This is a genomic window from Acinetobacter sp. YH01024 (assembly GCF_013420195.1).
GTDB lineage: Bacteria > Pseudomonadota > Gammaproteobacteria > Pseudomonadales > Moraxellaceae > Acinetobacter > Acinetobacter amyesii.
Genome location: NZ_VOYQ01000013.1, coordinates 1 through 57,671, shown reverse-complemented (window position 1 = coordinate 57,671; position 57,671 = coordinate 1). Strand labels below are relative to the sequence as shown.

The window sequence follows — 57,671 nt, the reverse complement described above, 5'->3', positions numbered from 1 at the left end:
CCTGTGTCACTTCTGAAAGCGTATCTAACAGTTGCTGTATCGAAACCAACTCACCTGAAATATTAAAAGCCTCACAGGCGAATTGCTGCTGCGACAACCATTGCAAACATTGCCACACCGCCTTACAGCAGTCGAGTACATGCAAGAAACTCCGTTCCACAGTACCATCTTCAGTTTTAGCTTGTTTGCGAAGTTCAATAAAGTCTCGTTGTAAAGCCCCGACTTGCATCGCAAGCGGCACGATATTTTTTGGCAATGGCGCAACAAACTCACCTAAAACTGCATGTTCGAAAGCACCTGCGACGTTTCCTAAACGCAAAATCGCAATTTTCCACTCATTATCAGTACGTGCCGTATCCCGTATAATTTCTTCCACCATTTGTTGAGATTTCACATAGGGATTTGGATAGGTAAAATTGATTTCTGTGTCTTCTGTTAATTCTGCCGACGACTGTCCATATACCGCTAAACTTGATAAATGGATCAGTGTTCGTACACCTGTTCGCTGCATAGCACGCAGCAAACTCATGATACAACTGACATTATCATTATAATATTCAAGTGGTTTAAGGACGGATTCTTCCAATGACTTAAAGCCTGCCGTATGAATGACAGCATCGACGGTATATTGTTCAAATACTTTATTGAGTGCGGGAGTATTGCGAATATCGAGTTTGACAAAAGGCACATACATGCCTGAAATAAATTCTAGTCGTTCAAGTGTTTGTAAATTTGCATTGGATAAATTATCCACAATAATGACTTCTTGACCTTGAGCCATTAAACTCAAGGCTATATGTGAGCCTATAAAGCCTAAACCACCAGTCACTAAAATCATTGTTTAGATACTCCTTATAGTTATCAAGCTTTTACAACTCTTTGGCATCATCTTGGTGTCGTCACCAACTTATCTACAGATCAAAATTATTAAACCTCGCCTCAGCATTTTTCATGAGCCGAACAATCTGCAAGAGCATTCTAGTTTTATCTTACTGCTTTAGAATTTTGACTGTGTTGCAGTTATGGATATTAACTGTATTTGATTTACGACAAATAACCTCGCTAGCAGTTCCAATTTGAAGACATCACAAGTTTTCGTGGTAATTGAGCGAACAACTTTTAGAAGAAGAAATTTAAAAATAGTCGCACGGCAAAGCATATTTCACAGCAATAAAAAGTATTAGAGGTGATCTACTCGAATGAGCAAATGGAATTGAGCAGTCTGACTATTTTTTGAGGTATAGGATCTGGATGTGAATGCCAGATGAATCATTAGAATTATTCATCTAGCAAGATGTTGGCAATGTAACTATAGCAGCAGCAAACTTTAGAAATCGCAGATATCTAAGGAACTTAATTTAGCGGATATAGCCTTTTTTAATCATGGCTGAGAATAGGAACTCGTAAACTTTTAAGATCAAGCTCACCAAATAAGACCCATATTTTCGCCATAAAGACAGTCCAACAAAATTCAGCAAAACCGCAATGATCAGCGCTCCCGCCATATCCATTGGATAATGCACACCCAAATAGACTCTCGACCACGCCACAAGAAAAGCGAAAGCTAGAAATACATAGCCGACAGCTTTTTGCTTTGAAAAAATATAAGAAAATGCAATCGTACTAAAAAACAGCATGTGATCACTCGGGAATGATCCATTCGGTGAATGTTCTATAATCGTGCGTCCAACGTCCAAGACAAAGGGTCTAGGATAGTAAAAGAAACTTGAAATCACTTGGCTGATAAGAAAAGCGACGATAGTAAACACAGTGGCTTTAACGATTTGTTTTTTGATATCAAAATTGCCTTTAAACCAAGCCAAAAACATCAAAAGAATCACGATATAAAATAGATCATTGGCTATAAATATGGCAAAAGAAATGGTGAAATCTAAAGCATTGTCCGAAGCATTGATTGAATTAAATAAACTTAAGTTAAATTTCTCTATATTCATGAGGTGGTTTAAAAAAATGAAAAGATCATAGCACTCTGTAAAATCAAAAATTGCGTTTTATTCATATAAAGATTTTTCAGTATGTAACCGCACAGTTTATTTATGAAAAACTGACGGCTTGAGGCTGAATCCAAAATAAACCAAAAGTTATATTTGAAGAAAAATTGGCAATGACTTCGCTGCCTAAATAAGCAAAACTTTGCAAATATTCAGATCATTGAGTAAATCATTGTATACTAGCTTTTTCTTCTGAACTCAGAACAAACTGTCGATCTAGACCGTTTATTCATTTAGTGAATTTCGATGAGTACTCTATTACTAATTACCTCCTCACCCACTTCGATATTGGCTTGGCATGCTTTGGGTCTTGCCCAAGCGCTGAAGCAGAAAGGCGAAAACTTTCGGGTTTTTTTCTATCAAGATGCTGTAAATGTGGCGAATGCCCTGCAATGGGTGCCAGATGATCAGCGCAAACTCAGCAGTGAATGGCAAAAACTCGGCATTCGTTTACCTGTTTGCGTAAGTGCAGCTCTCGCACGTGGGATCACAGATCAGGAAAATGCACAGCGTCACAATATTCAGCAACATAATTTAGCTGAACAATTTGAACTTGTGGGCCTAGGCGAACTTGCCGATGCTGTACAAGCTGCTGACCGCTTATTGCAATTCTAAGTGTTTTGATTGCCGCGCATTTGTAGCATTGAAAAGGAAAATTACGTGAAATCTGTACTGGTTGTTTTAACCCATGCAAATCTTGCAAGCTTACAAGTACATGAAAGTCTTTCTGCGACCATGGTGCTTGCAACCTTCGGTTGTGACGTAAAAGTGTTGCTCAAAGATGCTGCGCTAAGCTTACTTCAAGCAGAACAAGAGTTTAGTCAGCTCAAGCATGCGTTTAAACTCGCTTCCAACATGGTTGATAGCTTTGAGTTTTATGATCTCACCCCGATTTATATTGAACAAAAAAATTCACAGCATCCATTTGTGATCAATAGTGAACAAGAACTTGAGTTTGTTCAATTCAATACTGAATTGATTCAACAATTTGATCATGTGTTGTATTGGTAAAAGAGGAATGATGATGTCAAATTCTACGCTGTATTTAGTCCAAGCCAGCTATGCCAATACCCTACAGCACATCCAGCAGTTAGCCAGTTTAATCAATCCTGAAGATGCAATCATCCTGATGGGTGAAGCAGTCTTACATATTGCAGATGAACAAATTCAGCAATTTGGCACATGTTATGTACTTGAAAATGATGCTGAAATTTTAGATAAAACTATGAATTATAGTCATATGAAAGTAATCGACTATGCCGCTTTTGCTGATCTATGCCTTGGATTTAAAAGATGTATTTCACTCAAATAAATTGAGTAAAAGCGATCCATTTCTACAATCTTCTCTTTTGGAATGAATATGAATCTTGAATTAGACCAAGATGGCCATTTGGTGGATTACACTATTTGGAATGAAACTGTTGCCCAAGAACTGGCTAAAAGTTTAGAACTTGAGTTAAGCCCTTGGCATTTTGAAGTTTTAAAAGCTGTGCGACAGTTTTATCAACAGTTTGGTCACTCACCGGCAACTCGCCCACTCATTAAATTTTTAATGAAAACGGTGAGCGCTGATATTAATAATGCGGTGTTACAAGACAAATTTAACACGGGTTTGGTCGCTCGGCATTTAAGTCGTTTAGCGGGAATCCCTAAGCCTGCAAATTGTTTGTAATTTTAAAGCAATCTAAATGCCGCTTAGGCTATTTTGGCTAAATAGATGCAAATCAGCATCTTGAAGAAAGCCATAAAACAGCTTAGGCAGGTTTTAATTGGTTGAGAGCGATGTAATAGGCTTGGGTAAATATCGGTTTGACCTGTTTGGCTTGGATCGGTTCAGCACAACATGAGCACACCAAAACCGGTTTAAATTTTTGCCCACATGCCTGATGCACATATTCAACAGGTGATCCTAAGCCCTGATCCATATATTGATCGGCCCAATGTGTCATAGCTAAAAGGATTGGATACAAGTCTAAGCCTTTTTGCGTCAGTCGATATTCAAAACGTTCCTGACGCTCGACATAAGCAACTTTGGTTAAAATACCCTCTTCAACCAAACGCTTTAATCGGTCGGATAACACATGACGCGTCACACCGAGATTTTGTTGAAAGTCATCAAAACGTCGAATGCCCATAAATGCATTACGGATAATCAACATGGTCCAACGATCCCCTAGCACTGAAAGCGCACGAGCGATTGAACACGGTTGTTGACCAATATCATCCCATTTCATTTTATGAACCATCAAAAATAACGACCAACACCCAATTTAATTCATGCCTGTTGATTTTGCAAAATCCTTTTCAATAATCTTTGATATACAAATCATAAATCAACCTTCATTTCCAATCATTTATTTATCGGCTTGATCTGTGAATGAACTAAAAATGTATTTTGTCTTTATTGTCCTCAATTATTTCTAGCCAAGCACGCGTTGCGGGACTCATGGCAACAGTGGTATTCCAGGCCATACTGAGTTTCCAGTCTAGGTTTGGATTTTCTAATTCAGCCATATGGTATTTTGCCGCATCAAGTTGTTCACAATAAATTTTAGGCAGGAGTGCAATCCCGACATTTGAATCTACCATTTTGGCGATGAAGTCCCACTGGCTACTTTTACACACTACATTGGGCTCAAATCCGACGTAGTTTGCCGCCTGTATAATGATGTCATTGAGTGTGAAGGTATCATCATATAATAAAAAGGATTCTTCTTTTAATTCAATCAGCGATACTGTTTTTCGCTTACGCCACTGTGAGTTTTTTTTGGACAATAGACACAAAGGTGACTCCATCACTGGAATACCACTCAGCACCGGTTTCAAGTGACCCAAAATAATCCCGACGTCGACCTGTTTTTTTAAAATGGCACTTTCTATACCTGTCGCCCCAACCTCAAAAAAGCTCAGTTCAATATTGGGGTATTTTTTATGAAACAGCGCGATTAACTGACTGAACAACACTGATGCCAATGGCGGTAAACCGAGGGTCAATTTACCTTGTTTTAAGGCACGAACTTGGGTAACGGTATCAAGCATCCGTTGTTGTTCATTCAATATCACTAAGGCATGCTGATAAATCTGCTCTCCCATATAGGTGAGCTGTGCTTCCCTTTTTCGACCTGCTTCTCCTTTATGAAATAAAGGCACGCCGATCTCGTCTTCTAACTGACGAATTAATTTACTAATGGTCGGCTGAGTGACAAAAAGCGCTTCTGCTGCATGACTAAAACTCTGTTTTTGTACGATGGTCACAAAGACTTTTAGGCTTTTAATGTCCATTATTATTCCATTTAAGCATAATTAATAATTAATTATTCATAATTATACAGGGTATGCACTTTTAAAATAGCGTCATCTCCTATTCTACTGTCGTCTCATGGATACGTTTCCACAATCTACTTCCAAATTTACCCAGTTTCTTAAAACTTTAGCGCAGCTAAGTTTATTGATATTGATCTGGTGGATTGGCTCTTGCATTCAATCTTGGTTTAACTTGCCGATCTCTGCTGGCGTGATTGGTTTATTGCTCCTTTTAGCCGCATTGTTGAGTGGTTTATTTAAAATGCAGTGGATCAAACAAGGCTCAGATTTTATTTTGGCTGAACTGGTTCTATTCTTTATCCCCTGTGTAGTTGGATTAATTAAATATCAAGATTTATTACTCAGCTCTGGCTGGCAGTTAATTTTAGCCGTGGTACTGGGTACCGTCTGTGTCATGGTGTTTACAGCATTTACGGTTTATTGGGGCTTTAAACTCGAGGCAAAACTTAAAGCGAAACACCAAACTGCGACAGATCATGATGTCAACACAGCAGGAAAAACCTTATGAACGATTTTGGGTTGAACAGCATCTCTGTATTGTTTTTCGTCCTGACCCTTGTCGGTTATATTTTGGCGAAAAAGCTACATCGTAAGTTACCGTATATGGTTCTTTCCCCTGCACTATTCGTCCCGTTTGTGCTGATTATACTCATGCTTTGCTTTCATATTTCATATGACACCTATATGCAAGAAAGCCAATGGATTGTATGGATGCTCGGCCCTGCCACTGTGGCCTTTGCTATTCCCATCTATGAATATCGACAAATTATCCGTCAGCATGCGCTGAGTATTAGTTTGGGCATCGTGATTGGCATGTTAGCAGGAATTATCAGTGCTTTTTATTTGGCACAGTTGTTTCAGTTTGACCAAGAAACGTCTTATAGCTTAATGGCACGTTCCATTTCTACGCCCTTTGCCATGGAACTTACCTCGAATATTGGGGGTTCAGTCGAATTGGTGATTCTATTTACCATGATTACTGGGATTGCCGGCGTGGCTTTAGCTGACCTAGTTTTGGCTGGGCTTAAATTGCATTCACGCTTTGCGCAAGGTGCGGCTCTTGGCAATGCTGCACATGGATTTGGTACAAGTAAGGCGTTATCACGTCATAAAGAAGAAGGTGTTGCAGCCTGCTTGAGCATGGTACTAGCTGGGGTCTTTATGGTATTGCTTGGGCCATCACTTATTCATTTAGTCATTTATCTGTTGGGATAAAATAAAAAGCCCAGTGCAATAGCTGGGCTTTTTTTAAATCAGGAGTTAAGTCATTTCACTGTAAAAACTAAGCAATTACATAATGTAGTGCTATGACAAACGCTAAGAGACTCGACACTTCTGTAATTTCAATCGCTGCACCAATTGTATCTCCCGTTACGCCACCTATACGCTGAATAAATTTCCATCGCAAATACAATAAAGTACAAATAAATGTAAGAATACTGACCACTCCAAGCCAGCTAAAATACAAACATGCACTTAGGCAGAGTATAAAGACCAGGTATGCCGACTTGCGTGGAATAGTTGCTGCTATCGATGAGCCCAAGCCTTTTTCACGAACATACTGAGTTGTTAAAAACAAAAATAAAGGGGCTAAACGACCTAATACTGGAAATACAATTAATGCCAAATACATTTGCTGTTGTAGCAAAACATAAAGCGCCGACCATTTGAGTAAGCAAATCACGACGAGGCTCAACACACCAATCGGCCCACATGCAGGGTCTTTCATGATGTTAAGTGTACGCTCGGCATCACCAAACCCACCGACCCACGCATCTGCCGTATCAGCTAAACCATCTAGATGTAATCCACCTGTGAGCCAAATCCAAACTACCAGCAAAATACTGCTGAGTAAGATAATCGGCAGACTATGCAATGTAAAAGCAAGCAAGGCAAGAATGCCACCGATCAACAATCCCACCGCTGGATAAAACAGTAAAGATTGTCCATTTTGCTGTTTCGATGGCATCGCTTTAAGTTGAATCGGGAAAGTCGTGAGAAACTGTAGAGCAATCCAAAAAGGTGTCATTCACTTTGCTCCAAAAGACGAATATTTGCACGATTTTGCACAATGAATGAATTTAATTGTCCCAATTCAGCCGTCATTTTTAATAAATCATCTAAGTGACTTTGCTGTGCCGTACATTTTAATAATTTAATCACGCCACCATGGGAAACCAATAAAACGCGGTGCCAATGATGCTGTTGAGCCTGCAAGACTAACTCATCTAGACCGCTTAATATCCGATGTTGAAATTGCTGAAGACTTTCTGCATTCGGTGGCGTAAATGTGCTGGGGCTTTGCCAAAACTGTGCGAGTAACTCTGGGGTGTTTTCATAGATATGCTTGGTTGATACCGCTTCCCAGTCGCCAAAATGCATTTCTTGAAACTTCGCATTTTCAAACATTGGACATTTGAGTTGTTGAGACAAATCTAAAGCAAATAAACGGCAGCGCTGTAAGTCAGAAGTGATGATGACATCCCAGTTCGCTAAACCGTGTGTATGTATGACGTTCAATACATCATCTATGGTCTGCTGCATCTGCTGCCAACCTTTTTGCGTCAAAGTATCATCTGTAGAGCCACGTAAGGTATGGCTCAGTTCAGTCTCACCATGACGCAATATATCTAAACGGAAATGTTCCATTTAAACTTTTTCACCAATCACAGCAGCTTGCGCGAAAGTTGCCATGTTGTTATGTAAACGACATGCCAAACGAATTAAACCTAATGCCGCACCGGCACCGCTACCTTCACCTAAACGTAAATTCAACTTCAAAAGTGGTTCAGCTTCAAGGGCTTGGAGTAAACGTTGGTGCCCATATTCAGCCGATTGATGACCAAAAAGCATCCACTCACGTACAGCAGGATTTAAACGAACAGCGACCAAGGCAGAAACCGTACTAATAAATCCATCCACGACCATTGCCAGACCCAATTGCGCACAGCGAATGTACGCTCCAACCATCGCGGCAATTTCCAAACCACCTACAGCACATAGAGCTTTAAAGACATCTTGGCCGACATAGTCCTGATGTAAAGCTAAAGCTTGATCAATCACTTGTTTCTTATGTGCCAATTGTTCAGCACGAATACCTGTACCAACACCTGTCAGTTTTTCGGCCGGCTCATTAAATAAAAAACATGCAACAGCAGAAGCAGAACAGGTATTGCCAATGCCCATTTCCCCTGCGACATAAATTGACGCACCTGCAGCGATAGCATCTTCAACACTTTTACGGCCGAGATTCATCGCTTCAATACATTGTGATTCGCTCATCGCAACAGTTTTAGCAAAATTTGCTGTACCCGCTGCAATACAGTAGCGCTCTACCCCTGCATATTCATAAGCGTCACCTACCGAACCACAGTCAATCACTTGTAGTTTGGCTTGATACTCACGTGCAATGACACTAATACATGCACCACCGGTCGTGAAGTTTTGTAGCATTTGGCGTGTGACAGCTTGAGGATAGGCCGAAATATTTTCTTCCATCACACCATGATCACCTGCAAAGATGGTGATCCATGGAAAATCCATATTAGGCTGATCTGTATTTTGTAATGATGCAAGTTGCACCGCAACATTTTCAAGTTCTGAAAGCGAGCCCGTAGGTTTAGTTAGCTGTAACTGGTGATTTGACGCCTGTTGCTTAGCTTCGATACTTGGATTTTGACAGGGTTCTTGCCACCAGTTCATGCTTTATCTCCTTTTAATATCATTGGAAAACCTGCAACACAAAACACCACATGGTCAGCGATTTGACCAATTTGTTGATGTAAGCGCCCAGATTCATCGACGAATTTTCGACTGATTTGTCCCATGGGAACAACGCCCAGCCCAGTTTCGTTACTGACTAAAATAATGTCTGACTTTAATTTTGGCAGCACCGTAAGTAATTTTTGGCATTGATGCTGTTGAAAGTCTGCTTGTTCATGCAGCAATAAATTACTCATCCACAGCGTTAAACAATCGATAAGAATGGTTTGATGAGCTTGGTCTATTTCAACTAAGCGATCGGATAAATACAAAGGCTCTTCAATCAGCCTCCAATGGTCAGGACGGTCTGCTTGATGATGCTGAATTCGCTCCTGCATTTCCTCATCATAGGCTTGTGCTGTCGCCACATAGATCACGGCTTGAGCACTTTCTTTGGCTTTTTGTTCTGCAAGTCGGCTCTTACCTGAACGTGCCCCACCCAATATGAAATGAATCATGACTGTGCCATCTCTATATTTTGTCTAAACTGATGTTGATAATAAGGAGTCAACGCCCCTTGTAATACTTGAGCCTGATAATGACCAAAAGTCAGCTGCTCGCTTTCAAAATCAAAGCTGTACTGTTCAATTCGTTGGATTCTTTCAAAAATATCATCGCTATTCCATGCCTGTTTATACAAGCCCAATGTGATATGCGGACAATATTCGATCGGTGCAATTTCATTCGAACTTACATTAAAAGCTTGACGTAGATGCTCTAACTTACGATCTACATCCACAATTTCAATAAACAGCGCGCTTTGAAAGCTATTGATCTGACCTGTACATAACCGAATATTAGATAGCGATAACTGTCGAAGTTGTTGTTGGTGCAGTGCCAATTCATCTGCTGAGAAATTATCATTCCATCGTGGTTCAGAATGATCGATTAATTGTGTTTTATTGAGCTCTTGAAAAAAACCACAAATAAACACAGTGATATGAAATTGGCGCGTATTCGGCGTGTATAAAAGATCTGAAAACTGCGCTCGAAGTGCTGTGAGATATGCCAATAATTCAGGATCCTGTATTTCTAGATACCACAAAGCATAGTGCTGACGACCTTGATGCCAACCGGGATAATCCTGATTGAGCGTCGGTACGACTTGCGTTGAAGGTTTTAGAAACACAGATAAATCACTTTAAATTCAATCTGCTTTATTAAAGCATGAATCAAAACAGACTTTACCCAATTTTGATTTAGTAATATTCAGTTAGAACTGAAATTCATTCATCTAAGAGCTTTCTTTAATAAAAAATGCCGAGTCATACTCAGCATTTTTGATTCAGCATATATTGCTTACAGATGAGCATGAAATTTTAGGCAAATTTGGCTGCACCTTTCTGATCTTGCGCTATAGCATGGTTTTTCCAAGATGTAAACTGCTCTGTTGACTGTACAGCAAATTGCTGCAACTGTGACATTACATTGGCCTCAATCTGTTCGATCCGTTGCAGTTGTTCAAGCTCGTTGGCCTTTTTCAGCTCGGAAAATTGCAACTGGATAAACTTGATGACCTGATCCATCGAACATTGATTAACACTCACGGCATACATCAAACCATAGACAATCCCTTGCTGTAGATGTGTTGTATCCAGTCCACATTTTAAGTTGGTTGCCAACGAGCCCAACACTCGTTCATTAAATGCAAGTTTGCGTAAAGGATCTCGTGCCACGCGCGCGCAGGGGTCTTTGTACGCATGTTCACAGGAGTTTATAAAACTCTCTGCCAGTCGTGTTAAATCAAAAGCACGATTAGGTAAGCATCGTGCTAAACCAGCCTGCACCTCGTCAATGAGTTCATGCATAAATTGATCAACGCGATTATCTGCAAGTGCCACACCTATGGTTTGATGATTTAACAGTGCAGATTGCCAAGCCAACATGGCATGCACGCCATTCCATAAGCGATTTTTAATTAACTGGATATCTTCAATATGATCGACCAAAATTATTTGACGCATTTTTTCTAACAAAGGACTATTATTTTCCACATAGATCGGCATGTCAGATTCAGCATTAAATAAAATTAAATCCATGCTTTGCAATATATGACTTGGGTGAAAATTACGTCGCATATCCTCAACATATAAAGTAGCCTGACGTTCCTGATCTGGATTTAATTTCGTCGCATCTTCTAAGTCTAATTGAGCATCCACTTCAACTTCATCTAATTGAAATTGTTTGAAGATATTATATTTTATACGGAGCTGACGATATAAATTTTGGTCACTCAACTTAGATACCATGCGGTTGACCACGGTATCGCAAAAATAGTGTTGTTGCATGATTTTCTCTGCAACAACCGCTCCAGCAAGCTCAGTTAAAGCCTGTTTTAAATGTGACATTAATAATTGTTTTGCTCCGACTTTGTTCAAAATGATCAGCATCGTTAGAGGTTCGATGGCTTTCTCATCATGTGCAATATGTCGTGCATAGAGGCCTTGCGCAATGGTTTTGGCTTCTTCCGCAATCGCTTTTTCAGGCAAACAGATGGCAACTAAACTCGACTCCGTGTACATTTCTTGCATCTGCTGAATATTTTCAGCATCAATGACTGCCATGTTTTCAACGCGTTCGTCATAAGACAATTGACCATAGCGAATACTATAGGTACCAAATGCATTGACCGCAGAACGATATAAAGGGTTACGAGTCGATGCATAGATTTTTTTCGGGCGAGTATAACCATCCCAATGCGACAAAATTTGAGCTAAATAGCCACCACCAATCGCCCCAAAACCATGAATACCGACAGTGAGCTGATTAAGTGTTTGTGGAAAAGCCTCTTGCACATGCGGCATCTCTAAATGCGCAGTGAACGGGTCAAGTTCCGTCAAGCAGTCATACATACATTCATAATAATATTTGGCTTTGGACAGCATGTTTTCATTGGGCGATTTAATATCTTTAAACAGTACAGTAATACCGCCAGCGTCAAAGGCTGAAGTCACACCATTTTCCGAATCTTCAAACATCAAACAATCAGCAGGACTTAAATTCAGCTTTGCGGCAGCACGTATAAATATTTCCGGATGCGGTTTACCATTTTCAACTTCATCACCACAGACTAAGACATCAAAGAACTTATACACATTGGCATTGATGAGATATTCTTCTGCGATTGCTCGGCGACTCGATGTTGCTACAGCCATCCGTAGTCCTGACTTGCGTAAGCGTTCTAATACTTGAACCAAGCCTTTTTTGATCGGTACACCAAACTGACGAACATGCTCCAGCTCTAATTCATCTGCACGTTTGCGAATATCTGCGTATGGAATGTTTTCATCATATTCGGCTTGGGCCAATCGATGCGCGCTTTGTGCACTTAGCCCCAAACAATTCATCAGATACGATTCGGAAAACTCAACACCGGTCAATTCAAGAGATGCCTGTTTCAATGTTTGAAACCGTAAACGTTCAGTATCAAACATTGTTCCATCCATATCAAAAATGGCGCCCAGAACCAAATCATTATTAAATTTAAGCATTTAACCTCCGTTATTTTTTATGTAAAAAGAATAACGGAGAAAACTATTGATTCAGTACTTTGAGAATTAATGAAACAATTGTGGTTATTTTTTAATCAAAAATCTTGCTTTTAAAATCTATTTTGTAAAATCAATCGCTGATCAAGTAACATCATGTAATCAAAACCATCTATTGGCAGGATAGTCCTATCTTCACACCGACCTATTGAAGTATTTATACAACTCGATGCATATTTCACTCAGTCACTCGCTTCACGGTTTGAGTTTTGGTTTGAAATAAAAAGAATACGATCAGACCGAGCATCACTAAAAATAAAAAATAATACGGAAATTCTTTGTGCCACTGATATAAACCCGTACTAATCAGTGGCCCGACAACAAAGCTCAAAGCCTGAGTGGCTGTACACCAACTTGCCACCTTAGTCTGTAACGCACTGGGCGCCGTTTGCGCTGCACCCGTTGTAAATGCAGGGATTAAACATGCAACCGATATACCATATAAAAGATATGTAGCTTGAAATATCTGTAATTCAGTGGTGAAAACCGAAATCAGCAAGGCTGCTGCCATGCTAAACAGCCCAACCCACAGTAAGCGATATACGGACCAATTTAAATACTTAGAAATCAGCGTTTGCATCACCACCAAAGCAATACCCACGACGAGAGAACACTCTGCAAAATGCACTGCACCCTCTGCAGCAGTCATATTAAAGCGGTCTTGAATATAAAACCCTGCCGTTAAATTCACTGTCACGATGGCAAGATAGAGACTGAATCCCAACATTAACCATGGATAGCATTGCTGAATGCTCAAATCCGTAGATGGTGACTCATGCTTTTCTGTCACTGGCTTTTCAACGCTATGCTGTTCGGTATGTCGGTCAAAGCTGAACACCAAGACCGCAGAAATCAACGCTAAAATAATGATTGCTGCCCAAAGCGGCGTCATGATTCCACCAAAGCCCAACAGTAAGGTTGTTAGAAATGGACCAATGATCACGCCTGCACTGTTTAATGCACCGAATTTTGACATTGCTTGTGAACGCTGCTGCTCATTGTTAAAACGAGTCATCACATAAGTTTGCAAGGCAATCTGTGGCATCGCCATAAATACCCCAGTGGCTGCACGTGAAAGCATTAGTAAACTAAACAGCAACAACATCCCTATCTGAACAGAAAGGCCATACATCAACACTGCAGTAAATAGCCCCCATGTCACAGCCATGCCCACAAAACCGATACTCAACAGTTGATAAATCGAAAACTTGGATTGATTTTTTGAAATGTAAATCGCACCGATAGCCATCAGCAGCGCACCGACGGAAACCATTGCTCCGCCTTGTAGTTCAGAAAGCTTTAACTCTCGAACCAATGGCGCCAACAGCGGCAATATCATCGAGAAACTTGCACCATTGGCAAGACTGGCAGCAATAAACAGTTTGTTATTTCGATCCATTATTTTTGTTATCCATTTTTAATGGCTACGTTATAAACAATAGAGGTGACTTAAGCCACCTCTATTTTGTAAGTCACGATACCGTGCTTTAAACCTGATTCAGGCTTTAAATCAGTATTTCACCGTATAACTTAAACCGTAGGTGCGACCTTGAGCCGCTAGGCTAGAAATTGGGCCATAGACAGTTTCAACCGACTGACTGTATACCGACTTATAATCCGTATTCCACACGTTGTAGACACCAAAGCCCACATTACCCGGTCCTACTTTTGCATTGGCAATCACGTCCATCGTTGCAAAGCCTTTAATTGACGCTGCTGGAGCAGATCCATATTTCACAGCGTCTTTTTGGGCTTTGTCTGTACCGCCAATCGCTAAAGCTTGAACACGTAGGCTCATGTCATTATCAAATTGCCACTCTGAAAATGCTGTACCTTTTAAAGGTGCTACACGAATGGCATCCAATTCTTGCCAGTCACCTTGGGTATTTTTAAATTGGCCCGTGGTATATGCAACTGTGCCGCCAACAGTCCAATTTGGTTGAACTTCATAACTGGCATTGGCTTCGACACCATAGATACGTTCATCGGTATCAATAACATCAATGGTGTAATTCGGCGCACCAAATTTCAGGCTTTTATCTGAGTCATTATAAAAAGCCGTGACTCCTGCATTTAAACCACCGGCATTTTGTACACGCCAACCGAGTTCATAGTTATTGACTTTAATCGGGTCAATGGTTTGGCTATTAATCACAGAATTTGCCGGCACATCGCGCAGCATACGTTGCACATCGGGCAAGTTTGAACCTTGTGAGAAATTGGCAAACACTTGCTGTACATCTGTTAAGTGATACACCGCGCCAACATTAAACAGCGTTGCATCATGTTTTACTTTGCCGCCGTTCAGTGTTTTCGCCACATAACCTGGGGTTAAATCTGCGGTAATGGCTTCCATATAAGGCACAGATGAATCGACATCGCTTTCTACACGTTCATGGCGAATGCCTGCTTGTAAGCCTAGTCGGTCAGTTAATTCATATTGCGCTTGGGCAAATACCCCAAGTTTTTCTGTTTCAACATCAGGGCCAAAAGCATAGTAGTTAAACGGCTGATAACTCAAACCATTACTTTGAATAAACGTTGCGCTGTCATACATTTGGATATTTTGTTGATCTTTTTCATTTTCATAGTCCACACCATAGGTTAGACCCAGTTCACGACCATTTAAGTTAAGATCTTTTTGTAGAGCAACACGCGCGCCTAAAACATCGATATCGGTTTCTGACTGATACACCAAGAAGAGTTCAGGTGCCATTTGACGTGCAGATGGGAACCACCGTGCTTTTTCATTTCGATAATAGGTTTCAGCATTTAGACGGTGGCCTAAAATATCTTGATTTTCATATTGTGCGTTGACGCTATAACGTTCAGTTTGTGGTTGTTCGGCAAGTTGTAAGCCTTTTACCGCATTTAAAGACAACGGCAGCTTGCCACCCACGGGCTGTGAGCGCAGCGCATTTAAATTTGGACCATAGTCAGGGCCATAGTCACTATCTTGCTCATCATTATAATATTGCGCACCGAAACTCAGCGTTTGACCATCGGCAATTTTCCAACTGAAACGACCATTTAGATCTAAAGTGTCGGTATCTTGGCGGTCTGTTTGCGCAATTTCAGGCCCAATACGATTGCCATGACTATCTTGTATTTCACCACGTTTGGTATAGCTTGCACCTAAAGTTCCGCGTAAATTGCCTTGATTAAAATTCATGGTTTGTGCAGCTTCATAAGCCAGCGCATCAGACTTAAAGTTATTACCAGAAGTGACACCGACTTTTGTTTCAAAACTCAGCGGTTCCGATCCACCACGTTTGGTGATGATATTGATAATACCGCCTGTCGCACCTGAACCATAAATACTACTTGCGCCAGAGACCACTTCAATTCGTTCAATCATCGACGGGCTAATACTTGCCAGTTGTCGAGATCCATCACGATATCCCGTTTGCGGCACACCATCGATCATGTATTGCACCACACGTCCACGCATGGTCATCCCATAGTTAGACGTTGTACCACTTGAAGGAGTCAGTGATGGCACCAATAAACCGACAATATCAGCTGTGCTTTTACCAGCATTGGCTTGTTTTTCAATTTCTTCTTTGGGAATGCTGTATACCGTACCCGCAATATCGGCAATGCTTTTCGCAGAACGGGTCGCCGTCATGACAATCGGTGCCATTTTAGTAGCTTCTGCAGTTTGCGTTTCGACCGCAGCATTTTGTGCTGTGTCTGATGTGACGTCTTGCGCATAAAGCTGAGTACAAATTGCAAGGCTGAGACAAGTCATTTGCATCGGTAGAGCTAAACGTTTCATATTCTTTTCCATTTCTTAGAGTTCCGATTGAGTCGGAAGTGTTTGAGTTTTTAAATTTTGTGTTTTTAAAACAATGCATTGACTAATTAAGACACTGATCGCGGAGCCGATTGCCAGTACCAAGTAAAAATGTCCATAGCCTAATGATTTTGCGAGAAAGCCTGAAAATGCGCCGCCAATAAAGTAAACGAGCAATTCAAAGCAAACTAATATGGTGAAATCGGTACCTGCCTGTTCTTTAGAACTGGTCTGCATGAAATAGGCATAGAGTGATGTCATGGCGATATAACGAATGGCTAGCATCAACACGACAAATAGACCTAAAAGCAGATGCCATTGATTCAACCACTCCAATACAACGGCTGCCCCAATGACGGCATATAGCAATGTACGTAACCATCCTGCCCAGACCAACAATTGCGTCGCTTTGATTTTTTTCAGCAATACAGCTGCACTAACAGCTGCAATCAGACCGACACCGGCACCGACCACAGACATCAACACCCCGATCTGAGACAGTGACCATTTTTGATCGATCAACATGGGATTCAGCATTGCCATAGCGGGTGCTTCCACCACGCGATAACAAACGATGAGCAGCAAGGCCCAACGAATCGCAGGTCGTTTAAACGCTTGTCGTAGGCTTGGTTTGGCTTTGGCAATTTGAGTTTGTGGTTCTTCTTGAATAAAAAACACAGCAAACATGGTTAAAAATGTCAGCAGCGCTAAAGTTGTGAGCGCTGACTGCCAACCCCAATATTGGTAAATCCATAAAGTTGCAGCGCCACCAAGCATGCTACCGACGGCCACCCCAATACTCTGTGCCATACTGCCCAGACGGTAATTGCCTTCGGTAAATTTCTCTACGGTATAACCATCAATCGCAATATCTTGGGTTGCCGCAAACGTTGAAATCCATAAACCAACAATGACAAATAAAGTCAGCCCATAAGAAAACTGCGTAAAGGCTAAAACCAGTACCCCCAGTACCAATGCGATTTGCGTAAATAACAGCCATGTTTTGCGTTTACCGAGTTTTTTGACATAGAGCTGATCGATCCAAGGCGCCCAAAAAAACTTGAATGCCCATGGAATGTAAAGCAGCGATAACATGCCGATCCAGCGTAAATCTACCCCTTGATGTCGTAAAATAGCAGGCAAAGCCACATTGTAAAAATACAAAGGCAATGCATGTGCTAAGTACAAAATGATCACGACGCTCAAACTCAGGACTGAAATTTGAGATGGTGAAATTGCATGATTTAATTTTCTTGAGTGTTGTTGCATATCCACCTCTGCACTGCCCATTGCAGCGCATCAGACTGTTCTAATGAAACGTAATAAGGCACACGCCACGCTGCATGCAGCGCGGGTGTATTTAAACGTTTGAAGTCATCTGGATCTTGCGCAATACGCACCAGACCCAAACAATATTGAAAAAAGAGATGTTTAAACTTCTTGTACCAAACGGCCTGTATTTGCCGATATTCTTCAGGAAAAGTCGTTCCCTCAGCCGTTTGCATAACCAAAACAAAGGGCTGACTTTTCAGAAAAAAGCGCTCAACTTGAGTCAACCATTGTTCAAACTCTTCCACTGAAACATGCGCTGAAAAGCGCATGTCCAGTATGTGCATGTGGGTGCAGCGATAACTCATGACACCGCCTTAGCTAGTTGCTGATGCTGAAATGCCTTGGAGTCGTTTAAGTAATGACCAAATTTTGAATAAAATGTTTCTCTAAAGCAGTAATACAACATGGCGGTCTTTTCAGGCATTGGGATTAGGCGCTGTGCTTCATAGCACATGTCTTCAACCACGATGGCATAAGGCTTCACACTATGATCAGGCTCTCCCACAATCTTGGCTGATGCGGCATTTTCAAAGATATAAAAACTCAATAAACGCATGACAGGACGTAAATAGCCTTTACCAAAAACGGACTTTTCACCAAATAACAAATGCCAACCTAGATCCAGCTCATCACCGTCGTAGTACAAACCTAAACGATCCCGTTTTCCCTCGTAAATCTCTGTGTAGCCCACATCTTCACCATTGACTCCTACAATCAAAATTCGGTGATGATCATCCGCCAGCATTTTTTCGTAATACACTTTTAGTTCAGTTTCTGACTTATTGAGCTGCCATTGTGGAATCACATGCGGTTCATGCATCCATTTATGAACCAAAGCCATATCTTCTGGATATTGCATTTGTCGTAAGTAGTATTGCGTCTCATTCTCATAGTATTCATAAAAATCAGGTAGTTGTCGTGATAACGTTGTCATGATGTCGTCCTTTAAATTTGTTTAATCTTTTCTGTTCTTAGCTCAAAAATCTGTTTATGACGCAATACGATTAGTTGTCGTTTTCTGTTCGGCGGTATGCTGTTGTTTCGCCCACTGATTTAAAGTGCTTGGACTCACAGGGTTTGCAATAGGATCTAAAAATACAGGTACTGGTCGTTCTGCTTCGTCGTTATAACTGGTGGTAAACAGTCGAACACGGTTCAGACAAATTTTCTCGAAACGTGGACGGAACATACTGAATTTTTCAATACGATCTGCCAATTCAGGATGTGCCTGATGAAATTCGTCAATCACGCTGGAAATGGTTTGCCAAAACTCAAGTTCTGTATGCTGTGGATAATCTTCAAGGAAGACATTACAGATATAGCGGTAATGCACCATGAACAAACCTGTAAAGATAAAGTGGCTAAGTTCTTCAGCAGGATGACGCAGTAAAATTTGCCCTTCAGGTGGTAAATTTTCGAGTTCTGGAAAATCTTCATCAACTAAATTGACATCATCAATAAAGTCCTTCAGCACCATTTTTTTTGGTAGACCATTTTCATGGATTAACATGGTGTTTTCACCGTGTGGAGAAAAAGCCAAACCATATTTGTATAAGCAAATCAGTAGCGGTGTTACACAAACTTCGGCAAATCGTTTCAACCATTGCAAAGGCGTCAAACCTGAAGCCTGAATCAACACATATAAAATAGACCGACCATTTATGTCTCGATGCAACAATGCTGCTTGGGAAAGTGCTAATTGATGCTCACCGATACAAGGCTCGACACTTTCACGCCATAAGCAACCAAACAATTCTTTAAATTGGTAAGGTGCACCATCTATCTGATCAAAACATGGCTGTTGTAATGTGAGACTTGCAACTTCGCCTAAAAATGCTACCTGTGTTTTTTGCAGGTCTACATCTTGATGTTGAATGTCCTTCAGCCACGCGGTCACTGCCGGTGCAGCCAAATTTCGTTTTGAAGGCAGACCTCGATATACCGCGGTATTAAAGATACTGACGGGTAACTTCACATAATGCCGTTCAGGATGACTGGTATTGCATAAGGTACGAATTGATTGCATTGGCACATAGTCATCTTGTCCAATGTCCAATTCAACAATGCGCTGATCAACGATTTCATTGGCATAGGTCGGGATTAACCACTGATGCCATTGCCATGCATGTACAGGAATAAAGTAATACTCAGTAGCATTTAAGGCGTTGTCCGCCAATTGCTGTTGAAAATCGTGTAATTGCGCAGAATTCAATTCATGGCGATATAAGCTTTTCGCATCCCAAGCCTCGGTCGAACGAAACTCAGCTAAATCACGATGAACAGCTAACCATAAGACTTTGACCGTTGGAGAAATCTCTGGTGCGGAGCTTAAATAATCATCATAGCCAAAGCCCATACGGCCTTTACTCATAATAAGCCATGGGTGTCCACGTAACATGCCTTCAATTTGATAGTGTGGCGCTGACAAGACAGCATGACTCAGCAATCGCTGTTCATCAAAAACATGGGCTTCTGCTAACCATGTATTGTTCATTTCTTTAATCAAATATGCCTTGGTAAATGGTTTCACCTCAGCTTGATTTGAAAAAGCACGAATAAATTCATGCAGATTCCATGCGGGCTCTGTTGTCGATTCACTTAACTCTCGAACGCTCCCTTCAACAATACGCCAATGCCCAAGCAGAAACTGAGTCGCTTCAAATTGATACGTTTTATCATCCAGTTTGAGTTGCCAAGTGTTATTTTCCACTGGCTGAATCTGAATAATTTCTTCATATAAAAACTCAGCAATCGCCATTTCAATCAGTCTTTGTCCTGCACGGCGCCACTGCGTTTGATTTATCTTTAATTTTGCAAATGTCATTATAATTTCTCGAGTTTAACCGTATTCTGTTCTTGCTTATTCGGCATGGTCGTATTGCGGTTCATTGCATAGTTGGCAATGGTTTTTTTAACGGAAAATGGTCTTTGGATATTGGTTTGCGCTGATTTCTTCACAATGCCCATACTGTGCATTTCAGCATTTTCACTGGGTGAAAAATGTTGGAAACTTTGCGCTTGATCACCCAAATCGTATAAGTTAAAACCCAATAATTGATTGGCAATGACCGCTGCACGGTGGGCTCCAAGCCCTAAGTCTGGTGTTCCTACACCGTGACTGTGCATTTCCTGATTTTGAACAAAAATTTCACCAACAGCGTCATGCTGTACTCGGTAGTCCTGACTGATTTTCCAACGACCGAATTCATCACACTGAATCAGCGGTTTTAGATATTTGAGATATTGCCACTCTGGACTGTGATATCCCGTTGAAGCCACAACAAAGTCTGCATCTAGATAGAATTGTTCTGCTGTGACTTTGTGCTGAAACTGCAAACGGATGCCCGCGCCATGCGGCTCGGCAGCGACCAAACCCACCTGAGCATGTAAATGCGTCTGTTTAATATTTTGACCAATGCTCCGGTGATATAGTTTTTGGTAAATATCACGAATGGTTTTTGCACTGATGCCCTTATATAACAGGCCTTGTTGCTTCAATAGTTCGGCTTTATTTTCTGGGCTCAGTTGATAAAAATGCGCGGTATAATCCGGACTAAAATGCTCCAATCCAAGTGGTGCATATTCCATCGGGAAAAACCCATTAGAACGGGTCAGCCAATGCAACTTAAACTGCGCTGTTGTGGTCTGATCCTGAATATATTGACGATCAAACAGACCCATAAAGACTTCTGCCGAAGACTGGCCTGATCCCAGTACAACCACATTACCTTTCAAGTGATTTAACGCTGCATTGCAATAATTTGCAGAATGTAAGCAGCGCTCCGGATATTGCTGTTGTATGTCTTTTAGACACTGTGGTAAATGCGGAACATTACCCGAACCAATGACCAAATTTCGGCATTGATAACGTCTAAAACGTCCATCTTGCTCAACCATGACTTCAAAGCCTTGCTCTTGGGCATAAATGGCTTTTACGGTTGATTGATATTGAATATGCTCTAGTTGGTCTGCAACCCACTGACAATAATGATTATATTCACGTCTAGGAATCTGAGCTTGTTCTAAAAAATAGAATTTGTATAAACGTTGCTGCGTCTTTAAATAGTTTAAAAAACTAAAAGGACTGGTTGGATCGACCATGGAAACCAGATCGGCCATAAACGGCACTTGCAATACTGTATTGGGCAATTGCATACCCGCATGCCAGTCGAACTGTGGTTTCTTTTCAAAAAATTGATACTGCAAATGATTTTGCTTATGTAGCAAACTCGCCAAACTAAGATTAAATGGCCCTAAGCCTATCCCAATAAAATCAAGCATATTGCACATCCTTCTGTTCCACACATAAAGGATTTGGCAACTGTACATAAACCGATTGCTGATCGACTGGGGCAATCAATTCATCCAGCTCATACAAGCGCGTCAACAGATTGCCCTTATACGGCAAGGTTGGCTGATAAAGTAATGAATGAATCAATGAACTTTCTGGATAAGCCTGATGTAAGTCCAACAGTTCATTTTGCAATATCGATATCAGCACTTGCTCTTTGACATATCCAGTTGCACCAATTGCGTTGATAATGCCGAATAAAGTATTACCAAAGAAATAATAGCTAAAGCGCTCATCGACAAAGGCTTTGGAACCCACGGCATGCGCTTTTTCTTGCAACTCTGGAAACGCGCTTAAGACATCACCTGCAAGTTCTTCAATATAGTAAAAGCCTTGATTGTCACGCAGCCATAGATATTTAGGCATTGCATGTTCAAGCTCAAGTAAGAGATTTTGCTGATGTGATTCAAAAGCCATTCCGTATCGGTGATACAAATACATCAGTGGTTTTAGACTGATAGCTAAGAATTGTTTAAACCAATTGATCGCAATGGTACATTGATCAAGTTCAGGTTGTTGTTTTGCGACCTGTTCAAATAAGGCATTAAAACGGCTTTTCGGCTGTGCAGGATGCTCTTGGCACAATGACGCAATACAACTCACCTGCTGCTTTTCACTGAAAGGCTGATCACGGAAGATGCAAATAGTTTCTTCGACGATTTCATCATCTATGCTCAATGCCATCCACGCAGGATCATTCACCGCTTTGAGCGTTGGGCATTGTTGTAAAATACGTTCACCGAGACTTGAATGCCAAAGTCGATGGGTCATTTCACCACGGTGGCATTCTTTGGCAAGGTTGACTCGGATTGAATTGGTGATCATTACAGAAAGTGATGGTTTCAACATCCACGGTGCTGCAAAACTTGCCATGGTGCGTACCGAAGTCGTTGGGGAAAATGCCCAACCTTTCTCGCCAAAATCGATAATTTTTAATTTGGTTTTTAAACTTTTAAACCATGCTTTTGACTGTAAATAACGTGCTTGCCAAGGATGCAAAGGCAATAACTTATAATGCGAATAAGCATTCAGTAGTGCTTGATCTGTTTCTGATAAATGCCATTGCAATTCGCTTTTCAATTGCGCTGATACAGCTTGATCTAAAGCTGAACCTTCTTGAATATATTCTGGAGCCACCAACCAATAATGCAGTTGGCTGAGACCTTTGGCTTCTGGCGAATACCTTTCCCAATCTTCATGCACAAAACCGACCCGACTTTTCGGTGCAGGATGCATGCTGTGCCCTAAAATTAAAGCTTGTTCCGATTCAATGAAACTTTGTTCCGCTTGGACCAAAGCCTCAAAATCATGTTCACGTAGTGTCAAAAATTGAATAAGCGCTTCACGACTTTCGATCCAACGTTCTAATAATGATGAAGCATCCAGTGTATGACCTGACTCTTGTACGAGCTGTTCAAGTAATAAACTCGCGATCGCGGTGATACTAAATGACTGTTTCTGTCCCTTGTTAAAGACGTGTGGGAGATCTGCAAGACGATGTCTACCAACAAGGCTGACATAAGATAGTGGTACAAATAACTGTGATTGTATGCAATCTAAAGGGATGCATAACAACGTCAAGCCTTGGCTAAACGTCAATTGTGATGAATTCTGTTGATACTTTTCCAGTAAAATACCTTTACCGGTTTCTTGTGAGTATGCATTGACAAGATGCTGCATCGCCAAGCGATTAGCAAGCTCTTTCATCTGACCATATCCTCTATTTTTAAGCTTTTCCAAGCTTTGTCATGTAATTATGTTTCTTTAACTGTGCAAGTAATGCTTAGTACGCTGGCCAGCGTGAAACTATGTTAATGATAATTATTAATAATTGCATTTTTGTGAAGATTTGCTACAGGATTGCAAATTTGGTCTTATCTCTATGTATTTAAAAATTAATTTTTTTGATATGAACTTTTCTGTTTTTATTTATACAATTTTCTGAAATGGAACTAAATGATAATTTTCTCATTTAGCATTGAACAAATAAATCATATTGCTTATTTTTTAGCCGAATTATCACATTGTGCAACTTAAACTAAAAACCCATGTCTTTTACATGGGTTTTTATATTCTGCTTTTAACCAAGCTTTTATTTAAATCAAGGAACGAAATGTGCAGTTAAATTTTAATCATTGAAGACTTTACTAACATCATACTGGCCATACATCCTTATTGCCAATTAGCATGTATTTCATAACAAACACCTACTGATTTCTGATCTATATCTTCTATTCAGACTGGTTATACAGCATGAATTATGTACTCCAACGATTTGGTTGAAATCAATCAATTGATTTAACAACCCAATCCAAAAACTTGTGCTTATCAAAAAAGTCAGGTGCAGCATTTGCAAATATACTTTTTTCTTTGTTGTTAAAGATTCCTTTGTAATAAAAAGACCTATCTGCGGTAAATTTTGAGTCATCCCCTTCATGCAATTCTCTAAAGAAGATCGATAACTGCATAAATCGACTTTTAGATGCTAAACTGTGTTTTTCTAATACAAAATTATAGATTTGCTCAATAATCGCTTTAGTATTTGAATAAGGCATTTTGTTGTCTCTTTATTAGATCGCTCTTTCAAATTACAGCTTTTAAATTAAAATACAACTGTTTTAGTCTGATTTTAAATACCTATTTTTTTTATAAGTATTTTTATAATTAAACACCTTTAAGTGCTATTAGTGAATCAACCTCTAAACATGAAGTTTTACTAAATTCTACTTCTGCGACTACATACATTTTCGTTATTTAAAGCTAAAAACGAAACAACAAAAGTGTATTCTTAGCTAGAACTTCCAAATTAAAAATAATCAGTTGAAGTGAAATGAGCCGTATTAGTATGTACAAAATACGAATTAACCAAGATTAAAATGTTAAAAGTTTTAGCTGAACAAGGAATTCACCTAGATGCATAACAAAATTTTAAAGTTTATAAGTTTTCTCATTTTTAGCAGTATTTTAACAACAGGATGTAAATCTTCACCGTCTCCTCAGCAAGAATTAGATGTACAGGCAAATTTTTTCCCGTCTATGTTGAGAATTGATGGAAATCTCTTTGCCCTTGCTAATCAAACACCTCCTAATGATTTAACTATAGAATTATTTAAATCAACACTACTCAAAGCAACTTTGTTAAGAAAATACGAAGCTGAGGCAAAAAACAATTTTAGTTTAGAAAAAAATAGAAATCCAATTGAGCTGAATTCAATGTGTTTGATGACTAAATTTCTTCTAAATAAATCATATATTCAAAAAGCTAATCTCAATCCTGAATTTTATGAAGATATTTACGGCTGGATTACAACAAAGAATAGTTCTTGGGAAAACTTACTTAAAGAGACTAAACCCGGAGAGTTCGAATATTCATGTGTGATTTCTCCTTCAAATATCCCTAATTAAGATGTGACATCGAACCAAAAAGCCGCTTAATGCGGCTTTTGTAATTTTATAGATTTTGAAGTGGAAGGTATTCCCTCTAAATTCACTTAAATTTAAGTAGTCAAAAACCGCACTTAAACATCTATCACATCAGCAAAATTTGCACCCAAAACTTTTGCTAAATCTTCGGGTTTTAAACCAATATCCAAACCACGCTTACCACCACTCACATAGATTTTAGCTAAGTTCTGTGCAGAAGCATCGATCACAGTTTTTAAGCGTTTTTTCTGTCCAACTGGACTAATACCACCAACCAAATAACCGGTTAAACGCTCTGCATCTTTTGGGTCAGCCATTTTGAGTTTTTTACAGCCAAATGCTGTGGCTACTTTTTTCAAATTTAGCTGATATTCAACTGGCAATACGGCAACAAAGTAATTTTTATCGTCCGTAACCATCAAGGTTTTAAAGACTTCTTCGACGGTTAAACCAAGTTTTTCCGCAGCTTCCAAACCAAAACTTTTTGCTTCTGGGTCATGGTCATATTCATGAATTGTAAAGTCGATTTTATTAGATTTTAAGAGTTTACATGCAGGTGTCATTGCTTTTTCGTCATTCCATTCGGACAACTAGGAAAACTCGATTATAAGCCTATTCTAGAAAGACCGGCGAACACTTTTATATTTTTCATGAACATGACTTGTGCAATAAGTTTGAGTTGAATACATTTAAATAAAGCAAAAATTTCAAAAAAATATGACAACGCTGACTCAAGACCTCATCCAATTATTATCTGTAGTGCCCAAAGATCAGGGCTACTTTTTGGCACAGAGCAAACCTCTGTTTGGTGACCATATTTTTGGTGGGCAATTACTTGCTCAGAGCATAGTCAGTGCATCCTTTACCTGCACACTCCCACTCCACTCTTTACATGCCAACTTTATTTCTGCGGGCCTTGCAAATCATCCCGTATTATTTAAAGTCGAAAATTTACGTGATAGCCATAGTTTTTCCACTCGACAAGTGACCGCCATACAGTATGGCAAACCAATATATATGGTGATGTTGTCCTATATGAATAACGAAATGGGTATGGAGTATCAAATACCTGAACCAGATCTGATCCCACAGTTTCCACCAAGTATGCTCAAAGAAGAGCAATTCCATAAAGCGCAAATCCAATCATCTATTTCACCTGAATATCTGGCCACATTTTTACAGCCTTTTCAGCTTATATCTAAACCAATTGAATACGTGCTGACAGATTTTCCACCGTCCAATCAAGCTTCTGTCTTAAATCAAAATCAATATGCAGAATATTTAAAACTCCATGATGCCTTGGATGCACAATTTGACCAACTTCATATACATCAGGCCATTGCAGCATACTATTCAGACTATAATTTATATTCTGCGGCGCTCAAAACACATGGTTTAAATTATCTGTCTCCTGAACTCATCGCAACTAGTCTTGATCATTCGATGTATTTTCATCATACCTTTAGGGTAGATAATTGGGTATTCTATGACATGAATACTACCCGAACCTCTCAATCACGTGGGCTTAGTCATGGACAAATGTGGCAAGATGGAAAATTAGTCGCAAGTACTACACAAGAAAACTTAATGCGTTATACAGGCGAATCTTGAGGCCTGTGACAATCTTTAACATTCAAATTCTTGTTAAGTTAAGCATCAATCGTATAAAATTCATGCAAATCATACCGCTATAACAATAATATGCCTTCGATCTACCAGCTTAAGCCTGCATTTCAAAACCTGCTTCGACCTTTGGTTAAATCACTTCATCATCTTGGTATTACAGCAAATCAAGTAACACTACTGGCAATGTTCATTTCGCTAGCTGTGGCATTTTTTATTTATATCTATTTTTCTCACAACGGTATTGGCATTTTACTGTTGATTTTCCCTGTATGGATGCTTATTCGAATGGGCTTCAATGCCATAGATGGCATGCTGGCACGTGAGTTCAACCAACAATCCAAACTCGGTGCTTTTTATAATGAATTATGTGATGTGATTTCCGACTCAGCACTCTATTTTAGTTTAATTTGTTTTGCTTTTATTCAAGCTGAATTACTTATTTTAACCTGTTTTCTCGCCATACTTGCCGAATATACCGGTGTGATGGCGCCATTAGTGGGGCAAGAACGTCGTTACGATGGTCCAATGGGAAAAAGTGACCGCGCTTTTGTATTTAGCATCATCTGCGTCATCATCGTGACCTCTTCTATATTGAATGTTGGCTTAAATACATTGTCTCTTATCTGCAATAGTATTTTGATTATTACCATCTTTTTATTATTTATTACGATTTATAACCGCATTAAAAATAGCATTATCAACCCACAATAAATTTCAGTTTAGATCGTCAGTCGATTCATTATTTTGAGAACAACACAATGTATAACAATACTCAGCATACCTTTACGAGCCATGATAGAACATCCTTGTTTTATCAACATTGGGAAAATAGCAGTTTAAAAAGCAACCGTAAGAAAAAAGCGGTGATCTTATTTCATCGTGGCCATGAACATTCGGGACGAATGGCGCATTTGGTCAATGAATTGAATTTGCCTGATTTTGATTTTTTCGCTTGGGATGCGCGAGGTCACGGTAATACTCCTGGTGAACGAGGAGATGCACCGAGCTTTTCTGCATGCGTTCAAGACATTCAATATTTTGTTCAGCATATAGAACAAAATTACCAAATTCGATCAGAAAATATAGCAATTGTAGCTCAAAGCGTTGGCGCTGTTTTAGCCGCGACATGGGTGCATGATTATGCCCCTAAAATTCGTGCTTTATGCCTTGCCTCGCCTGCATTTGACATCAAACTCTATGTGCCTTTTGCAAAACCCGGCTTAACACTCCTCAACAAATTCGCCGGCAACTTTTTTATCAATAGTTATGTCAAAGCCAAAATGTTGACGCACGATACTGCACGTGCGCAAAGTTATGAAACAGACCCGCAGATCGCTCGGGCCATATCAGTCCGGATGCTGCTGGGTCTATATGCAGCGTCAGATCGAATCGTTAAAGATGCACAAAATATTTTTGTTCCTACACAGGTTTTATGTTCAGGATCTGACTTCGTGGTGCATCAAAAACCGCAATTGGCGTTTTATCAAAAACTTCCTCATCCAATGAAGGAATTTCACGTCTTAGACGGTTTTTATCATGATACTTTGGGTGAAAAACATCGCAAAATCGCCACAGATAAAATCCATCGCTTTATTCAACAATGTTTTAAACAACCCTATTCCGCACCTAAACTTTTAGATGCCGATAAAATTGGCCCGAGCTGTGCTGTTGCAGAAACCTTAAGTTCAACGCTTCCAAAACACTCTTTAAAACATGCATTTTGGAGCTTAACCAAACAAAATCTTAAAATTGGTAGTCTCTTTTCTAAAGGTTTAAAAATTGGTGAAGATACAGGATACGACTCTGGCAGCACCTTAGATTTTGTCTACAGAGATCAATCAGAAAGCCAAAATGCTCTCGGTAAAATCATCGATCGACAATATTTAAATGCGATTGGTTGGCGTGGTATTCGCGTTAGAAAACAAAATATTGAAGCGCTATTAACGAAATATGCTTCTAAGTTAAATGATGCCCAACACGCAGTACGGATTATGGATATTGCAGCAGGTCATGGCCGTTATATTTTAGATGCTGTACAAAAACTGCCTGAGCAGCCTGAATCCATCCTGCTTAGAGACTATAGCTCGATCAATGTACAAGCGGGTCAAGCAATGATTGAGCAAAGAGGTTTAAGCCAGATTGCCAATTTTGTAGAAGCGGACGCCTTTGATGCCACTTCTTTAGCCAGTGTTGAACCTAAACCGACTTTAGCTGTGGTATCAGGTTTATACGAATTATTTAGTGATAATGATTTACTTAGACAGTCCTTATCAGGCTTAAGTCAAGCCATTGAGAAAGATGGTTATCTCATCTACACAGGTCAAATTTGGCATCCGCAACAAGAATTTATCGCCCGTGCCCTGACCTCACATCGCAAAGGAGATGCATGGGTGATGCGTTTACGCTCACAAGCAGAAATGGATACATTAGTTGAGCAAGCTGGTTTCAAAAAAATCGATCAAGTTATTGATGAGTTTGGTATTTTCACCGTTTCCGTTGCACAAAAAATTTAAGCTTGGACGGTCAATCTTATGCATAAACTGGATCCGGAAACAGGAACTTGGAAATACGGCCTACTGTGTTTGGCATTTCTGGCACCTTTTTTCTTCTTAAGTTATGGTTTTGCCAATCAATACGCTGCGGGCTTAGCTTCCGTACCTGTTATCGTCTTTGAATGGGAAAAATATATTCCACTTTGGCCATGGAGTATTGTGCCTTATTGGTCGATTGATCTGTTCTATGGTTTGTCTTTATTACTTTGTTGGAATAAGTTTGAATTAAAACAACATGTCCTGCGACTATTTTCGGCACAAATCCTTTCAATCAGCTGCTTTTTAATTTTCCCGCTACGTTTTAGCTTTGAACGCCCCGAACTCACAGGTTTTTTCGGCCTATGGTTTGATGTCTTGATGGGCTTTGATAAACCCTTCAATCAAGCACCTTCCCTGCACATTGTACTACTGGTGATACTTTGGGATTTCTACCGTCGGCATAGCACAGGCAAGCTGAAATATCTGGTAGATGGTTGGTCCTTTTTGATTGGTCTCTCAGTTCTAACCACTTGGCAGCACCATTTTATAGATATCCCAACGGGTTTATTGGTCGGTGCCTTATGTTTATGGCTATTCCCGATATCCTGTCCTACGCCATGGACTCAAAACAGCCAGAGTCGGCTAAGCTTAAAGCACATTAAAATCGGCATCCTTTATCTATTTGCTGCCTTATTTTGTGGCGCAATCGCACATGCAAAAGGTTGGTGGCTTTGGCTGCTCTATCCTGCAAGCAGTCTGCTTTTAGTTGCGTTTGCATATTTATTCAATCGACCCCATTTTTTTCAAAAACTCAGTCATGGTGATATGACAATTGCTGCAAAAATGCTATTCACGCCCTACTTTGTATTTGCTTGGATCAATAGCCGAATCTGGACCTATCGCCATCCTGAAGATTCTAAAATCATCAAAATCAATCAGAGTTATATTTATTTAGGTCGCTATCCGTCCAAACACGTCATGCAGCAATATGATGCTTTACTCGATTGTTGCGCAGAATTACCCACTTATCCAAAATGCTCCTATGCTCAAAACTTGAGTTTAGACCTGATTCCTTTACAGGCCAATCAGCTACATAATGCTGTAGAGTCTTTAGAACTATTCTTGAAATCTAATAACAATGATGAAGCACAAAACATCTTGGTCTTCTGTGCTTTGGGATATTCACGAAGTAGTGCTGTAGTTGCCGCATTATTATTGAAACAACATCCTGAATATTCAGTCGAAGATGTTTTACGGATTATTCGCCATAACCGTCCTTGGGTTGTGCTTAAAACACCGCAAATAAAACATTTAAATACTTATCGTTTAAAACTTAAAGGACTTGCACCATGAATTTACAACTTGTGGTGCTATCAAAGTTGTTACAATCCACCACTGGATTGCTCATTTCAGCTTATGTAGCAGCGATCCTCACACTCTGGCTCATTATCCAGTTTGGTAATGTGATGCTATTCGATTTGCTATATTTATTAATTTGTCTAGTTTTGCTCGGAATACAACATTATTTAAGCCTGAAAATCAAATTTGATTCGGCACTTTTAGCCACTGTCGCTGAATACAGCCAAACTCAAAACCTTGAACAAACCACCAAGGAGCTGGACTTAAGTTTAATCAACTTAAAATTAATGCCTGCAAATAAATGTGGTCGCGCATGGGAGCTGCGTGAATTAGGTTGTCTGGCTTTATTTAAATGGCAGATCTTTGTGCTTTGCTTGCAATACATCGCATTCCTCTGCATATTTTTACTGTATAAATAATTCACAATAATTTGAAGCTATGCCAACTCCATTAGACACTTCAAGGAATGCTCACTCACCAATGAAAGGTAATTTTTTAAGCCGTTCAATTGCTCGCTATATTGCCTTTCTCACTCGTCGTGGTGCGCGGCTGCTCACGGGCGCGCGGAGTCTATGGGTCGGGTGTAAACCTGTAATGAAGCAGCGTATTTATTATGCAAATCATAATAGCCATATCGACTTTATTTTGCTTTGGTCATCACTACCGACAGATCTCAGACGGAAGACGCGTCCTGTAGCGGCTTCGGATTATTGGTTAAAAGATGGCTTTCGGCGTTTTCTCATTCAAGACACGTTTACTGGTGTCACTATTCAGCGAAATCGAGAGCAAAATCAAGATCCCTTAGAACCGATCAAAATCGTATTAGCGCAAGGTGACTCGATTATTTTCTTTCCTGAAGGTACTCGAAATTTAAATGATGACGTTGAATTATTAGAGTTTAAAAGCGGCTTATTTCATCTCAAAAATCAATTTCCAGATGTTGAAATCGTACCGGTATGGATCTCAAATTTAAAACGTGTCATGCCTAAAGGCGCGCTTATACCATTGCCATTATTATCTACCGTTATTTTTGGCAAACCTTTAGAAGCACATAATGCACACAGTAAAACTGAGTTTTTAAACTACGCTCAAGAAGAACTACTCAAATTAAAAGCATTGGAGTATCAATAATGGAATTCACCAATGCGCAAATGACCTATGTATTATTTGGTATCTTTGCAGTTATTTTGATTATTGCCTCAACCATTGGCTCAATACTAAAATTTAAAGCGGGTTATGCACCTGCACCGGTCATCGACAATTTAAATGCGCGGATCAATGCATGGTGGGTCATGTTGTTGGTACTTGGTGTAGCAATTTCATTAGGTAAAATCGCCTTTGTTATCCTGTTTGCATTGATTTCACTCTTTGCTTTACGTGAATTTATTAGTTTACTCCCGACCCGTCGCGGTGATTATCTTCCTTTGCTGATCGCTTTTTATTTTGTCATCCCTTACCAGTATTACTTGGTGTATATCGACTGGTACGGGCTATATTCTATTTTTATTCCGCTGTATGTGTTTCTTCTTATCCCTATCGCTACACTCAAAGCTGAAGATACCACGCGATTTTTGGAGCGTAGCTCAAAAATTCAATGGGGACTGATGATCAGCGTATTCTGTATTTCGCATGTGCCTGCGCTATTAAACCTCAAACTTCCCGGATTTGAAGGTGAAAAAATTTGGCTAGCGATCTGGCTGATCATGGTGGTACAAGCCTCCGATGTCTTGCAATATGTCTGTGGCAAGCTATTTGGAAAACACAAAGTCGCACCGATACTTTCACCATCTAAGACCGTAGAAGGATTAATCGGAGGCATTGCTTTAGCCACTGCATTAGGCGTTGCTATGTCATGGCTTACACCCTTCAGCTATCTACAGGCTGCATGTATTGGTTTTATTGTTTGTATATTTGGTTTCTTTGGTGGACTTGTCATGTCAGCCATTAAACGCGATCGTGGTGTAAAAGATTGGGGACAGCTCATCCAAGGCCATGGTGGCATGCTCGACCGAATTGATTCCATCTGCTTTTCAGCACCGATTTTTTTCCACATTTTGCGCTATTGGTGGTCTTAAGAAATGACTAAGTTTTAAACAGAAAATTTGGGATCTTAAATGGTGTTACGCACGTAGAATTAATTTCACATTTTAAAAATGATTTTTAAGTCTATGCGACAGTGTCTTACATCTAAGGATTGAATAAAGGTATTAGCCTTCGGCTGGAGATACTCTTACGAAACGTTGTTTCTCATTCGGCAAAGTGAGAAGCGAAGCTTCGAAAGGAAACCATCTTGCGGTGCAATGCACCTCACCGACAAAACTCGTTCACTAGCGTCAAATTATTCAAAGAATCGCAGAAACATTTTTGATTACAATAAGTCTTGTCTCAAACAATTGCGGATGACGTTACCGTGTATCGTTCTTTTATTTGAATCAACGTGCGCTTCTGATGTTACTGCGTAGCATCGGTTAATAATACGCACAATAAAAAATCCCAACTAAACAAGCTTGGGATTCTTCTTATCAGGTATTCGATTTAAACGTCTGAAATTGCAAACTTTTTAAAAATACTTGCACGACGTTTAGGATGAATATTGGCTTTAGTTAAATCGCCTTGGTAGTGATCATAGACACGTTTATCCATCATCTTAAACCAAATAGAGGGTACTAAAGCAGGAATTAGCATAGTGGCATAGCCGCTAGGCAACTCTGGCGCTTCATCAAAATGTCTTAATGCCTGAAAAGGGCGAGTCGGATATGCATGATGGTCTGAATGTCGCTGTAATTGATACAAAAATAGATTGGTCACAATATTATTGTTATTCCAACTATGTTCAGGCATGGTTCGCGCATAACTTCCATCCGCTTTTTGCTCACGTTTCAGGCCATAATGTTCAATATAATTAATAATTTCAAAAAGGCTGATTCCATACAAGGCCTGTGTAACTAAATACGGTGTCACGCCTTTACCAAACATTTTCAGCATCGCGGCATGAAAACCAGCACTCATCGCCCAACCATGAAACAGCTCATTGTCCTTCGAAAAGAAACTTAAACCTTTACGTTTTAAGCGTTGTTTCTCAATCTGCACCGCCGATTTAATTCCACCAAATACAGTGCGTGGCCAAAACTCATAAAAGGTTTCGCCCATTTTTGAGGATGCAGGATCTTCAGGTGTTGCCGCACGTTTATGGTGTCCATAAGGATGTTCAATGCGGAAATGGCTATAACCCAAAGGTGCGAGCGTCGCATGTGCCCAGTAATGGTCTTTTTTATGAGGTCGATGGCAGAGTTCATGTGCTGTATTTACACCGACGCCATTGATGGCACCCATCGAAATCCCAAGTAGAACTTGATCTAATAATGAAACATCTTTACGGGTAACCACATAGCCAGCAAAAGCATTCGCTGCCATTTGCAGTGGAATAAATAATTTGACGATCCGATCATAATAGGGATCATTCACTAAAACTTTGATGTCATCATCTGTCGGGTTATTGGCATCATCACCGATCAGTGCATCTAGTGCAGGAATAATGACATGCAGTAGAAGCGGCCCGCCCATGGCAAATAGTTTTTTTGTCGGTTTGGGACCAAAATGATAACCCGCCAAAATCCCCATACCAATGACTGGTAAACCTGGACTCAATAGCCAACCATAACGTTTTTTATCTAAAACACTACCGATTTTGCTTTCTAACTGAGCGAGCTGCTGTTCATTTAATTTTACTGGTGCATTCATGCGCTAGACTTCCCTAATTACTTCTTCTGTGTTTATATTCGTAAAATATGGGCAGCCAGAACAGTTTTAAGCGTCCAAAAAAACTATGTGATCGTCTTTGGCATTTAAGGATAAATGTTGACCTTTAAGCACATAGTGACCATCTATAAATACAAAATTAATATGAGTAAATATTTGAAATATGGATGCTTTAAGTAAAATTTTTGATGATATCCATCTCCACCGATCTGAATATATTTATTTGAGATCAAAGCATCCTTGGGCTTTTCATTTTCAAGATCACAATGCCATGGTTGCGTATGTGGTGATTCAAGGTCAGTGTGTTGTGCATATCGATCAAGAGCAGGTCTTACTTGAAGCTGGCGATCTTTGCCTTATTCCCTCAGGGCAAAACCATCACTGCAAATCTATACAGTCTGATGTCTTGGTCGAATCAGTGAACATCACGCCACTGTTTCAAGAGCAACGAAATAAAACCATTGAATTAAATTCTACCGAATCTCATGAAGCAGAAGAATTATTTGTACTGGCGATCCGTGGGCATGTCGACAGCATTATGGCAAAGCCCTTAGTGAATGCACTCCCCACGCTGTTACATACACCACATATCATGAGCAGTACCGCACCTGAATGGTTGCAAATTGGCTTACATTTTCTGGCCGTTGAAGCGCATCAGATCCGTCCAGGCCGCGACAAAATTTTGGATCATTTGGTGAGTATTTTATTTATCGAATGTGTGCGTGATTATATTGCAGCCTTGTCAGATTCAAGCAGTTGGTTGCATGCCTTGAGTCATCCTGAATTATCCAACGCTTTGGCCGCGATTCATGAACAACCACAGCATGCTTGGACCGTCGAAAGCTTGGCAGAACAATGTTGCATGTCACGTTCTAAATTTGCCAGTTTATTCACTCAAATGCTCGGTGAATCTCCACTCGCCTATTTGCAGCAACATCGTTTGCGACTGGCGACACAGCACTTACAAATGGGGCAACTGACTATTCAGCAAATTGCCCATCGTATCGGTTACTCATCTGAAACAGCATTTAGCCAAACTTTTAAAAAGTTTTATGATCAAACACCGAGCCAGTATCGACAGCATCATCAGCTCTCAAAAGCTGAGTCACCTTAGAGGTTTATTTAACTGACGTTACGCACATAAAAGTAATTTTGCATTTTTAAAATGATTTTTAATTTTATTCGACGGAGTCTTACATCTAGGGATTGAATAAAGGGATTAGCCTTCGGCTGGAGGTACTCTTACGAAACGTTGTTTCTCATTCGGCAAAATGAGAAGCGAAGCCTCGCAAGGAAACCATCTTACGGTGCAATGCACCTCACCGACAAAACTCGTTCAATAGCGTCAAATTACTCAAAGTATCGCAAAAACTTTTTTGATTAGAAGTAGTCCTGCGTCGAACAGTTGCGGATGACGTTACCGTGTATCATACTTTTATTTAATTTAAAAGCTTTAAAATCGCTTCCACAGGATTTTCACTGTTGCCTGAAAGCAGTTGTTTATGCATGGTGATGTGCTGCATCACTTGAATTTGCGATTTTTCAACATCCATCAAGCTTTCAATTTCTGCTGCTAATTTTTCAGGCGTTGCATCATGTTGGATGAGTTCCTGAATCACCTTTTTGCCCGCAATAATATTTGGCAATGAATAATACGGAATTTTGATTAGCAATTTCACCACATGATAGGTCAGCCAATTTAACTTATAAAAAGTCACCATTGGACGATGTAAAAGCATCGCTTCTAAGGTTGCCGTTCCTGATGCTAAAGCGACAATATTCGATGCGTTCATCACCTGACGGCCAATTTTAGATTCGGTATCGGTGTTTTCCATCAAGCGAACTTTGGCTTGTAATGCTTCAGGAAACTGCTTGAGCAACACTTCGATTTGCTGTTTACGTGCATCATTAATTGCAGGAATCAGGAATACATAGTCTGGATGCTGCTCCGTCAAAATCTGTGCGGCAGACAGCACCAAAGGCCCTAAGCGCTCAATTTCCCCGCGACGGCTGCCCGGAAGTAATGCAATGTGTTTTTGATGCTCATCTAAGCCTAACTCGTGTTTAGCCGCAACGAGTGGATTATCTAAAGGCAACTGACTTGCCAATGGGTGTCCGACAAATGCAGCCGGAACTTGCCATTTTTGGAAAAACGCTTTTTCAAATGGAAATAAGCAAAGGACTAAATCAATACTTGCTTTAATGCCATGTACACGCCCTTGACGCCACGCCCACACTGAAGGGCTAACATATTGTACTGTTTTAATTGGTAGCTGTTTTTGCTTTAAGCTCTTAGATAAACGCAAATTAAAATCCGGCGCATCAATCCCCACAAAAACATCGACAGGATTTTCAGTCCATTTTTCAACCAGACCATCGCGTACAGCAAAGAGTTTTTTAATATCTTTTAAGACCTCAACAATCCCCATTACCGATAAAATATCCATCGGATAATAGCTATTAAAACCTTCTGCAATCATTTGCGGACCGCCGATGCCTTCAAATTCCGCATCAATCCCTTGCTCTCGAAAACTGCGGATAAGCTTGGCGCCTAATGTATCCCCGGATACTTCCCCAACCACGATGCCAATTTTCAGTTTCCGATTTTGCAAAAGTCTGTCCTTTTAACTCAATGTTCTTTAGCTATAGATTCTATACGAGTCCTTCACAAAGTTAATAGATTTCCAAAAAAAAGCTGCACGTCTTTAATTCAACATTTTAGGAATATTCATCACTGCTATTTAGCTGCTGATTAAAATTTTTCCGCCAATGGTTCGGATTTGTACCGTATTTATTCTTAAACAATTTACGAAATAGCACTGCGGTATTAAAACCTGCGCTTTCCGCAATTTTATCAATCGAATAATCTGTCACTTCAAGCAATTCAGCCGCATATCGCAGTCTTTCATTGTTTAACCAAGTGACAATAGGTAGTCCTGTCGCATGTTTAAAATGTCTGGTCAGTGTCCTTCTACTCATATTGGAATAATCGGCAAGTTCTTCAATAGTGTGCGGTTTCGACAGGTTATGCCGTAAATAATCGAGTAAACGATTGATCTCCGTATCGTAAGTCATCGTAGAAATTGGCTGCTCAATAAATTGCGCCTGTCCGCCTTCACGATGGGTTGGAATTACCATCAATCTCGATATTTTATTGGCAATTTTTGCCCCGTAGATTTCCCCGACTATGTATAAACAACAATCTAAAGCAGCCCCCGTACCTGCGGAAGTAATGATGCCTGCATCTTCAATATATAAAGCATCTTTATCTAAGTTCACACATGGAAATTTTTGCTTAAAATCGGCACTGCCAGCCCAATGTGTCGTGACCTGTTTGTGGTCAAGTAACCCAGCATACGCCAATGGATATGCGCCATAGCACAGGCCTGCAATCTTGATTCCCTTTTCATGTACCTTTTGTAAGGCTGTCATCAGCTCATGATCTGGCTTTTGATGGATATCATTCCAGCCCGAAATAATTACAAGGTCAGCACCAAGCATCTGCTCTAAGCCGCCATCAGCCTGAATCATGACCGTCTTTTCAATACGGACGGGCATTCCATCAACCGAAAACGTCGTTACTTCAAATAATTTCTGTCCCTCTATTTCAATATTAAATATGGTTTGCGGGACTGAAAAATGAAACAGCGGAATATTTGGATATATAAACAACGCAATTTTAGGTATAGACATCACGCGGCTATTCATAAATAAATCCATTATAACATTTGGCCTAATAGTTTCTATTTATGTCTTTGAGGACAATATATTTAAAGTGCTTATTTCCCAATAATAAAGTTATCTTTTTATACGAATGCTTTTTATGAAAACATTTTTAGGCTATACGGTTTTAGCGACTGCTTTAATTATCGGCTCTGCTTCGGCATCGGCAAATCAGGACAAAGTCCGAGATATTTCTAAAATCACTCAAGTTCAAGAAATACGCAATGCGACGGTCAAAATCAGCTATGCAGACACGACCTTTTTAATAGACCCGATGTTTGCACCCAAAGGGTTCTATGAAGGGTTTCCAAATACACATCGGAGTTATTTACGTAATCCATTGGTGGATTTACCGCTTAAAGCCGAAACCATTTTAGCGAATGTCGATGCCGTGATCATTACCCATACTCATCTCGACCATTGGGATGATGCTGCGCAAGCGGCGATTCCTAAAACGCTGCCGATCTATGTCCAAAACAGTCAAGATCAAAAGACCATCCAATCCGAAGGCTTTAAAGATGTACGCGTATTAACGAAAACCACATTTGAAGGTGTGAAGTTAACCAAAACTGGTGGACAACACGGTACAGATGCAATGTATCGTGTCCCAGAACTGAAAAAAGGCTTGGGTGAAGCCATGGGGATCATTTTTGAAGCCGTAGGACATGAAACCATTTATTTGGCGGGAGACACGATTTGGCGCCCTGAAGTGGATCAAGCTATTCAAAGCTCCCAACCTGATGTGATTATTTTAAATACAGGCAACGCCTTAGTCGATGGATTTAAAGAGTCGATTATTATGGGTAAAGAAGACACCTTACGCGCTGTGCAACAGGTACCGAAGGCTAAAATTGTCGCAGTGCATATGGATGCCATTAATCACATGTCGTTAACGCGTCAACAACTGGCAGCCTATGTAAAATCTCAAAATATTCAGGATAAAGTGTTGATTCCTCTAGATGGCGAAACCTTATCTTTTTAAGGCATATTAGTCTTTTTAAGGCGTATGAGATTTAGCAGCAGTGGACTTTATGTACACTGTTGCATATATCGATAAATATCAAATCGAAAGCTAGGATAATAAAACTTAGTGTGCTTTGAGTGATTGGATATCCACTTCAGATATTCACCACCTTATATTCAAAATATATGATTTCACTGCAGCATAATCTCCATTTGAACTATTAACTACTTGAGAAAACCATAATCAATAACTTAGTTTAGATAAAATTCATTTATTTCAAAATTAAAAACATTCTTTATCTATTTTTTTCACAAGCAAATCACTAATCGAGACAACGACTTATATCAATTAGTCATAAGATATGCACGTTTTTTGATATTTGGCATTCAGCGATGGTCGGTCCTTTAGAGTTCATTCTGGCAGGTGTAATTGTAGGTTTCTGCGTAGGTATTACCGGTGTTGGCGGTGGTTCACTGATGACCCCGATCCTGATCAGCCTGTATAAAATTGAACCCCATATTGCGATTGGCACAGACCTGCTGTATGCCGCTATTTCAAAATTTTGTGGTTCTTTAGTTCATGCACGTAAAATGAATATCGTATGGACCATTGTTATTTGGCTTGCGGTCGGCAGTATCCCTGCGTCTTTTGCGACCCATTGGGTACTTGAAAACTATCTGAGCCAATCGACACATTACAAAACCGTATTAACCATGTTTTTGGGTTTTATGCTGACCATTACAGGGATCTCAATTATTTTCCGTGGTCATATCGAAAAATTCTTTAATAAATTTCGAAAAACTGATCAGTTTGATGATATGAGTGCGGATCTTGAACGTATCAATTTCCAAGCTAAAAATAAGCGTGCATATATCATCATCATGGGGATTATTTTAGGCGTATTCGTTACCCTATCGTCTGTTGGTGCAGGTGCCTTCGGTATTATGGCTTTGGTGCTTATGTTCCCGAACTTACCGATGATTCGTATTATTGGTTCTGACGTCGTACATGCCGTGCTTCTTACACTGGTTGCAGGCTTGGGTCATATGAGCTCAGGTAATGTCGATTTTCATTTATTGGGTTGGTTATTGGTGGGTTCTATTCCAGCGATTGTTGTCGGAACTTTGATCAGCTCACGTTTACCTGAAAAAGTCATTCGTAAAGTCTTAGGCATTACCTTGTTTGTTTTAGGCATGAATTTCATCATTAATCCAGTAAAATCAAAACCTGTCGAAAAACCAACAACTGCAATGTTGATCGCACCGACGGTGAATAGTCAGCAGGTTTAAATTAACTGCCCGATTCATCACTTTTTTTTCAGAGACTTATTGATCTTTTTTATAACATTTGAATGCTATATTCATGTTATATTCGGCTCACGAAACAACCTTTTGTATAATCAAACCAGTGACGGCAATGAATACTTTACAGTCAAATTCTATTACCCAAAACGACATTGATGACGTGAATGTAAAAAGCATTCAGCCTCTTGTTACTCCTGCAGAACTAAAAAAAGAGCTACCTCTGACTGAAACTGCCTATCAAACAGTCCTTAAGGGCCGTGAAACTGTACGTAATATTTTAGATGGAAATGACAAACGTCTTTTTGTTGTCATTGGTCCATGTTCAATTCACGACACAGTCGCTGCACATGATTATGCTGACCGTTTAAAAGTTTTAAGTGACAAAATACAAGATACGATTTATGTCGTGATGCGTGTGTATTTTGAAAAACCACGTACCACTGTTGGTTGGAAAGGTCTAATTAATGACCCTGACATGAACGACTCATTCAACATCGAAAAAGGCTTACGTATTGGCCGTAAACTTTTACTAGAATTGAATGAGAAAGGTTTGCCTTGTGCAACTGAAGCACTCGATCCAAACTCACCACAGTACTACCAAGATCTTATCTCTTGGTCAGCGATTGGTGCGCGTACCACTGAAAGCCAAACACATCGTGAAATGTCTTCTGGCCTGTCTTCACCTGTGGGCTTTAAAAATGGTACAGATGGCGGTTTAACCGTTGCGACCAATGCCATGCAATCTGTTAAACATGGTCATAGCTTCTTGGGCTTAAGCGACCAAGGTCAAGTTTCTGTTATTCGTACCAGTGGTAACCCTTATGCACACGTTGTACTCCGTGGCGGTAACGGTAAACCAAACTACGACGCAGGTTCTGTTGCAGATGCAGAGGCGGCATTAGCCAAAGCAAAAGTTAGTGGCAAAATCATGATTGATACCAGTCATGCAAACTCAAACAAAGACCCGTACCTACAACCCCTTGTTCTGAAAAATATTACTGAACAAATCCTTGACGGAAACAAGTCAATCGTGGGTATTATGGTAGAAAGTCACTTAAAAGGTGGTCGTCAGGATATTCCTGCCAACCTCTGTGACCTCGAATATGGTAAATCAGTGACTGATGGCTGTATCGATTGGGATACGACTGAAAAAGTCTTGTTAGAGATGCATGAAGCACTTAAAGACGTGTTACCGACACGCTAAGTGAATGAAAAACGCCATCTTCGAGATGGCGTTTTACTTTGAAGGATTATTTGTCAGATGAATGAAATCGAAAATGCGTTAAGTCACATTGAAAACTTCCAATATATACATGAACACTTATTAACGTCCGGTCAACCATCTCCTTCTGAGCTTCAAACGATCAAAGAATATGGTGTTTCAACGGTTATCAATTTAGCACTGACCGATGCATCCAATCATATCGAGCATGAAGACCGCATTTGCCTAGATCTAGGCCTGAACTATATCCAAGTTCCGATCTCTTGGGATACCCCTTCAGATGATCAATGCCTTTTAGTACTCGATATGATTGACCATTTGGTTCAAGGTCAAACGGTTTGGCTACACTGTGCGAAAAACTTCCGTGTCAGCAGTTTGATGTATTTATATCGTCAATACTATATGGATGTTGATATGCCAAAGGCTCAAGATTTGATGCATCAAATTTGGAAACCCAATGAAACATGGACAGGTTTAATCCATGCGGTTGCCTTACAACTTCAAGGCCGTAAAGCAACTCAAGATTTACAACATGCACTGATCCATCCAGATCATTTTGCGTGAGAAATCAGTACTGTTGCAGTAGAAAGAATACCTTCTTGGCGACCAGTAAACCCTAATTTTTCGGTGGTGGTCGCTTTGATGCTAATTTGTGTAACTTCAACATCCATAACATCTGCGATACTTTGACGCATTTCTAAATTATGTTTTGCTAGTTTAGGGCGCTCACAAGCCACGGTAATATCAGCATTATTAAGTACATATCCACGATCTAAAATCAGTTGGTAGACGTGTTTTAAAAGTACTCGACTATCGGCACCTTTAAATTTTGGATCTGTATCTGGAAAATGCTGACCAATATCTCCAAGTGCCAAAGCTCCTAATAATGCATCACAAAGCGCATGCAATACCACATCACCATCTGAATGTGCTTTGAGTCCATGTGTATGTGGAATTTGAACACCAGCAAGCGTTACAAAGTCACCTTCTTCAAATGCATGCACATCCATGCCCTGACCGATACGAATTTGAGCTATCATGCTTGAGTTCCTTGAGAAAATAATGATTGAAATCTTGTATTCACGCTTTCTATTTCGCTATAGTGTGGGCAAGCGCAACATAGTGAAAGTATAAGCGATCATGCTGTTGAAAACTGAAATAAATATCATCAAAAAATTCGGACTGGTTCTGCTAATAGGTTCTAGCCTAGCGATGTTTACGCATGCAGAAAAGATAGACTGTGATCAGGCCAATACTCAGGCAAAAAAAAATTACTGTTCTGACGGTTTTGAAGAACAGCGTGAAAAGTTAGATGGGCTTTTTTTAACAGCGCAGTTGATTACCGATGCCCCAATACGCTTACTGATAGATACGCAAAAATTATGGTATAGCCGAGTTCAGCAATGCAAAAACTTGGAGTGTTTTAAACAACAATTTGAGCTTCGCCATGAAGATTTGAATATCTACACCTCGATGAACCAAAGTTTAACGCAGCATTATCTGAAATTTGAAAATGGTCATTTTGCGACATCACCTGTACATTTAAAGGTACATCAACTAGGCAAAGACAGCATCAAAATTGAAGGCATTGCCTATCGTAATCCTAACAATCGAGTCGAAACACAAACCATCCCATTTTTAGCTTACACAACACCCGAACAAAAAAATCAAATCACCGATAATGAACACGACTGCAAATATCAGTTCAATTACAGTAAAGCCTTACTCTCAGTAAAAACTGAACAAAAAGGCTGTGAACGTTTTGCAGGGATTTATCGTTTATATGATTAAGATCAAATTCGAATGACTTAGAAAAATACAAAAAAGCCTCAACATTGAGGCTTTTTTGATGTCTAAAATATGTCAGTTAAATCGGATGTGTTTGCTGCACTTGCTGGCTAATCATTGCAGCTGTTGCCGCAGACAAGGTCCATCCAAGGTGACCATGCCCTGTATTATAGAAAATATGATCTCGCTTACCTGCATGTACTACAGGCATCATATTGGGCATCATTGGTCGTAAACCCGCCCATGGCACCACATGTTCTGTTGATAGATTAAAGTTACGATTCGACCAATCAATTAAGGGCTGAATGCGATCTGCACGAATGTCTCGGTTATAGCCATTAAACTCTGCCGTGCCTGCAACACGTAGTCGATTTGCACCTAAGCGTGAAGTCACAATTTTGGCACTTTCATCCAACAGACTCACCCAAGGCGCATTGGTCTGACTTTGTTCATCATTTAAGTTTATGGTAATTGAATATCCTTTGACTGGATAGACATTTACACGGTCACCGAGTTTATGCGCAAGTTCATAACTGCCTACACCACCACAGACCACCACAGCATCTGCCTCAAGTAAGGTATTTGCATCAGGATGTTCCATATTTTCATCACTGGCTTTTAACTGAACATTGACACCTTTTGCATGATGTTCAAAGTCAGTCACCTCAAAGCCCCACATATATTTCACATCAAAGCGTTCTGTTGCTTTGGCAAGCTGCGTCGTAAATTTATGGATGTCGCCCGTGGCGTCCCCTGGGCAATAAAATCCACCATAGTATTCACCTGTCAGACTAGGCTCAATGTCACGGATTTCAGCTAATGTCACAGGATGACGCTCTAAGCCACCCTCACAGAGCATATTATTAACTTGAGTCGCCACCTCATAATCATGTTGATTATGAAAGAAATGTAAAATGCCGCGTTTTTCTAAATCAAACTGTAAGTTTTCATGCTCAGCTATTTCAAATAAGCGCTGACGTGCCATCAACGCTAGACGCACTGTCTCATGGGTATTTTCACGATAATCTTTAATATGCCCCATAAACTCAAAGAGCCATGAATATTTATGTAGGTTAAAACTTGGATTTAATAATAATGGCGCGGTTTTTTGTGACATCCATTTGATGCCTTTCACCACCGTTGCTTTTTGGTTCCACACCTCAGCATTACACGCTGATAATTGACCACCATTGGCAAACGACGTTTCCATCGCAGGATAAAGATGTTTATCGACCACAGTGACACGATAACCGAGTAATCCGAGTTCGTAAGCTGTCGTTACCCCAGTAATACCTGCACCAATCACAACAATATGACACATATAGGCTCCTTGGAAATTATATTTCCTATGCTCGCCCCATCTGTCATTGGTACCTGAGAGCTTTGGTTCCTTGCGAAGCAATGTGAACCTTCCCCTTCGGTGAGTAGATCCGGCCTACTTCTCTCCAGATTTTTTATATGATTACAGTCCTTTTGCCTGAGAGTTTCCTGGGGGAACTTGCTCCTTCGGCGAGCACGATCTGTGCTTCTCTCCTGCAATCATCCATTCGTTTTTATTCGGCATTCATCTTGGTATTGCCTTAGTTAGATATGAGCAATATTTGTACCAAATCTCAAGTCCTGTTTGGGTCAATATTGTTAAATATTATTTTTATATCGATTTAAGTTGTTAGGTTATAAATTTAAAATCATTTTTTCTAAACCTAAATACTTCATCTTTAAAATAAAGGTTTAAAATATTAAATGAAATTTATATCTAGAAAGATTGAAGTTTTATGTCGGATTATACGCTTTTCTCTCGCTTTGCATCTGTGATCAAAACACATTCTATTGAAGAATTAACCCAAAGTGATTTACTCCTTCTTAAGACTCTGGGACCTGTTCAAAGTTTTTATGCACCATTCGAGGCCATAAATCATGATGCAAAAGTGGTCATCGTCGGCATCTGCCCAGGCCAACAACAATGGCGTAATGCATTAATTGCAGCGAAGGACGGCGTAGAGCAGCAATTATCTGAGGAAAACATACTTAAACTTGCCAAGAATAGTGGTGCTTTTAGTGGTCCTATTCGTAAAAATTTAACTCAACTGCTAGATCATATTGGATTACAGAATCAATTAGGCATACAGACCACTGCAGAGCTATTTAGCAATCATCAAGATATGGTGCAAATGTGTTCGGTTTTACAGCAATGTATTTTGGTCAATGGAAAAAATTATGCAGGCTCAACGCCCGCAATGTTGAAAAATGAATTATTAAAACAACATATTGATGATTATTTTATTCCTATGATTCAACAGCTTCCGAACGCAATTTATATTCCGCTAGGCAAAGGTGTAGATGAGGTTTTAAATTATGTAAGCAGCTTAGGCTATTTAAAAGATCAGCAGATTTTAGCAGGACTTCCCCATCCATCGGGTGCGAATGCTGAACGGATCAAATATTTTTTAGGCGAAAAACCACGTGACCAATTGTCTCGACAAACCAATCCCGAGCAGATTGATAGCGCAAAATCACAGATCTTACTTAAGTTATCTAAATTTCAATGAAATAAGATTTACATCACTTAATAATATTTTTTATTTGAATATCGACCACTTATATCAAAGCAGTGCTCAAACAAAACTAGAAAAGTGTGATGTATTTTACTTTTTTGTTTTTCTGTGTGAATATGCGCCAAAATAAATATTGCTTATAAAAATAACGCTAACATGGAAAAACACATGAAAAATTATTTAGTTCTAGGATTTACACTCCTACTACTCACAGGTTGTATTACCGTACCTAAAAATAAACCTGAAACCAGAACATTAAAGCTGAATGGTGTGAATACCGTTGAAAACAGCAAAGTGATCCAACGAACCATTACTCGAGGTCAATTACTGTGTGAAACTGGACAAAAATGTCCTGAACTTGCAATTGATTAGCAAAAGAATAAAGGTGAGTATGCACTTTCACTGCATTCTTATGATCAACAGCAGCTTGATATGAATGAAATATCTTTTGTGATCGACGGCAAAGTATTGTCTTATCCTGCAATAGGTCAAACAAATTATCGTCGCTTAGATAATTCAAATGTGATTGATTCTTCTAATACCGTGATGATCCCAGATACTGTGCTTAAACAATTCTGTGACGCAAAAGATATTGCGGTGATTATGAATACCAACCAAGGTGAAATCGCACACTATATGCTAAAAAACCAAAAATCATCAGATGCCTACCGACTATTTTTACGTGCTTACTCTTAAGCCCAAATAGTCTAAAATCAAAATCCCAAAAGTTAGTGTATGTTTTTTGGGGATTTTTTATTCATCTCGCTTTATAAATTGATCAAATGCATCACATGGTCTTTATTTTATTCGTTTAATTAATTGTTTAATTGTCAGTTCACAAATCGGTTGACCTACCTCTAGATGAAGAGGATAGGCTTGATTTTCATCTGTAAGCTTATAGCCACGTCGTTGATAATATTTTATTAATTCTAAACGCCGATCAATCACATACATCACAAATTCTTCAACATTGGGTTCAATCAACATCGCTTGCTGTTCTGCAAATTGCAATAATTTTTTTCCTAAGCCCTGATCTTGCTCATTTGGATGAATTGCAAAATGACCAATTTCACAGCTCTTCCCCTGCATTTGAATACCAATACACCCCATGATCTGCGCATGTACCGACTCAATCACATATAAATGAAAATCCCTTTTTTGTAAGAGTTGACTGAGTTGAGAGACATTTATTCGATTTCCTCGAACAATATGATGTTCCGTGGTCCAACTCTTGGGATGATTTTCCCGATAGGCTGTATTCATTAAGCTTTCAAGCTGCTGAATATCACCAAGTAAAACATTTCGTATATTCATATTTTTTTGCTATTTATTTTCATAGGCCTAGTTTACCGAAATAAAAAAACCAGACAATTGTCTGGTTTTTTTATGCAATTTTCTCATCAGTGTGACTTGCTAAAGCTATTCACCAACCGCGTTCGGAACAAAGCAGCGCTTTGTTATTTATCCACTGTGACTCGCTAACGCTACTCACCAACCGCGTTCGGAACAAAGCAACGCTTTGTTATTTATCCACTGTGACTTGCTAACGCTATTCACTAACCGCGTTCGGAACAAAGCAACGCTTTGTTTCCTCACTTGGGTTCAATTGGGGCAAATGGTGCAACAACGTCTGCATTTTGTGCACGGTTACGCATGAAATGATCCATGAGCACAATTGCCAACATTGCTTCTGCAATTGGTGTCGCACGAACACCGACACAAGGATCATGGCGACCTTTGGTCAACACATCTGTATCTTCACGATTAATCGTGATGGTTTTACCCGGCGTAGTAATGGAAGCTGTTGGTTTCAAGGCGATCGCAACACGAATATCCTGACCACTCGAAATACCACCCAAAATGCCGCCTGCATGGTTTGCCAAGAAACCATCCGTAGTTAACTCATCACGGGTTTCATGACCAAACTGCTCAGCAACGCCAAAGCCATCACCAATTTCCACACCTTTTACAGCATTGATGGACATCATGGCATGTGCAATATCTGCATCTAAACGATCAAATACAGGCTCGCCCCAACCGACTGGCACTTGCGTCGCAATAATTTCCAGTTTGGCGCCACAGCTCGTTCCTTGTTCACGAAGTGACGTTACGAGAGCTTCAAAACGTGGGACGGCATCTGCATCACCACAGAAAAATGGGTTATTCGGAACTTCATTCCAGTCAAATTTCTGTGCTTTTTCGGTACCAATTTGGGTTACATGACCACGAATTTCTATGCCGAATTTCTCAAACAAGAATTTTTTAGCAATCGCACCCGCAGCAACACGCATCGCAGTTTCACGAGCACTCGAACGGCCACCACCACGGTAATCACGAAAACCATACTTATGTGTATACGTATAGTCTGCATGACCCGGACGGAAGGTTTGCGCGATGTTGCCATAATCTTTTGATTTTTGATCTGTGTTACGGATCAATAGACCAATCGATGTACCGGTTGTTTTGCCTTCAAATACGCCTGAAATAATTTCAACTTCATCGGGTTCTTTACGCTGAGTCGCAAACTTAGATGTGCCCGGCTTACGACGATCCAGATCCTTTTGCAAATCGGCTTCAGTCAGTTCAATACCCGGTGGAACCCCATCCACAATGGCCATCAAACCAACGCCATGAGATTCACCACAAGTCGTTACACGGAAGAGTTGCCCTATACTATTACCTGCCATGTCAAACGACTCCTTATGCTTGAACAGATTGAATGAATAAATCTCGGTATTCGCGGCATTGAGCAGCAGTCAATGCAAAGATACCTGTACCGCCTTTTTGGAACTGTAACCAGTAAAAATCAACGGTATTGAAGTTTTGACGCATTGCCCATTCAGAGTTACCCACTTCGATCACAATTAAGCCATCTTCAGTCAGGTAATCTGCAGCTTGTGCCAACATTTTACGTACAAGATCCAAACCATCTTGACCCGCAGCAAGCGCCATTTCAGGTTCATGGTGGAATTCTTCTGGTAAATCTGCCATGTCTTCAGCATCCACATATGGTGGATTCGACACGATCAAATCATATTGATTTTCTGCTGGAATTTTGGCAAATAAATCAGACTCGAGTAATGCCACTTGATATTGTTTATTGTGGTGTTCACAGTTAATTTGTGCCACTTCAAGTGCATCTTTAGATAAATCTGTTGCATCAACTTCAGCGTCTGGGAATGCATAAGCTAAGGCAATCGCGATACAACCCGAACCCGTACACATATCTAAAATGCGCTGAGGAGTTTTTGGATTGGCATTTTCAGGTAGATTATTAACCGCAGCACCCATTTCGCCATTTTCACCTAAGCAATATGGCGCAAAACGGTTTTCAATAAGCTCAGCAATAGGTGAACGTGGAATAAGTACACGCTCATCAACATAGAATGGCTTGCCATAGAAATATGCCAAATTTAACAAGTATGAAGTTGGCACTTTTTCATTAATACGACGTTCAAGTAAAGCTAAAAACTCAGCGGCTTCGCTTGGCAAAACTTTCGCATCTAAAATTTCAGCATCCGCATTCCAGTCTAATGACAGTGTTTGCAAAACCAGTGCAGAACTTTCAGCAAAATAGTCTTCTGTACCTTGACCTAAATGTGCATCGTATTGACGTAATGCTGTTACACCAAAACGAATGTAATCTCGAATGGTGGATAAATTTTCAGCAGCTTCCTGCAAATGTTCAGGGCTAATAGTCGGTCGATCCACTTAAGGCGTCTCCAAGGTCATATTTTTAAAACGCCCTATGATACCTTAGTTTTCATGGTTTTTTTGGGAAAATCATTTCATATTTTTATTGTGCAATCGTACTTCCATCATATCAGCATGTGACATTGTCATTTGAACCGCACAACTTGAATTTGAAATCAAAAACTCTTTCGCTTTTTTATTTTTAATATTACATGCGTTATCGCGACGCTGTAACCATACCTCTTGAGACTGCGTTACCAACGCTTGCTCACTATCTGCAGTTGTTTTTAATGTTATTTTTAAAAGCTTTTTCATTCTTTTATTTTGCGCTTTATATTCTTTAATTTGACAGGTATTAATAAGATTGGATTGACTTTGAGCCTTTCTCATACATGCCTCAAAATCGCCGGTATAACCTAATGCGAATGCATTCACGGACCAACCAGCACATGCAATTAACAAACCTTGTGTTAAGCGCTTTTTCATGACTCCGTCCCCATACAAAAATAAATAGTTATAAAATTATTCTGCCTTTATATCATCTTAGATTTATATTTAAAATGCTTTCAATAAAGCATGATTGAAAATTAAAAATTTAACTTCATTATATAGATTATGGTCACCACAATAGATGAAACATGAGCTACAAGCACAACAATCTTATGGCAATGCGTCAAAATTACTGGAATGACGCACATACACCTCGCGTTAATGCTGAAAAAGTATTTTTTCAACAACTCTTAAACGACTTAGGTATCTTTGAAAATGCTAATCTTGAAGATGCAAAATCATTATTCTTTAGTTTACCGAGTATTATTCTCATAAAAGGTTATGCCAAAGGCTTTATGGAGCCTTCTATACAGCAACTGATAAAACAACACATCGAATTGCACCGCACTGAGCTGCAACAAAAATTTGATGTCAAAATTAAATTTAGGCTCTAAAGTCTTTTATTCTCTTATTTTTAGAATTTTCAGTTGCATAACTACACTGTAAATTCAGCATGTTGAACTTTTTTAATACGTGCAGACCATGTAAGATTCGCTACAATGAATTTTTCTGCGAACTGTTGAACAGGATTAAGTTTAAATGTCAGATCAGAACGATAAGCTTAAACAATTGAAAACCTCCTCCATGGATCGACGCTTATCGATTGCGAAAGCCTCTTTACTGGCTGGTACGCGCTGGGCTGCCTCAAGTGCAAGCACAATGTTCTCAAGTGAAGAAGAAAAAGAACGTAAACGCAAAAAAGCCATGAAAGATCAGGCTGAATATCTCGTCGCAGAAATTGGTAAATTAAAAGGTTCAATTGTAAAAATTGGGCAAATGATGGCGTTGTATGGTGAACATTTTCTGCCTGAAGAAATCACCCAAGCCCTCAACACGCTGAACAATCAAACAGTTGCATTGGCATGGCCAGCCATCAAAGTCCAATTACAAAATCAACTTGGCTCAAAGCTTGATGATCTCGTGATTGATCATGAGCCACTTGGCACAGCATCTCTGGCACAGGTTCACCGTGCAAAACGCAAATCTGATGGTTTAGAACTGGTTTTAAAAATCCAGTATCCGGGTGTGGCAGATGCAATCGATTCGGATATGAATCTATTCAAAAACATGCTCAAACTGACACGAATGGTTCCTCAAACGCGTGAATTTGATCAGTGGTTTGATGAAGTTCGTGAAATGATGCATCGTGAAGTAAATTATAAAATCGAAGCAGATACCACTCGCCGTTTTGCTGCACGCTTAAAAGAAGACCCGCGCTATATCGTGCCGCAAATCATTGATGGTTATTCAACACCTCAAGTGCTGTGTATGACTTTTGAACGTGGTGTACCGATTAACAGCCCAGTAATGCTGTCACTTCCTCAAGAGCGTCGCAATGCCTTAGGTGAAGCATCACTTGAGATTGCCGTACGTGAAATTTTTGAATGGGGTGAAATGCAAACCGACCCTAACTTCGGAAACTATTTGGTGCGTTTGGGCAATGGTGCGGATGTACCAGATAAAATCGTACTCCTCGACTTTGGTGCAATCCGTCAGTTCGATGAGCATCTATTAGGCGTTGCACGTAATTTGATTACCGCGGGTTATCACCATAGCGCTGAGCAAATGGTCAAAGCGATGACAGGTTATGAGTTCTTTGATGGTATTCCACAAAGTATTAAACCCGATATGGCCAAAGTCTTTCTGTTAGCAACAGAGGCATTTAGTAGCACTGAAAATAACCCAAACATCCCTGCTGGTGTTATGGACGAACAACAACGCTATGACTGGAAAAAAAGCCAATTACATAGCCGTGTAATGCAACAAGCTTCAAAATCGATGGCATCTCGCTACTTCTCAGTTCCACCTAAAGAGTTTATGTTTATCAGCCGTAAATTTATCGGTGCATATACCTTTATGACCGTCATTGAAGCGAAAACCAATGTTCGTCGTATGATTCAAAAATATCAATAATCACTCAATGCACACTTCAAGACTTGGCTGACTCAAATGTCAGCCAAGTCAATTTTAAAATAAAAATCCTTTTAAGCCTTTTTACTTTTCTATTCTTAATTAATTATTTAGCTATCAAATCCCACCTAATCTCGCCGTTTATCTTTGACAATCATGCATGTCATTTATGACATGGTTTTTCTATCTTTGGCATGTCAGCATTAAATAAGAACAACGCAAATGGAAAACAACAATGACCAATATGGTAAACAAGGCACAAGGATTTGGACTCTCACTTTTAACTAAAATTGCCGGAAGTGATGTACTCGATCAGTTTAAACTGCGCAAATTTGTTGAAAAATCTTTGTATCAGAGCTCAAAAGCTGGTTTTAAAACCTTGAGCCAAACGCAAAAAGTATTTCAGACCAACAAAGATGTGCATAAGCAACGTTTGCCTAATCAACAAAAATCATTATTTGATTTAAACCTGACTGAAGAACAACAAATGACTGCTGATGCGATGCAGCAGTTTGCCACAGAAGTCTTGTATCCACTTGCTCATCAAGCCGATCAAGAGGAAAGATTTCCTGAAGCGTTATGGCAACATATCCAAGATCTAGGTCTAAATTATTATGCCTTACCTGAAGATTTGGGTGGCGTCGCGGCAGAAACAAATATCATTAGCAATATCTTAATTGCTGAACAATTGGCTGAAGGTGACTTTAGTTTAACAGCAGGTTTACTGTCGACATTTAGCTGTATCAATGCCATCACCCAATGGGGTTCCGAATCTGTTCAAGCAACCTACTTAGCGGCATTTGCAGATGATTCAGCCCTACGTGCAAGCTTTGCAGTTCAAGAGGCAACGGCGGCATTTAATCCCTATCAACTTAAAACTCAGGCAATTGCTGACGGCCAGCAGTATAAAATCAGTGGGGAGAAAACCTTAGTCCTTTTAGGTGAACAGGCAGATGTGCTCTTGGTGAGTGCCATGCTGAATGGGCAGCCTGAAGTTTTTATTGTGCAACGTGACCAGAGCATTAGCGCTAAAAAAACACCAGCTATGGGTTTGAAAGCCACTGAAACGGTAACTTTAAAATTTGATCAGACCCCTGCCCAACGCTTAGGCGATCAAGATTTCAACTACACCTCATTTATCGATCTTGGCAACTTAATGTGGTGTGCCATGGCTGTTGGCACCGCAACTGCAGTCAAAAAATATTGCATTCAATATGCAAACGAACGTACAGCTTTTGGAGAGCCAATTTCGCACCGTCAAAGTGTGGCATTTATGATTGCAGATATGGCAATCGAAATTGATGCCATGCATATGCTCATCCTCAATGCAGCAAGTCTAGCCGAAGCCGGCAAGCCATTTCATCGTGAAGCCTATTTAGCCCGCGTGCTATGTGCTGAAAAGTCGATGAAAATTGGGACCGATGGCGTGCAAATATTAGGTGGTCATGGCTTTACCAAAGAACATCCCGTAGAACGATGGTATCGAGACTTACGTGCCACAGCGATTCTTCAATCTGGCTTACATGCTTAATTCAGCAAAATAAAAACAAGGAAATGTCCATGAACTTACAAAATCCGAAAAAATTTAAATTGCTGATCGACCAAGCCCATGAAGTCGCATTAAATGTTCTACGTCCTATTTCACGTAAATATGACAAAGCCGAACATGCCTATCCTAAAGAGTTAGACATGTTATCTTCCCTCGTCGACGGTATGAATGATGGCGGAGATGGCATGAATGCAGGTGCTGCCGTCAATAAACGTGGTGACACAGACACTGGTAATAAAAACGGTGTCAATATGTCGACAGCCCTCAGTATCATCGAGATGTGCTATGGAGATACAGGCCTGTTGCTCAGTATGCCTCGACAAGGGCTTGGAAATTCGGCTATTGCAGCAGTAGCCAATGATGAACAACTAGAACGCTTAAAAGGAACTTGGGCCGCTATGGCCATTACAGAACCCAATTGCGGCTCTGATTCTGCTGCTATTCGGACAACAGCGACGAAAGATGGCGATGAATACATTCTCAATGGGGAAAAAATCTTTGTCACCTCGGGTGAGCGTGCTGATTCCGTGGTGGTTTGGGCAACGCTAGATAAAAAATTAGGCCGTGCAGCGATTAAATCCTTTGTTGTTGAAAAAGGTACGCTGGGCATGACTGTAGAACGCCTAGAACATAAATTGGGTATTAAAGCTTCTGATACGGCTGCCATTAGCTTTGTAGATTGTCGTGTCCCTGCTGCAAACTTATTAGGCAATGCTGAAATTGATGTAGCAAAGGGTTTTGCTGGGGTTATGGAAACTTTTGATAATACTCGCCCACTCGTTGCCGCGATGGCTATTGGCTGTGCCAAGGCATCTTTAGAGCGAATTAAAGAAATCTTTAAAGATGAATTAGATGAGCAGTATTCAACACCGATCTTACAAAGCTCGAATATTGCTGCACAAATATATCGAATGGAAGCAGACTGGGAAGCAGCACGTCTCCTCATGCTCAAAGCCGCATGGATGGCCGACAACAAAAAACCAAACTCACGTGAAGCATCCATCGCTAAAGCAAAAGCAGGCCGTGTAGGTAATGAAATCACGTTAAAGTGTGTAGAACTCGCAGCGGCTGTCGGCTATAGCGAAGATGAATTATTAGAAAAATGGGCACGTGATTCAAAAATCCTCGATATATTTGAAGGCACACAGCAAATTCAACAATTAATCGTTGCACGTCGTGAACTGGGTAAAAGTTCAAGCGAATTAAAGTAATTTTTTGCTTGAGTAATTTTAAACTTAGAGATGGATTTTTTTATAGGATCAGTCTATAAACAATCCATCTTTTTGTTTTTCGATGATTATGTTTCAGATCCGACCACTTCAACTTGAAGACAATGTAAGCATTGCCAATGTCATTCGCACAGTTTCCAAAGAATTTGGATTAGCGCCAGAGTCAGGATTTGCTGTTGCAGATCCAATTTTAGATGATTTATATCACGTCTATACGCAAGCAAATGCACAATATTGGGTTATTGAAAATCAACACGGTACAATTTTAGGTGGTGGGGGCCTTTCTCCTTTAGTTGGAGACTCAAGCATTTTAGAAATCCAAAAAATGTATTTTATGCCTGAATTACGTGGTCATGGCTTAGCCAAAGATATTTTAGAACTTTGTTTTCAATTCGCCAAAGATCATAATTTTAAAGCGTGTTATTTAGAAACTACACATACACTTGGGCAAGCGGTGAAACTCTATGAAAAAGTAGGATTTGAACACTTACAAGCTCCCAAGGGCAATACAGGTCATAGCCAAGCATGCGAAATTTGGATGCTTAAAACGCTTTAAATAAAATTAGATTCTACAAATTTCACTGGAAAGATTTACAGCTTTATCAAATACAGTTATTTGATGAATGGATATTCTAGTTTTTTATAACTAAAGTTCTCGGGATTTGAATGTTCCCATAATCTTAATAAGTACCATGTTAAGAGAGAAATACTGATTCAATTAACACGATCTTTTTCTCTCTTCACTTAAAAAATCATGTAATTTGAGTACATTTCCATCAATTCTTACAATTTCACTGTACAGAGCATCTTAAGAAAATATTGACCTCTAAGTCTCCAGTTCATAATATCGCTTTAGAAATTACACTTAGCCATGATTATTTTAAAGTGAATATAAATGCAGAATGTACTGAATAAAACTCGCCTTTCAACTCGTCTTTCGTCGCTCCTAAGCGCTCACAGCTTAAAGTTTTCAACTGTTATTATATCTGTAACCCTGATTTCTGGATGTTCATCACTAGGTGGTGGCTCTGTAGAAAAACGTGCAGTTAAACTTTCATCAGGGATCCAAAAGGCCTATTCAGTCAATCCTGAAACTGCAAATCGAGTGTCACCCTACATTGTGCAAACTGCTGATCAATACAACTTAGATCCTTTACTACTGGCTGCCGTTATTCGCCAAGAATCAACTTTCCGCCCTTATGTCAGTTCTCCTGCAGGTGCAGTCGGTTTAACTCAGGTGATGCCACGTTATTGGCAAGCAACATGCCCTGGGGATTTATATGACGAATTAACCAATATTAATTGTGGGTCATTTATTTTAACTAAATATAAAAATGCGGCAGGTAGTATTCCAAAAGCTTTAGCCTACTATAATGTCGGACCTACTGCTTATAACACCAATCGAAAAATGAAAAAACAAGGCAAACGTTATGCAAAACAAGTTAAAGAACATCAAAATAATTTAAAAAGTTCCTTATAATTTCTAAAAATTTAATCTTTTATTTAACCATATAGACCTAACTAAGCTTAAGAGGATAAATTTTGTTAGGTCTAATCTCTTCAATTATTTCATAGATTGACGCATTTTATCTTCATCAAAATATTGCGCAAATGATGCAATACGTTTTTCAACAATTGGATTTTTCATCAGATTTTCAGCTGCACGATTTCCCAATAGTTCAAATGCTTTACCTAGAGCATTTGTTCCTTCATTTTCTGTAACAGCTTTGATTTCAGCATTACAACGTTTAGTAAATAAATCTTGAAATAGAATAGCCATATTTTTATCAATTTTTTGTATCTCAACTGGCGTTACTTTACTATATTTAGAAATTTCTGGATGTGCTGAAAATGCCAAATAAATCCAAGCTGTTAAGTTCTGACTCTCTTTTGCTGAAATTTTATTTACCAAACATTCACTTAGTTTATCCTGATACACACCGGCTGTAGTATTGAAAGAAACAAATGCAAATAAAACTGTAGCTAATAATTTTTTTAAAAACATCTTAAATACCCTATATATTATTAAAGAGACAAACGATTTTATTATATTGATTTATTACACATTTTCATTAGCAAAACATTTTAAATGATATAAAAGAGTTCTAGACGAGTTTATTGTTGATCGGCCTTATTCTTTTTAAATATCTATCATTTCCCTGTTTTTTCTTCTGCTTTTCTTATTATTTTTTTCTTCCCTTTTCATCACGCATAAAAAAACACCCCCTGAGATATCAGGGGGTGTTTCGAATAATGAGCTGGCGATGACTTACTCTCACATGGGTAACCCCACACTACCATCAGCGCTAAGAGGTTTCACTTCTGAGTTCGGGAAGGGATCAGGTGGTTCACTCTTGCTAT

At 39.7% G+C, this 57,671-nt stretch carries 59 protein-coding genes, 1 rRNA gene and 1 riboswitch (1 of these 61 running past the window's edge); of the genes, 29 read left to right on the top strand and 31 right to left on the bottom strand.

Annotated elements, in window-relative coordinates:
- Together FTT88_RS07715 and FTT88_RS07710 are read right to left on the bottom strand one after the other, a co-directional pair.
- Positions 1-838: the 5' portion of an SDR family NAD(P)-dependent oxidoreductase gene (locus FTT88_RS07715; protein WP_180011423.1), read on the bottom strand. 170 nt of this gene lie to the left of the window's left edge; 838 of the gene's 1,008 nt are visible here — the first part of the coding sequence; the start codon lies at positions 836-838; its stop codon lies off the left edge, out of view.
- 520 nt (positions 839-1,358) lie between these two features.
- Positions 1,359-1,955 carry a phosphatase PAP2 family protein gene (locus FTT88_RS07710; protein WP_180173847.1) on the bottom strand — a complete coding sequence of 199 codons (597 nt, stop codon included), beginning with the start codon at positions 1,953-1,955 and terminating at the stop codon, positions 1,359-1,361.
- A gap of 303 nt (positions 1,956-2,258) precedes the next feature.
- On the opposite strand from FTT88_RS07710, the gene tusD reads away from it, so the two are divergent.
- From tusD to FTT88_RS07690, 4 genes are read left to right on the top strand one after another with little or no spacing between them, the layout of a single operon-like run.
- A complete protein-coding gene (gene tusD / locus FTT88_RS07705) occupies positions 2,259-2,627 on the top strand; it encodes a sulfurtransferase complex subunit TusD (RefSeq protein ID WP_180160224.1) in 369 nt (122 codons plus the stop codon).
- A gap of 45 nt (positions 2,628-2,672) precedes the next feature.
- On the top strand, positions 2,673-3,023 hold the full coding sequence (locus FTT88_RS07700; protein WP_078193833.1) for a hypothetical protein: 351 nt from the start codon (positions 2,673-2,675) through the stop codon (positions 3,021-3,023).
- 13 nt (positions 3,024-3,036) lie between these two features.
- Positions 3,037-3,324 carry a DsrH/TusB family sulfur metabolism protein gene (locus FTT88_RS07695; RefSeq protein ID WP_180054851.1) on the top strand — a complete coding sequence of 96 codons (288 nt, stop codon included), beginning with the start codon at positions 3,037-3,039 and terminating at the stop codon, positions 3,322-3,324.
- 48 nt (positions 3,325-3,372) lie between these two features.
- Positions 3,373-3,684 carry a TusE/DsrC/DsvC family sulfur relay protein gene (locus FTT88_RS07690; protein ID WP_180026275.1) on the top strand — a complete coding sequence of 104 codons (312 nt, stop codon included), beginning with the start codon at positions 3,373-3,375 and terminating at the stop codon, positions 3,682-3,684.
- An 82-nt stretch (positions 3,685-3,766) separates the two neighbouring features.
- On the opposite strand, the gene FTT88_RS07685 is transcribed toward FTT88_RS07690, so the two are convergent.
- Positions 3,767-4,246: a helix-turn-helix domain-containing protein gene (locus tag FTT88_RS07685; RefSeq protein WP_078191046.1), complete on the bottom strand. Its 480-nt coding sequence runs from the start codon at positions 4,244-4,246 to the stop codon at positions 3,767-3,769.
- Between the two features lie 148 nt (positions 4,247-4,394).
- On the bottom strand, positions 4,395-5,294 hold the full coding sequence (locus tag FTT88_RS07680; RefSeq protein WP_180007851.1) for a LysR family transcriptional regulator: 900 nt from the start codon (positions 5,292-5,294) through the stop codon (positions 4,395-4,397).
- Positions 5,295-5,391: 97 nt separating this feature from the next.
- Here FTT88_RS07680 and FTT88_RS07675 point away from each other — a divergent pair, with 97 nt between their 5' ends.
- On the top strand, positions 5,392-5,844 hold the full coding sequence (locus FTT88_RS07675; RefSeq protein WP_180022109.1) for a CidA/LrgA family protein: 453 nt from the start codon (positions 5,392-5,394) through the stop codon (positions 5,842-5,844).
- On the top strand, positions 5,841-6,551 hold the full coding sequence (locus FTT88_RS07670; protein ID WP_171262654.1) for an LrgB family protein: 711 nt from the start codon (positions 5,841-5,843) through the stop codon (positions 6,549-6,551). Before FTT88_RS07675 ends, FTT88_RS07670 begins: the two co-directional genes overlap by 4 nt.
- Before the next feature lie 67 nt (positions 6,552-6,618).
- Here FTT88_RS07670 and FTT88_RS07665 read toward each other — a convergent pair whose 3' ends face one another.
- From FTT88_RS07665 to FTT88_RS07595, 15 genes are all read right to left on the bottom strand, one after another.
- The gene (locus tag FTT88_RS07665; RefSeq protein WP_180173846.1) at positions 6,619-7,365 is read right to left on the bottom strand and encodes an adenosylcobinamide-GDP ribazoletransferase; all 747 of its coding nucleotides are present in this window, start codon (positions 7,363-7,365) and stop codon (positions 6,619-6,621) included.
- The gene (locus tag FTT88_RS07660; protein WP_180011407.1) at positions 7,362-7,985 is read right to left on the bottom strand and encodes a histidine phosphatase family protein; all 624 of its coding nucleotides are present in this window, start codon (positions 7,983-7,985) and stop codon (positions 7,362-7,364) included. The genes FTT88_RS07665 and FTT88_RS07660 overlap by 4 nt, the downstream gene beginning before the upstream one ends.
- A complete protein-coding gene (cobT, locus tag FTT88_RS07655; protein WP_180173845.1) occupies positions 7,986-9,038 on the bottom strand; it encodes a nicotinate-nucleotide--dimethylbenzimidazole phosphoribosyltransferase in 1,053 nt (350 codons plus the stop codon).
- Positions 9,035-9,556 carry a bifunctional adenosylcobinamide kinase/adenosylcobinamide-phosphate guanylyltransferase gene (cobU, locus tag FTT88_RS07650; protein ID WP_180173844.1) on the bottom strand — a complete coding sequence of 174 codons (522 nt, stop codon included), beginning with the start codon at positions 9,554-9,556 and terminating at the stop codon, positions 9,035-9,037. Before cobU ends, cobT begins: the two co-directional genes overlap by 4 nt.
- Positions 9,553-10,227 (bottom strand): 2'-5' RNA ligase family protein, encoded by a 675-nt coding sequence (locus FTT88_RS07645; protein WP_180173843.1) that lies wholly within the window; start codon positions 10,225-10,227, stop codon positions 9,553-9,555. The genes cobU and FTT88_RS07645 overlap by 4 nt, the downstream gene beginning before the upstream one ends.
- Before the next feature lie 190 nt (positions 10,228-10,417).
- Positions 10,418-12,589, bottom strand: a complete 2,172-nt coding sequence (gene mtlD, locus FTT88_RS07640) for a bifunctional mannitol-1-phosphate dehydrogenase/phosphatase (protein WP_180173842.1) — start codon at positions 12,587-12,589, stop codon at positions 10,418-10,420.
- 235 nt (positions 12,590-12,824) lie between these two features.
- Positions 12,825-14,045, bottom strand: a complete 1,221-nt coding sequence (locus FTT88_RS07635) for an MFS transporter (protein ID WP_180173841.1) — start codon at positions 14,043-14,045, stop codon at positions 12,825-12,827.
- Between the two features lie 111 nt (positions 14,046-14,156).
- Entirely contained in the window at positions 14,157-16,424 is a 2,268-nt protein-coding gene (locus FTT88_RS07630; protein ID WP_180173840.1) for a TonB-dependent receptor, read from the bottom strand.
- Positions 16,425-16,439: 15 nt separating this feature from the next.
- Positions 16,440-17,711 (bottom strand): MFS transporter, encoded by a 1,272-nt coding sequence (locus tag FTT88_RS07625; RefSeq protein WP_257233024.1) that lies wholly within the window; start codon positions 17,709-17,711, stop codon positions 16,440-16,442.
- Positions 17,687-18,079, bottom strand: coding sequence for a hypothetical protein (locus tag FTT88_RS07620; protein ID WP_078190999.1), 393 nt, complete (start codon positions 18,077-18,079; stop codon positions 17,687-17,689). The genes FTT88_RS07625 and FTT88_RS07620 overlap by 25 nt, the downstream gene beginning before the upstream one ends.
- The gene (locus tag FTT88_RS07615) at positions 18,076-18,708 is read right to left on the bottom strand and encodes a GNAT family N-acetyltransferase (protein WP_180173838.1); all 633 of its coding nucleotides are present in this window, start codon (positions 18,706-18,708) and stop codon (positions 18,076-18,078) included. Before FTT88_RS07615 ends, FTT88_RS07620 begins: the two co-directional genes overlap by 4 nt.
- A 54-nt stretch (positions 18,709-18,762) precedes the next feature.
- Complete coding sequence (locus FTT88_RS07610; RefSeq protein WP_180173837.1) at positions 18,763-20,598, bottom strand: IucA/IucC family siderophore biosynthesis protein; 1,836 nt, start codon at positions 20,596-20,598, stop codon at positions 18,763-18,765.
- Positions 20,598-22,055 (bottom strand): lysine N(6)-hydroxylase/L-ornithine N(5)-oxygenase family protein, encoded by a 1,458-nt coding sequence (locus FTT88_RS07605; RefSeq protein WP_180173836.1) that lies wholly within the window; start codon positions 22,053-22,055, stop codon positions 20,598-20,600. The genes FTT88_RS07610 and FTT88_RS07605 overlap by 1 nt, the downstream gene beginning before the upstream one ends.
- Entirely contained in the window at positions 22,048-23,832 is a 1,785-nt protein-coding gene (locus FTT88_RS07600; protein WP_180173835.1) for an IucA/IucC family siderophore biosynthesis protein, read from the bottom strand. The genes FTT88_RS07605 and FTT88_RS07600 overlap by 8 nt, the downstream gene beginning before the upstream one ends.
- 578 nt (positions 23,833-24,410) lie before the next feature.
- Positions 24,411-24,680 (bottom strand): hypothetical protein, encoded by a 270-nt coding sequence (locus FTT88_RS07595; protein WP_111884321.1) that lies wholly within the window; start codon positions 24,678-24,680, stop codon positions 24,411-24,413.
- A gap of 358 nt (positions 24,681-25,038) precedes the next feature.
- Here FTT88_RS07595 and FTT88_RS07590 point away from each other — a divergent pair, with 358 nt between their 5' ends.
- A complete protein-coding gene (locus FTT88_RS07590; protein WP_180173834.1) occupies positions 25,039-25,530 on the top strand; it encodes a hypothetical protein in 492 nt (163 codons plus the stop codon).
- 113 nt (positions 25,531-25,643) lie between these two features.
- Here the strand turns inward: FTT88_RS07590 and ybaK are convergent, their stop codons facing one another.
- Positions 25,644-26,111, bottom strand: a complete 468-nt coding sequence (gene ybaK, locus FTT88_RS07585) for a Cys-tRNA(Pro) deacylase (protein ID WP_180022788.1) — start codon at positions 26,109-26,111, stop codon at positions 25,644-25,646.
- A gap of 154 nt (positions 26,112-26,265) precedes the next feature.
- On the opposite strand from ybaK, the gene FTT88_RS07580 reads away from it, so the two are divergent.
- The 7 genes from FTT88_RS07580 (at position 26,266) to FTT88_RS07550 (ending at position 33,139) form a co-directional block, all read left to right on the top strand.
- Complete coding sequence (locus tag FTT88_RS07580) at positions 26,266-27,159, top strand: acyl-CoA thioesterase II (RefSeq protein ID WP_180173833.1); 894 nt, start codon at positions 26,266-26,268, stop codon at positions 27,157-27,159.
- A 90-nt stretch (positions 27,160-27,249) separates the two neighbouring features.
- Positions 27,250-27,885 (top strand): CDP-alcohol phosphatidyltransferase family protein, encoded by a 636-nt coding sequence (locus FTT88_RS07575; RefSeq protein WP_168378667.1) that lies wholly within the window; start codon positions 27,250-27,252, stop codon positions 27,883-27,885.
- A 47-nt stretch (positions 27,886-27,932) separates the two neighbouring features.
- Positions 27,933-29,687, top strand: coding sequence for a bifunctional alpha/beta hydrolase/class I SAM-dependent methyltransferase (locus FTT88_RS07570; RefSeq protein ID WP_180173832.1), 1,755 nt, complete (start codon positions 27,933-27,935; stop codon positions 29,685-29,687).
- A gap of 18 nt (positions 29,688-29,705) precedes the next feature.
- On the top strand, positions 29,706-31,058 hold the full coding sequence (locus FTT88_RS07565) for a phosphatase PAP2/dual specificity phosphatase family protein (protein ID WP_180173831.1): 1,353 nt from the start codon (positions 29,706-29,708) through the stop codon (positions 31,056-31,058).
- On the top strand, positions 31,055-31,483 hold the full coding sequence (locus FTT88_RS07560) for a hypothetical protein (RefSeq protein ID WP_180173830.1): 429 nt from the start codon (positions 31,055-31,057) through the stop codon (positions 31,481-31,483). Before FTT88_RS07565 ends, FTT88_RS07560 begins: the two co-directional genes overlap by 4 nt.
- A gap of 61 nt (positions 31,484-31,544) precedes the next feature.
- Complete coding sequence (locus FTT88_RS07555) at positions 31,545-32,195, top strand: 1-acyl-sn-glycerol-3-phosphate acyltransferase (protein WP_180003782.1); 651 nt, start codon at positions 31,545-31,547, stop codon at positions 32,193-32,195.
- Complete coding sequence (locus tag FTT88_RS07550) at positions 32,195-33,139, top strand: phosphatidate cytidylyltransferase (protein ID WP_078191012.1); 945 nt, start codon at positions 32,195-32,197, stop codon at positions 33,137-33,139. Before FTT88_RS07555 ends, FTT88_RS07550 begins: the two co-directional genes overlap by 1 nt.
- A 460-nt stretch (positions 33,140-33,599) precedes the next feature.
- Here the strand turns inward: FTT88_RS07550 and FTT88_RS07545 are convergent, their stop codons facing one another.
- Positions 33,600-34,805, bottom strand: a complete 1,206-nt coding sequence (locus FTT88_RS07545) for an alkane 1-monooxygenase (protein ID WP_180041475.1) — start codon at positions 34,803-34,805, stop codon at positions 33,600-33,602.
- A 181-nt stretch (positions 34,806-34,986) separates the two neighbouring features.
- Here FTT88_RS07545 and FTT88_RS07540 point away from each other — a divergent pair, with 181 nt between their 5' ends.
- A complete protein-coding gene (locus FTT88_RS07540) occupies positions 34,987-35,937 on the top strand; it encodes an AraC family transcriptional regulator (RefSeq protein ID WP_180173829.1) in 951 nt (316 codons plus the stop codon).
- A 325-nt stretch (positions 35,938-36,262) separates the two neighbouring features.
- Here FTT88_RS07540 and lpxB read toward each other — a convergent pair whose 3' ends face one another.
- Positions 36,263-37,435: a lipid-A-disaccharide synthase gene (gene lpxB, locus FTT88_RS07535; protein ID WP_180173828.1), complete on the bottom strand. Its 1,173-nt coding sequence runs from the start codon at positions 37,433-37,435 to the stop codon at positions 36,263-36,265.
- Between the two features lie 106 nt (positions 37,436-37,541).
- A complete protein-coding gene (locus tag FTT88_RS07530) occupies positions 37,542-38,516 on the bottom strand; it encodes a GlxA family transcriptional regulator (protein ID WP_180173863.1) in 975 nt (324 codons plus the stop codon).
- Positions 38,517-38,646: 130 nt separating this feature from the next.
- On the opposite strand from FTT88_RS07530, the gene FTT88_RS07525 reads away from it, so the two are divergent.
- The 4 genes from FTT88_RS07525 to FTT88_RS07510 all read left to right on the top strand — a co-directional run bounded on the left by FTT88_RS07525 (position 38,647) and on the right by FTT88_RS07510 (position 42,600).
- Positions 38,647-39,528: an MBL fold metallo-hydrolase gene (locus FTT88_RS07525; protein ID WP_180173827.1), complete on the top strand. Its 882-nt coding sequence runs from the start codon at positions 38,647-38,649 to the stop codon at positions 39,526-39,528.
- A 374-nt stretch (positions 39,529-39,902) separates the two neighbouring features.
- A complete protein-coding gene (locus FTT88_RS07520; RefSeq protein ID WP_180060128.1) occupies positions 39,903-40,799 on the top strand; it encodes a sulfite exporter TauE/SafE family protein in 897 nt (298 codons plus the stop codon).
- A 127-nt stretch (positions 40,800-40,926) separates the two neighbouring features.
- A complete protein-coding gene (locus FTT88_RS07515; RefSeq protein ID WP_143221612.1) occupies positions 40,927-42,018 on the top strand; it encodes a 3-deoxy-7-phosphoheptulonate synthase in 1,092 nt (363 codons plus the stop codon).
- A 57-nt stretch (positions 42,019-42,075) separates the two neighbouring features.
- Positions 42,076-42,600 (top strand): protein tyrosine phosphatase family protein, encoded by a 525-nt coding sequence (locus tag FTT88_RS07510; protein ID WP_180054898.1) that lies wholly within the window; start codon positions 42,076-42,078, stop codon positions 42,598-42,600.
- Here the strand turns inward: FTT88_RS07510 and ispF are convergent.
- Positions 42,588-43,076 (bottom strand): 2-C-methyl-D-erythritol 2,4-cyclodiphosphate synthase, encoded by a 489-nt coding sequence (gene ispF, locus FTT88_RS07505; RefSeq protein ID WP_168378679.1) that lies wholly within the window; start codon positions 43,074-43,076, stop codon positions 42,588-42,590. The genes FTT88_RS07510 and ispF overlap by 13 nt on opposite strands.
- A gap of 100 nt (positions 43,077-43,176) precedes the next feature.
- Between ispF and FTT88_RS07500 the strand changes: the two genes are divergently transcribed.
- Positions 43,177-43,827 carry a hypothetical protein gene (locus tag FTT88_RS07500; protein ID WP_180060130.1) on the top strand — a complete coding sequence of 217 codons (651 nt, stop codon included), beginning with the start codon at positions 43,177-43,179 and terminating at the stop codon, positions 43,825-43,827.
- A 76-nt stretch (positions 43,828-43,903) separates the two neighbouring features.
- Here the strand turns inward: FTT88_RS07500 and FTT88_RS07495 are convergent, their stop codons facing one another.
- Positions 43,904-45,145, bottom strand: a complete 1,242-nt coding sequence (locus tag FTT88_RS07495; protein WP_168378681.1) for a D-amino acid dehydrogenase — start codon at positions 45,143-45,145, stop codon at positions 43,904-43,906.
- Between the two features lie 134 nt (positions 45,146-45,279).
- Positions 45,280-45,370, bottom strand: a riboswitch (glycine riboswitch).
- 229 nt (positions 45,371-45,599) lie between these two features.
- Here FTT88_RS07495 and FTT88_RS07490 point away from each other — a divergent pair.
- The 3 genes from FTT88_RS07490 (at position 45,600) to FTT88_RS17330 (ending at position 47,075) form a co-directional block, all read left to right on the top strand.
- Positions 45,600-46,373: a hypothetical protein gene (locus FTT88_RS07490; protein WP_180073645.1), complete on the top strand. Its 774-nt coding sequence runs from the start codon at positions 45,600-45,602 to the stop codon at positions 46,371-46,373.
- Between the two features lie 174 nt (positions 46,374-46,547).
- Positions 46,548-46,751 (top strand): hypothetical protein, encoded by a 204-nt coding sequence (locus tag FTT88_RS17335; protein WP_257233022.1) that lies wholly within the window; start codon positions 46,548-46,550, stop codon positions 46,749-46,751.
- Between the two features lie 60 nt (positions 46,752-46,811).
- Positions 46,812-47,075 carry a hypothetical protein gene (locus FTT88_RS17330; protein ID WP_252725827.1) on the top strand — a complete coding sequence of 88 codons (264 nt, stop codon included), beginning with the start codon at positions 46,812-46,814 and terminating at the stop codon, positions 47,073-47,075.
- Between the two features lie 102 nt (positions 47,076-47,177).
- On the opposite strand, the gene FTT88_RS07480 is transcribed toward FTT88_RS17330, so the two are convergent.
- From FTT88_RS07480 to FTT88_RS07465, 4 genes are all read right to left on the bottom strand, one after another.
- A complete protein-coding gene (locus FTT88_RS07480; RefSeq protein WP_180173826.1) occupies positions 47,178-47,693 on the bottom strand; it encodes a GNAT family N-acetyltransferase in 516 nt (171 codons plus the stop codon).
- A 278-nt stretch (positions 47,694-47,971) separates the two neighbouring features.
- Positions 47,972-49,066 carry a chorismate synthase gene (aroC, locus tag FTT88_RS07475; RefSeq protein ID WP_180173825.1) on the bottom strand — a complete coding sequence of 365 codons (1,095 nt, stop codon included), beginning with the start codon at positions 49,064-49,066 and terminating at the stop codon, positions 47,972-47,974.
- A gap of 13 nt (positions 49,067-49,079) precedes the next feature.
- Entirely contained in the window at positions 49,080-50,090 is a 1,011-nt protein-coding gene (gene prmB / locus FTT88_RS07470) for a 50S ribosomal protein L3 N(5)-glutamine methyltransferase (protein WP_180173824.1), read from the bottom strand.
- Between the two features lie 72 nt (positions 50,091-50,162).
- On the bottom strand, positions 50,163-50,558 hold the full coding sequence (locus FTT88_RS07465) for a lysozyme inhibitor LprI family protein (protein WP_106984951.1): 396 nt from the start codon (positions 50,556-50,558) through the stop codon (positions 50,163-50,165).
- A 152-nt stretch (positions 50,559-50,710) separates the two neighbouring features.
- Here FTT88_RS07465 and FTT88_RS07460 point away from each other — a divergent pair, with 152 nt between their 5' ends.
- The 6 genes from FTT88_RS07460 to FTT88_RS07435 all read left to right on the top strand — a co-directional run bounded on the left by FTT88_RS07460 (position 50,711) and on the right by FTT88_RS07435 (position 56,790).
- Entirely contained in the window at positions 50,711-51,016 is a 306-nt protein-coding gene (locus FTT88_RS07460) for a hypothetical protein (protein WP_106984950.1), read from the top strand.
- 145 nt (positions 51,017-51,161) lie between these two features.
- Positions 51,162-52,535 (top strand): AarF/ABC1/UbiB kinase family protein, encoded by a 1,374-nt coding sequence (locus FTT88_RS07455; protein ID WP_180173823.1) that lies wholly within the window; start codon positions 51,162-51,164, stop codon positions 52,533-52,535.
- A 241-nt stretch (positions 52,536-52,776) separates the two neighbouring features.
- A complete protein-coding gene (locus FTT88_RS07450; RefSeq protein WP_180089965.1) occupies positions 52,777-54,063 on the top strand; it encodes an acyl-CoA dehydrogenase family protein in 1,287 nt (428 codons plus the stop codon).
- 29 nt (positions 54,064-54,092) lie between these two features.
- Positions 54,093-55,292, top strand: a complete 1,200-nt coding sequence (locus FTT88_RS07445) for an acyl-CoA dehydrogenase family protein (RefSeq protein WP_180009497.1) — start codon at positions 54,093-54,095, stop codon at positions 55,290-55,292.
- A gap of 88 nt (positions 55,293-55,380) precedes the next feature.
- A complete protein-coding gene (locus FTT88_RS07440; RefSeq protein WP_180054928.1) occupies positions 55,381-55,866 on the top strand; it encodes a GNAT family N-acetyltransferase in 486 nt (161 codons plus the stop codon).
- Between the two features lie 339 nt (positions 55,867-56,205).
- Positions 56,206-56,790, top strand: coding sequence for a lytic transglycosylase domain-containing protein (locus FTT88_RS07435; RefSeq protein ID WP_180054910.1), 585 nt, complete (start codon positions 56,206-56,208; stop codon positions 56,788-56,790).
- 84 nt (positions 56,791-56,874) lie between these two features.
- On the opposite strand, the gene FTT88_RS07430 is transcribed toward FTT88_RS07435, so the two are convergent.
- Positions 56,875-57,315, bottom strand: a complete 441-nt coding sequence (locus FTT88_RS07430; protein ID WP_180005580.1) for a hypothetical protein — start codon at positions 57,313-57,315, stop codon at positions 56,875-56,877.
- A gap of 251 nt (positions 57,316-57,566) precedes the next feature.
- Positions 57,567-57,671 (bottom strand): 5S ribosomal RNA (gene rrf, locus FTT88_RS07425); the annotation flags it as partial.

What these genes read in the sequence shown, in the direction of transcription:
- cobU (WP_180173844.1), bottom strand. Translation starts at nt 9,556, where the DNA reads ATGATTCATTTCATATTGGGTGGGGCACGTTCAGGTAAGAGCCGACTT.
- FTT88_RS17335 (WP_257233022.1), top strand. Translation starts at nt 46,548, where the DNA reads ATGAAAAATTATTTAGTTCTAGGATTTACACTCCTACTACTCACAGGT.
- FTT88_RS07600 (WP_180173835.1), bottom strand. Translation starts at nt 23,832, where the DNA reads ATGAAAGAGCTTGCTAATCGCTTGGCGATGCAGCATCTTGTCAATGCA.
- aroC (WP_180173825.1), bottom strand. Translation starts at nt 49,066, where the DNA reads ATGGCAGGTAATAGTATAGGGCAACTCTTCCGTGTAACGACTTGTGGT.
- FTT88_RS07540 (WP_180173829.1), top strand. Translation starts at nt 34,987, where the DNA reads ATGGATGCTTTAAGTAAAATTTTTGATGATATCCATCTCCACCGATCT.
- FTT88_RS07675 (WP_180022109.1), top strand. Translation starts at nt 5,392, where the DNA reads ATGGATACGTTTCCACAATCTACTTCCAAATTTACCCAGTTTCTTAAA.
- FTT88_RS07480 (WP_180173826.1), bottom strand. Translation starts at nt 47,693, where the DNA reads ATGAATATACGAAATGTTTTACTTGGTGATATTCAGCAGCTTGAAAGC.
- tusD (WP_180160224.1), top strand. Translation starts at nt 2,259, where the DNA reads ATGAGTACTCTATTACTAATTACCTCCTCACCCACTTCGATATTGGCT.
- FTT88_RS07620 (WP_078190999.1), bottom strand. Translation starts at nt 18,079, where the DNA reads ATGAGTTATCGCTGCACCCACATGCACATACTGGACATGCGCTTTTCA.
- FTT88_RS07690 (WP_180026275.1), top strand. Translation starts at nt 3,373, where the DNA reads ATGAATCTTGAATTAGACCAAGATGGCCATTTGGTGGATTACACTATT.
- FTT88_RS07635 (WP_180173841.1), bottom strand. Translation starts at nt 14,045, where the DNA reads ATGGATCGAAATAACAAACTGTTTATTGCTGCCAGTCTTGCCAATGGT.
- FTT88_RS07520 (WP_180060128.1), top strand. Translation starts at nt 39,903, where the DNA reads ATGGTCGGTCCTTTAGAGTTCATTCTGGCAGGTGTAATTGTAGGTTTC.
- FTT88_RS07435 (WP_180054910.1), top strand. Translation starts at nt 56,206, where the DNA reads ATGCAGAATGTACTGAATAAAACTCGCCTTTCAACTCGTCTTTCGTCG.
- FTT88_RS07560 (WP_180173830.1), top strand. Translation starts at nt 31,055, where the DNA reads ATGAATTTACAACTTGTGGTGCTATCAAAGTTGTTACAATCCACCACT.
- FTT88_RS07460 (WP_106984950.1), top strand. Translation starts at nt 50,711, where the DNA reads ATGAGCTACAAGCACAACAATCTTATGGCAATGCGTCAAAATTACTGG.
- cobT (WP_180173845.1), bottom strand. Translation starts at nt 9,038, where the DNA reads ATGAACTGGTGGCAAGAACCCTGTCAAAATCCAAGTATCGAAGCTAAG.
- FTT88_RS07680 (WP_180007851.1), bottom strand. Translation starts at nt 5,294, where the DNA reads ATGGACATTAAAAGCCTAAAAGTCTTTGTGACCATCGTACAAAAACAG.
- FTT88_RS07580 (WP_180173833.1), top strand. Translation starts at nt 26,266, where the DNA reads ATGACAACGCTGACTCAAGACCTCATCCAATTATTATCTGTAGTGCCC.
- FTT88_RS07555 (WP_180003782.1), top strand. Translation starts at nt 31,545, where the DNA reads ATGAAAGGTAATTTTTTAAGCCGTTCAATTGCTCGCTATATTGCCTTT.
- FTT88_RS07685 (WP_078191046.1), bottom strand. Translation starts at nt 4,246, where the DNA reads ATGAAATGGGATGATATTGGTCAACAACCGTGTTCAATCGCTCGTGCG.
- FTT88_RS07455 (WP_180173823.1), top strand. Translation starts at nt 51,162, where the DNA reads ATGTCAGATCAGAACGATAAGCTTAAACAATTGAAAACCTCCTCCATG.
- FTT88_RS07615 (WP_180173838.1), bottom strand. Translation starts at nt 18,708, where the DNA reads ATGACAACGTTATCACGACAACTACCTGATTTTTATGAATACTATGAG.
- FTT88_RS07575 (WP_168378667.1), top strand. Translation starts at nt 27,250, where the DNA reads ATGCCTTCGATCTACCAGCTTAAGCCTGCATTTCAAAACCTGCTTCGA.
- mtlD (WP_180173842.1), bottom strand. Translation starts at nt 12,589, where the DNA reads ATGCTTAAATTTAATAATGATTTGGTTCTGGGCGCCATTTTTGATATG.
- FTT88_RS07565 (WP_180173831.1), top strand. Translation starts at nt 29,706, where the DNA reads ATGCATAAACTGGATCCGGAAACAGGAACTTGGAAATACGGCCTACTG.
- FTT88_RS07445 (WP_180009497.1), top strand. Translation starts at nt 54,093, where the DNA reads ATGAACTTACAAAATCCGAAAAAATTTAAATTGCTGATCGACCAAGCC.
- ispF (WP_168378679.1), bottom strand. Translation starts at nt 43,076, where the DNA reads ATGATAGCTCAAATTCGTATCGGTCAGGGCATGGATGTGCATGCATTT.
- FTT88_RS07440 (WP_180054928.1), top strand. Translation starts at nt 55,381, where the DNA reads ATGTTTCAGATCCGACCACTTCAACTTGAAGACAATGTAAGCATTGCC.
- FTT88_RS07545 (WP_180041475.1), bottom strand. Translation starts at nt 34,805, where the DNA reads ATGAATGCACCAGTAAAATTAAATGAACAGCAGCTCGCTCAGTTAGAA.
- FTT88_RS07465 (WP_106984951.1), bottom strand. Translation starts at nt 50,558, where the DNA reads ATGAAAAAGCGCTTAACACAAGGTTTGTTAATTGCATGTGCTGGTTGG.
- FTT88_RS07550 (WP_078191012.1), top strand. Translation starts at nt 32,195, where the DNA reads ATGGAATTCACCAATGCGCAAATGACCTATGTATTATTTGGTATCTTT.
- FTT88_RS07670 (WP_171262654.1), top strand. Translation starts at nt 5,841, where the DNA reads ATGAACGATTTTGGGTTGAACAGCATCTCTGTATTGTTTTTCGTCCTG.
- FTT88_RS07570 (WP_180173832.1), top strand. Translation starts at nt 27,933, where the DNA reads ATGTATAACAATACTCAGCATACCTTTACGAGCCATGATAGAACATCC.
- FTT88_RS07625 (WP_257233024.1), bottom strand. Translation starts at nt 17,711, where the DNA reads ATGCAACAACACTCAAGAAAATTAAATCATGCAATTTCACCATCTCAA.
- FTT88_RS07665 (WP_180173846.1), bottom strand. Translation starts at nt 7,365, where the DNA reads ATGACACCTTTTTGGATTGCTCTACAGTTTCTCACGACTTTCCCGATT.
- FTT88_RS07530 (WP_180173863.1), bottom strand. Translation starts at nt 38,516, where the DNA reads ATGTCTATACCTAAAATTGCGTTGTTTATATATCCAAATATTCCGCTG.
- FTT88_RS07430 (WP_180005580.1), bottom strand. Translation starts at nt 57,315, where the DNA reads ATGTTTTTAAAAAAATTATTAGCTACAGTTTTATTTGCATTTGTTTCT.
- FTT88_RS07610 (WP_180173837.1), bottom strand. Translation starts at nt 20,598, where the DNA reads ATGACATTTGCAAAATTAAAGATAAATCAAACGCAGTGGCGCCGTGCA.
- FTT88_RS07590 (WP_180173834.1), top strand. Translation starts at nt 25,039, where the DNA reads ATGCATAACAAAATTTTAAAGTTTATAAGTTTTCTCATTTTTAGCAGT.
- FTT88_RS07495 (WP_168378681.1), bottom strand. Translation starts at nt 45,145, where the DNA reads ATGTGTCATATTGTTGTGATTGGTGCAGGTATTACTGGGGTAACGACA.
- FTT88_RS07660 (WP_180011407.1), bottom strand. Translation starts at nt 7,985, where the DNA reads ATGGAACATTTCCGTTTAGATATATTGCGTCATGGTGAGACTGAACTG.
- FTT88_RS07500 (WP_180060130.1), top strand. Translation starts at nt 43,177, where the DNA reads ATGCTGTTGAAAACTGAAATAAATATCATCAAAAAATTCGGACTGGTT.
- FTT88_RS07515 (WP_143221612.1), top strand. Translation starts at nt 40,927, where the DNA reads ATGAATACTTTACAGTCAAATTCTATTACCCAAAACGACATTGATGAC.
- FTT88_RS07605 (WP_180173836.1), bottom strand. Translation starts at nt 22,055, where the DNA reads ATGCTTGATTTTATTGGGATAGGCTTAGGGCCATTTAATCTTAGTTTG.
- FTT88_RS07710 (WP_180173847.1), bottom strand. Translation starts at nt 1,955, where the DNA reads ATGAATATAGAGAAATTTAACTTAAGTTTATTTAATTCAATCAATGCT.
- FTT88_RS07695 (WP_180054851.1), top strand. Translation starts at nt 3,037, where the DNA reads ATGTCAAATTCTACGCTGTATTTAGTCCAAGCCAGCTATGCCAATACC.
- FTT88_RS07630 (WP_180173840.1), bottom strand. Translation starts at nt 16,424, where the DNA reads ATGAAACGTTTAGCTCTACCGATGCAAATGACTTGTCTCAGCCTTGCA.
- ybaK (WP_180022788.1), bottom strand. Translation starts at nt 26,111, where the DNA reads ATGACACCTGCATGTAAACTCTTAAAATCTAATAAAATCGACTTTACA.
- FTT88_RS07490 (WP_180073645.1), top strand. Translation starts at nt 45,600, where the DNA reads ATGTCGGATTATACGCTTTTCTCTCGCTTTGCATCTGTGATCAAAACA.
- FTT88_RS17330 (WP_252725827.1), top strand. Translation starts at nt 46,812, where the DNA reads ATGAATGAAATATCTTTTGTGATCGACGGCAAAGTATTGTCTTATCCT.
- FTT88_RS07450 (WP_180089965.1), top strand. Translation starts at nt 52,777, where the DNA reads ATGGTAAACAAGGCACAAGGATTTGGACTCTCACTTTTAACTAAAATT.
- FTT88_RS07525 (WP_180173827.1), top strand. Translation starts at nt 38,647, where the DNA reads ATGAAAACATTTTTAGGCTATACGGTTTTAGCGACTGCTTTAATTATC.
- FTT88_RS07595 (WP_111884321.1), bottom strand. Translation starts at nt 24,680, where the DNA reads ATGCCTTATTCAAATACTAAAGCGATTATTGAGCAAATCTATAATTTT.
- FTT88_RS07510 (WP_180054898.1), top strand. Translation starts at nt 42,076, where the DNA reads ATGAATGAAATCGAAAATGCGTTAAGTCACATTGAAAACTTCCAATAT.